Source organism: Micrococcaceae bacterium Sec5.7, from assembly GCA_039636785.1.
Taxonomy (GTDB): Bacteria; Actinomycetota; Actinomycetes; order Actinomycetales; family Micrococcaceae; genus Arthrobacter.
Genome location: CP144169.1, coordinates 2,761,876 through 2,818,584, shown reverse-complemented (window position 1 = coordinate 2,818,584; position 56,709 = coordinate 2,761,876). Strand labels below are relative to the sequence as shown.

General features: G+C 62.5%; 61 protein-coding genes and 1 tRNA gene (2 of these 62 cut by a window edge). 52 read left to right on the top strand and 10 right to left on the bottom strand.

What is annotated here, in order from left to right:
* Positions 1 to 615, bottom strand: the 5' portion of a protein-coding gene (locus V3C33_13415) for a response regulator transcription factor (GenBank protein ID XAS66487.1). It extends 84 nt beyond the left edge of the window; 615 of the gene's 699 nt are visible here — the first part of the coding sequence; its start codon is at positions 613 to 615; its stop codon lies beyond the left edge, outside the window.
* Positions 616 to 1,000: 385 nt separating this feature from the next.
* Here V3C33_13415 and V3C33_13410 point away from each other — a divergent pair, with 385 nt between their 5' ends.
* The 7 genes from V3C33_13410 (at position 1,001) to V3C33_13380 (ending at position 7,071) form a co-directional block, all read left to right on the top strand.
* Positions 1,001 to 1,735: a permease gene (locus tag V3C33_13410; protein XAS69739.1), complete on the top strand. Its 735-nt coding sequence runs from the start codon at positions 1,001 to 1,003 to the stop codon at positions 1,733 to 1,735.
* Positions 1,736 to 1,917: 182 nt separating this feature from the next.
* Complete coding sequence (locus V3C33_13405) at positions 1,918 to 2,532, top strand: FABP family protein (protein XAS66486.1); 615 nt, start codon at positions 1,918 to 1,920, stop codon at positions 2,530 to 2,532.
* Positions 2,533 to 2,580: 48 nt separating this feature from the next.
* Positions 2,581 to 3,303, top strand: coding sequence for a flavodoxin family protein (locus V3C33_13400; protein XAS66485.1), 723 nt, complete (start codon positions 2,581 to 2,583; stop codon positions 3,301 to 3,303).
* A gap of 22 nt (positions 3,304 to 3,325) precedes the next feature.
* A complete protein-coding gene (locus tag V3C33_13395; protein ID XAS66484.1) occupies positions 3,326 to 4,408 on the top strand; it encodes a glycine cleavage T C-terminal barrel domain-containing protein in 1,083 nt (360 codons plus the stop codon).
* Positions 4,408 to 4,815: an ankyrin repeat domain-containing protein gene (locus V3C33_13390; GenBank protein XAS66483.1), complete on the top strand. Its 408-nt coding sequence runs from the start codon at positions 4,408 to 4,410 to the stop codon at positions 4,813 to 4,815. Before V3C33_13395 ends, V3C33_13390 begins: the two co-directional genes overlap by 1 nt.
* Before the next feature lie 92 nt (positions 4,816 to 4,907).
* A complete protein-coding gene (locus V3C33_13385; GenBank protein ID XAS66482.1) occupies positions 4,908 to 5,483 on the top strand; it encodes a PadR family transcriptional regulator in 576 nt (191 codons plus the stop codon).
* Between the two features lie 67 nt (positions 5,484 to 5,550).
* Positions 5,551 to 7,071 (top strand): DHA2 family efflux MFS transporter permease subunit, encoded by a 1,521-nt coding sequence (locus tag V3C33_13380; GenBank protein XAS66481.1) that lies wholly within the window; start codon positions 5,551 to 5,553, stop codon positions 7,069 to 7,071.
* 51 nt (positions 7,072 to 7,122) lie between these two features.
* On the opposite strand, the gene V3C33_13375 is transcribed toward V3C33_13380, so the two are convergent.
* From V3C33_13375 to V3C33_13355, 5 genes are all read right to left on the bottom strand, one after another.
* A complete protein-coding gene (locus V3C33_13375; protein ID XAS66480.1) occupies positions 7,123 to 7,887 on the bottom strand; it encodes a GNAT family N-acetyltransferase in 765 nt (254 codons plus the stop codon).
* A 95-nt stretch (positions 7,888 to 7,982) separates the two neighbouring features.
* Complete coding sequence (locus V3C33_13370; GenBank protein ID XAS66479.1) at positions 7,983 to 9,008, bottom strand: ATP-dependent 6-phosphofructokinase; 1,026 nt, start codon at positions 9,006 to 9,008, stop codon at positions 7,983 to 7,985.
* Between the two features lie 258 nt (positions 9,009 to 9,266).
* The gene (locus V3C33_13365) at positions 9,267 to 9,524 is read right to left on the bottom strand and encodes a PspC domain-containing protein (GenBank protein ID XAS66478.1); all 258 of its coding nucleotides are present in this window, start codon (positions 9,522 to 9,524) and stop codon (positions 9,267 to 9,269) included.
* A gap of 3 nt (positions 9,525 to 9,527) precedes the next feature.
* Complete coding sequence (locus V3C33_13360; GenBank protein XAS66477.1) at positions 9,528 to 9,824, bottom strand: hypothetical protein; 297 nt, start codon at positions 9,822 to 9,824, stop codon at positions 9,528 to 9,530.
* Between the two features lies 1 nt (position 9,825).
* Complete coding sequence (locus tag V3C33_13355) at positions 9,826 to 11,472, bottom strand: PspC domain-containing protein (protein ID XAS66476.1); 1,647 nt, start codon at positions 11,470 to 11,472, stop codon at positions 9,826 to 9,828.
* Between the two features lie 125 nt (positions 11,473 to 11,597).
* Between V3C33_13355 and V3C33_13350 the strand changes: the two genes are divergently transcribed.
* Positions 11,598 to 13,115 carry a PspC domain-containing protein gene (locus V3C33_13350; GenBank protein ID XAS66475.1) on the top strand — a complete coding sequence of 506 codons (1,518 nt, stop codon included), beginning with the start codon at positions 11,598 to 11,600 and terminating at the stop codon, positions 13,113 to 13,115.
* Complete coding sequence (locus V3C33_13345) at positions 13,112 to 13,801, top strand: response regulator transcription factor (GenBank protein XAS66474.1); 690 nt, start codon at positions 13,112 to 13,114, stop codon at positions 13,799 to 13,801. Before V3C33_13350 ends, V3C33_13345 begins: the two co-directional genes overlap by 4 nt.
* Positions 13,802 to 13,871: 70 nt before the next feature.
* On the opposite strand, the gene V3C33_13340 is transcribed toward V3C33_13345, so the two are convergent.
* On the bottom strand, positions 13,872 to 15,089 hold the full coding sequence (locus V3C33_13340; protein XAS66473.1) for a pyridoxal phosphate-dependent aminotransferase: 1,218 nt from the start codon (positions 15,087 to 15,089) through the stop codon (positions 13,872 to 13,874).
* Positions 15,090 to 15,366: 277 nt separating this feature from the next.
* Between V3C33_13340 and V3C33_13335 the strand changes: the two genes are divergently transcribed.
* The 10 genes from V3C33_13335 (at position 15,367) to rplL (ending at position 22,109) form a co-directional block, all read left to right on the top strand.
* Positions 15,367 to 15,439 (top strand) — tRNA-Trp (locus V3C33_13335).
* Positions 15,440 to 15,520: 81 nt separating this feature from the next.
* Positions 15,521 to 15,805: a preprotein translocase subunit SecE gene (gene secE / locus V3C33_13330; protein XAS66472.1), complete on the top strand. Its 285-nt coding sequence runs from the start codon at positions 15,521 to 15,523 to the stop codon at positions 15,803 to 15,805.
* Between the two features lie 116 nt (positions 15,806 to 15,921).
* Positions 15,922 to 16,824 (top strand): transcription termination/antitermination protein NusG, encoded by a 903-nt coding sequence (nusG, locus tag V3C33_13325; protein XAS66471.1) that lies wholly within the window; start codon positions 15,922 to 15,924, stop codon positions 16,822 to 16,824.
* A gap of 130 nt (positions 16,825 to 16,954) precedes the next feature.
* Positions 16,955 to 17,386: a 50S ribosomal protein L11 gene (rplK, locus tag V3C33_13320; protein XAS66470.1), complete on the top strand. Its 432-nt coding sequence runs from the start codon at positions 16,955 to 16,957 to the stop codon at positions 17,384 to 17,386.
* Between the two features lie 127 nt (positions 17,387 to 17,513).
* A complete protein-coding gene (gene rplA / locus V3C33_13315; GenBank protein XAS66469.1) occupies positions 17,514 to 18,221 on the top strand; it encodes a 50S ribosomal protein L1 in 708 nt (235 codons plus the stop codon).
* Positions 18,222 to 18,340: 119 nt separating this feature from the next.
* On the top strand, positions 18,341 to 18,481 hold the full coding sequence (locus tag V3C33_13310; GenBank protein ID XAS66468.1) for a hypothetical protein: 141 nt from the start codon (positions 18,341 to 18,343) through the stop codon (positions 18,479 to 18,481).
* A 7-nt stretch (positions 18,482 to 18,488) separates the two neighbouring features.
* A complete protein-coding gene (locus tag V3C33_13305) occupies positions 18,489 to 19,622 on the top strand; it encodes a GNAT family N-acetyltransferase (GenBank protein XAS66467.1) in 1,134 nt (377 codons plus the stop codon).
* Positions 19,619 to 20,749: a GNAT family N-acetyltransferase gene (locus V3C33_13300; GenBank protein ID XAS66466.1), complete on the top strand. Its 1,131-nt coding sequence runs from the start codon at positions 19,619 to 19,621 to the stop codon at positions 20,747 to 20,749. The genes V3C33_13305 and V3C33_13300 overlap by 4 nt, the downstream gene beginning before the upstream one ends.
* 297 nt (positions 20,750 to 21,046) lie before the next feature.
* Entirely contained in the window at positions 21,047 to 21,655 is a 609-nt protein-coding gene (gene rplJ, locus V3C33_13295; protein ID XAS66465.1) for a 50S ribosomal protein L10, read from the top strand.
* 79 nt (positions 21,656 to 21,734) lie between these two features.
* Positions 21,735 to 22,109, top strand: coding sequence for a 50S ribosomal protein L7/L12 (gene rplL / locus V3C33_13290; protein XAS66464.1), 375 nt, complete (start codon positions 21,735 to 21,737; stop codon positions 22,107 to 22,109).
* A 147-nt stretch (positions 22,110 to 22,256) separates the two neighbouring features.
* Here rplL and V3C33_13285 read toward each other — a convergent pair whose 3' ends face one another.
* Positions 22,257 to 22,742 carry a YbaK/EbsC family protein gene (locus V3C33_13285; GenBank protein XAS66463.1) on the bottom strand — a complete coding sequence of 162 codons (486 nt, stop codon included), beginning with the start codon at positions 22,740 to 22,742 and terminating at the stop codon, positions 22,257 to 22,259.
* Between the two features lie 44 nt (positions 22,743 to 22,786).
* Positions 22,787 to 23,986, bottom strand: a complete 1,200-nt coding sequence (locus V3C33_13280) for an acetyl-CoA C-acetyltransferase (protein XAS66462.1) — start codon at positions 23,984 to 23,986, stop codon at positions 22,787 to 22,789.
* 212 nt (positions 23,987 to 24,198) lie between these two features.
* Between V3C33_13280 and V3C33_13275 the strand changes: the two genes are divergently transcribed.
* The 10 genes from V3C33_13275 (at position 24,199) to V3C33_13230 (ending at position 41,881) form a co-directional block, all read left to right on the top strand.
* Positions 24,199 to 24,672 carry a hypothetical protein gene (locus V3C33_13275; GenBank protein ID XAS66461.1) on the top strand — a complete coding sequence of 158 codons (474 nt, stop codon included), beginning with the start codon at positions 24,199 to 24,201 and terminating at the stop codon, positions 24,670 to 24,672.
* 324 nt (positions 24,673 to 24,996) lie between these two features.
* Positions 24,997 to 28,503: a DNA-directed RNA polymerase subunit beta gene (rpoB, locus tag V3C33_13270; GenBank protein ID XAS66460.1), complete on the top strand. Its 3,507-nt coding sequence runs from the start codon at positions 24,997 to 24,999 to the stop codon at positions 28,501 to 28,503.
* Positions 28,504 to 28,606: 103 nt separating this feature from the next.
* Entirely contained in the window at positions 28,607 to 32,506 is a 3,900-nt protein-coding gene (locus V3C33_13265) for a DNA-directed RNA polymerase subunit beta' (protein XAS66459.1), read from the top strand.
* Between the two features lie 396 nt (positions 32,507 to 32,902).
* Positions 32,903 to 33,277, top strand: a complete 375-nt coding sequence (rpsL, locus tag V3C33_13260) for a 30S ribosomal protein S12 (GenBank protein XAS66458.1) — start codon at positions 32,903 to 32,905, stop codon at positions 33,275 to 33,277.
* A 1-nt stretch (position 33,278) separates the two neighbouring features.
* Positions 33,279 to 33,749 (top strand): 30S ribosomal protein S7, encoded by a 471-nt coding sequence (gene rpsG, locus V3C33_13255; GenBank protein XAS66457.1) that lies wholly within the window; start codon positions 33,279 to 33,281, stop codon positions 33,747 to 33,749.
* Between the two features lie 68 nt (positions 33,750 to 33,817).
* Complete coding sequence (gene fusA / locus V3C33_13250; GenBank protein ID XAS66456.1) at positions 33,818 to 35,932, top strand: elongation factor G; 2,115 nt, start codon at positions 33,818 to 33,820, stop codon at positions 35,930 to 35,932.
* A gap of 247 nt (positions 35,933 to 36,179) precedes the next feature.
* Positions 36,180 to 37,370 (top strand): elongation factor Tu, encoded by a 1,191-nt coding sequence (gene tuf / locus V3C33_13245; protein ID XAS66455.1) that lies wholly within the window; start codon positions 36,180 to 36,182, stop codon positions 37,368 to 37,370.
* Between the two features lie 180 nt (positions 37,371 to 37,550).
* On the top strand, positions 37,551 to 38,474 hold the full coding sequence (locus V3C33_13240; GenBank protein ID XAS66454.1) for a hypothetical protein: 924 nt from the start codon (positions 37,551 to 37,553) through the stop codon (positions 38,472 to 38,474).
* 65 nt (positions 38,475 to 38,539) lie between these two features.
* A complete protein-coding gene (locus V3C33_13235; protein ID XAS66453.1) occupies positions 38,540 to 41,722 on the top strand; it encodes a hypothetical protein in 3,183 nt (1,060 codons plus the stop codon).
* Positions 41,723 to 41,752: 30 nt separating this feature from the next.
* On the top strand, positions 41,753 to 41,881 hold the full coding sequence (locus tag V3C33_13230; protein ID XAS66452.1) for a hypothetical protein: 129 nt from the start codon (positions 41,753 to 41,755) through the stop codon (positions 41,879 to 41,881).
* Here V3C33_13230 and V3C33_13225 read toward each other — a convergent pair whose 3' ends face one another.
* Positions 41,882 to 43,333, bottom strand: coding sequence for a GH1 family beta-glucosidase (locus V3C33_13225; GenBank protein XAS66451.1), 1,452 nt, complete (start codon positions 43,331 to 43,333; stop codon positions 41,882 to 41,884). It abuts the gene before it with no gap.
* Positions 43,334 to 43,729: 396 nt separating this feature from the next.
* On the opposite strand from V3C33_13225, the gene rpsJ reads away from it, so the two are divergent.
* The 23 genes from rpsJ to map all read left to right on the top strand — a co-directional run.
* A complete protein-coding gene (gene rpsJ / locus V3C33_13220) occupies positions 43,730 to 44,038 on the top strand; it encodes a 30S ribosomal protein S10 (GenBank protein XAS66450.1) in 309 nt (102 codons plus the stop codon).
* 17 nt (positions 44,039 to 44,055) lie between these two features.
* On the top strand, positions 44,056 to 44,706 hold the full coding sequence (gene rplC, locus V3C33_13215; protein ID XAS66449.1) for a 50S ribosomal protein L3: 651 nt from the start codon (positions 44,056 to 44,058) through the stop codon (positions 44,704 to 44,706).
* Between the two features lie 4 nt (positions 44,707 to 44,710).
* On the top strand, positions 44,711 to 45,334 hold the full coding sequence (gene rplD / locus V3C33_13210) for a 50S ribosomal protein L4 (protein ID XAS66448.1): 624 nt from the start codon (positions 44,711 to 44,713) through the stop codon (positions 45,332 to 45,334).
* Entirely contained in the window at positions 45,331 to 45,636 is a 306-nt protein-coding gene (rplW, locus tag V3C33_13205; protein ID XAS66447.1) for a 50S ribosomal protein L23, read from the top strand. The genes rplD and rplW overlap by 4 nt, the downstream gene beginning before the upstream one ends.
* Before the next feature lie 29 nt (positions 45,637 to 45,665).
* Positions 45,666 to 46,505, top strand: a complete 840-nt coding sequence (gene rplB, locus V3C33_13200; protein ID XAS66446.1) for a 50S ribosomal protein L2 — start codon at positions 45,666 to 45,668, stop codon at positions 46,503 to 46,505.
* Between the two features lie 12 nt (positions 46,506 to 46,517).
* Entirely contained in the window at positions 46,518 to 46,799 is a 282-nt protein-coding gene (gene rpsS / locus V3C33_13195; GenBank protein XAS66445.1) for a 30S ribosomal protein S19, read from the top strand.
* Between the two features lie 38 nt (positions 46,800 to 46,837).
* On the top strand, positions 46,838 to 47,203 hold the full coding sequence (gene rplV, locus V3C33_13190; protein ID XAS66444.1) for a 50S ribosomal protein L22: 366 nt from the start codon (positions 46,838 to 46,840) through the stop codon (positions 47,201 to 47,203).
* Positions 47,204 to 48,043 (top strand): 30S ribosomal protein S3, encoded by an 840-nt coding sequence (gene rpsC / locus V3C33_13185; GenBank protein XAS66443.1) that lies wholly within the window; start codon positions 47,204 to 47,206, stop codon positions 48,041 to 48,043.
* A complete protein-coding gene (rplP, locus tag V3C33_13180) occupies positions 48,044 to 48,460 on the top strand; it encodes a 50S ribosomal protein L16 (protein XAS66442.1) in 417 nt (138 codons plus the stop codon). It abuts the gene before it with no gap.
* Between the two features lie 2 nt (positions 48,461 to 48,462).
* Positions 48,463 to 48,798, top strand: a complete 336-nt coding sequence (rpmC, locus tag V3C33_13175) for a 50S ribosomal protein L29 (protein ID XAS66441.1) — start codon at positions 48,463 to 48,465, stop codon at positions 48,796 to 48,798.
* Complete coding sequence (rpsQ, locus tag V3C33_13170; GenBank protein XAS66440.1) at positions 48,795 to 49,106, top strand: 30S ribosomal protein S17; 312 nt, start codon at positions 48,795 to 48,797, stop codon at positions 49,104 to 49,106. Before rpmC ends, rpsQ begins: the two co-directional genes overlap by 4 nt.
* Before the next feature lie 562 nt (positions 49,107 to 49,668).
* Positions 49,669 to 50,037, top strand: a complete 369-nt coding sequence (gene rplN / locus V3C33_13165; protein XAS66439.1) for a 50S ribosomal protein L14 — start codon at positions 49,669 to 49,671, stop codon at positions 50,035 to 50,037.
* 3 nt (positions 50,038 to 50,040) lie between these two features.
* Positions 50,041 to 50,400, top strand: coding sequence for a 50S ribosomal protein L24 (rplX, locus tag V3C33_13160; GenBank protein XAS66438.1), 360 nt, complete (start codon positions 50,041 to 50,043; stop codon positions 50,398 to 50,400).
* Positions 50,400 to 50,981, top strand: a complete 582-nt coding sequence (rplE, locus tag V3C33_13155) for a 50S ribosomal protein L5 (GenBank protein XAS66437.1) — start codon at positions 50,400 to 50,402, stop codon at positions 50,979 to 50,981. The genes rplX and rplE overlap by 1 nt, the downstream gene beginning before the upstream one ends.
* Positions 50,982 to 51,056: 75 nt before the next feature.
* A complete protein-coding gene (gene rpsH / locus V3C33_13150; protein XAS66436.1) occupies positions 51,057 to 51,455 on the top strand; it encodes a 30S ribosomal protein S8 in 399 nt (132 codons plus the stop codon).
* An 18-nt stretch (positions 51,456 to 51,473) separates the two neighbouring features.
* Positions 51,474 to 52,010: a 50S ribosomal protein L6 gene (gene rplF / locus V3C33_13145; protein ID XAS66435.1), complete on the top strand. Its 537-nt coding sequence runs from the start codon at positions 51,474 to 51,476 to the stop codon at positions 52,008 to 52,010.
* 2 nt (positions 52,011 to 52,012) lie between these two features.
* The gene (rplR, locus tag V3C33_13140) at positions 52,013 to 52,396 is read left to right on the top strand and encodes a 50S ribosomal protein L18 (protein ID XAS66434.1); all 384 of its coding nucleotides are present in this window, start codon (positions 52,013 to 52,015) and stop codon (positions 52,394 to 52,396) included.
* Positions 52,393 to 53,124, top strand: coding sequence for a 30S ribosomal protein S5 (gene rpsE, locus V3C33_13135; protein XAS66433.1), 732 nt, complete (start codon positions 52,393 to 52,395; stop codon positions 53,122 to 53,124). Before rplR ends, rpsE begins: the two co-directional genes overlap by 4 nt.
* A 2-nt stretch (positions 53,125 to 53,126) precedes the next feature.
* Positions 53,127 to 53,333: a 50S ribosomal protein L30 gene (gene rpmD, locus V3C33_13130; protein XAS66432.1), complete on the top strand. Its 207-nt coding sequence runs from the start codon at positions 53,127 to 53,129 to the stop codon at positions 53,331 to 53,333.
* On the top strand, positions 53,334 to 53,828 hold the full coding sequence (gene rplO / locus V3C33_13125; protein ID XAS66431.1) for a 50S ribosomal protein L15: 495 nt from the start codon (positions 53,334 to 53,336) through the stop codon (positions 53,826 to 53,828).
* A 183-nt stretch (positions 53,829 to 54,011) separates the two neighbouring features.
* Positions 54,012 to 55,322, top strand: coding sequence for a preprotein translocase subunit SecY (gene secY, locus V3C33_13120; protein XAS66430.1), 1,311 nt, complete (start codon positions 54,012 to 54,014; stop codon positions 55,320 to 55,322).
* A 5-nt stretch (positions 55,323 to 55,327) separates the two neighbouring features.
* Positions 55,328 to 55,897, top strand: coding sequence for an adenylate kinase (locus V3C33_13115; protein XAS69738.1), 570 nt, complete (start codon positions 55,328 to 55,330; stop codon positions 55,895 to 55,897).
* Positions 55,898 to 56,017: 120 nt separating this feature from the next.
* A protein-coding gene (gene map, locus V3C33_13110; protein ID XAS66429.1) for a type I methionyl aminopeptidase crosses the window boundary here: on the top strand, positions 56,018 to 56,709 show its 5' portion. 136 nt of this gene lie beyond the right edge of the window; the window shows 692 of its 828 coding nt (coding positions 1–692); the start codon lies at positions 56,018 to 56,020; the stop codon falls past the right edge of the window.

Genomic DNA, 56,709 nt, shown 5'->3' with positions numbered 1-56,709 from the left:
GTGGTCCGCGCCGAGCTTGGCGCGGAGCCGGCGGACGTGGACGTCCACGGTGCGGGTGCCGCCGTAGTAGTCGTACCCCCAGACCTCGGTCAGCAGCTGCTGCCGGGTAAACACGCGGCCCGGATGCTGCGCCAGGTACTTCAGGAGCTCGAACTCCTTGAACGTGAGGTTCAGCGGCGCCCCGTTGACACGGGCCGTATAGCTGGCTTCATCAATCACGACGCCGGCGGCGCGGATTTCGGTGGGAGCGTCCTCTTTGTCAGGGACCGCCCTTGCCACGGCCAGCCGGATCCGGGCCTCCACCTCTGCAGGGCCTGCGGATTCGAGCACGATGTCATCAACGGCCCAGGCCGAGGATACTGCGGCCATGCCGCCTTCGGTCAGGATCAGCATCAGCGGAGCACTCAGCCCGGTGGCCTTCAGCAGCTGGGTCAGGGAACGGGCCCCCACCAGATCCTTGCGGGCGTCAAGGAGGACGATGTCGCAGGGGTCTGTATCGAGGAGTGCCGTGGGCTCGGCAGCAAGAATATGGACGCGGTGGTTCAGAAGCTCCAAGGCAGGCAGAATATCCACCGATGATCCGGTGCTGTTCGTCAGTAGCAGGATGTGCGACATTGTTCCTCCAAGGGGCCGTCCGCGCATCGTTGGGCGTCTGAACCGGGCTTTCACCGGCCGGTGCTGGCTGCCTGCAACGGTTAGGGCCATGGAGAATACAACCCGGCCTGGCACCCGTTGCTGGAAGCGTAGCTGAGCTCTGAGTATACCTAACAGGCCCTTAACAGACACTGATCAACGGGCGCTGCGTGCCGGTTTTGCGACATATGCGGGTCACATAGGGCAGGATTGAACCGTCAGGGCCGGATGCCCTGCCACCAAGCGCACCCAGGCGCTATCAAGCGCACCGCCAGGATGAGGACGAAGCGAAGTTGAGTGCAGAGTCGAAGTTGAGCAGGTTATGGCCGGGTCGGAAATGAATACGGACCTCCGGGCACCGGGTGCAATGAAGTCGTGGAGCATAGGGGTGATCGGCCTGGCCGGCCTGGCTGCCATCACTGCCAGTGTTTACCGTTCTCCTGACGTGTTGCTAGCCGTCGCCGTGTTCGTGGCGCTGGCAGTCGGGATCGGCTGGCCGCACTACCTGGCGATTCCCGCAAAGAAAACCCTCGCTGCGGTAATCGGGCTCCCGGGCGCAGGCTCCGCTCTGGCCGCCAGCTATGTTCCGGCACCCGGATTCCTGAACTGGACTCCGGCTTTTATCGCCATAGGCGTCATGGCGGTGTTTGTGGTCCAGCTGGTCCGCGGCACGGGCCAGGCGCAGCGGCTGGAGTCCACGCTGGGCTGCTGCGCAGGCGTGTTGCTGTCCTGCCTTGGTGCCGGCTGGATTGCCGGTGCCCGTTTCAATGGTGTCAGGGAGATGCTGGTTGTTGCCGGTGTCAGCGCCGCCGTTGCCCTCCTGGCGGGCCTGATCCGTTGGCCGGACCGGATCGTGGCGCCGCTGGGAATAGTTCTTGCCGGGCTGGCGGGCCCACTCGCCGGGCTGGTTTTCTCGGACATTGCCGTGATGCCGGCAGCCGTGTTCGGCGTGGTGGTGGGCGCGGTGCTGGTCTGCTTCCGCCGCCTGGTGACACTCCGCGGCGGCCCACTGAATTTCCCGGCCGCAGTTAGCATGGGTCTGGCACCCGTTTCGGCCGTGGGTTCACTCGCGTACTTCATAGACAAACTACTCATCTTCTAAAGCGTTAGGATGGCACCATGTCCGTACTTGCATTTGAGATTTTCTTCCTCGTCCTGCTCGGCATTGCCAGCCTGTCCATGGCCTGGTTCGCCGGCTTTGTGGTGTACCGCCTGTTCAAGGGTCAGAAGTAAGCAGCCCTTGGCGCCCCAGTCCCTAGCTAGCCGTTTCCTGAGGTAATTGCTGTGCCGATTGAGATTCCCACAGATCTGACTCCCGAACTCGTCCCGCTGTCCTGGCTCATTGGTGAGTGGGAGGGCCGTGGCCGGCTCGGCACGGGCGACGAGGACTCAGGGCACTTTTTCCAGCACGTTGCGTTCACGCACAACGGTCTGGCGTACTTGCAGTACCGCGCGGAAAGCTGGCTGACTGACGACGACGGCACGCGCCTGCGGCCGCTCACCGTCGAGACCGGTTTTTGGGCACTTGACCGCAAGCAGCTTGATGCCGACGGCGGCCCCGGCCTGATCCCCGCGGACATCGTCCCGGCGTTGAAGAGCGCTGATGAGGTGGAGGCGCTCCGCAATGCCGAAGACGGGTTCGACATCTCCGTCTCCATCGCCCACCCCGGCGGTATTTCCGAGCTGTATTACGGCCAGATCAAGGGCCCGCAGATCCAGCTCAGCACCGACATGGTGATGCGCGGAAGCCACGCCAAGGACTACAGCGCCGCCACCCGGATCTTCGGGCTGGTGGACGGCAATCTGCTGTGGCGCTGGGATGTGGCTGCCGGCGGTGCCGCTGGGCCTGGCAACGGGCTTGAGGCCCACGCCTCGGCGTTCCTGAAGAAAGTAAGCTAGGTCTCACTGAATATTCCGTTGTCCATAGCGAATGCAGGGAGCAACACGGTGAACGATCCACAGCCCGCCAAGGACTACAGCGATCTCAAGGCTGTCTTTTTCAACGGCACCCTCAAGAAGTCGCCGGAGACCAGCAATACCGAAGGCCTGATCAATATCAGCCGGCTGATCATGGAAAAACGGGGTGTCACCACTCGCGTGATCAGAACCGTGGACCACGATATTGCCGGCGGTGTCTACCCGGATATGCGGGAGCACGGCTGGGAGACCGATGAATGGCCCGAGCTGTACCCCGCAGTCCAGGAAGCAGACATTGTGGTGGTCGCCGGTCCCATCTGGCTCGGCGACAACTCATCCCAGACCAAAAAACTGATCGAGCGGCTCTACGCCCACTCCGGCCAGCTCAATGACAAGGGGCAGTGGGCGTTCTACCCGAAGGTGGGCGGCTGCCTCATTACAGGCAACGAGGACGGCATCAAGCATTGCGCCATGAACGTTCTCTACAGCCTGCAGCACGTCGGCTTCACCATTCCGCCACAGGCCGACGCCGGCTGGATCGGCGCAGTTGGCCCCGGCCCGAGCTACCTGGACGTCGGTTCCGGCGGGCCGGAGACCGACTTCACCAACCGCAACACAACATTCATGACGTGGAACCTGCTTCATTTCGCGCGCATGCTCAAAGACTCCGGCGGAATCCCCGCGTACGGCAACCTTCCTGAGGAATGGAAGGCCGGAACACGGTTCGACTTCGAAAATCCGGAATACCGCTGACCCCTTAGGACGTTCCCTTCATATGACTATCAAGAGCCCTCTGCTGTCGCGCCCGGGCGCCGTCGAGGCCGGCGGCGCGGATTCCGGCGTCGCGTCCCACTACGGCGAGCCGCTGCGTGAGCAGCGTGCGCTGGCCGCCGGCACCGCCGTCGTTGATCTCTCCCATCGCGGTGTTGTCACCGTCACCGGACCGGACCGCCTGAGCTGGCTGAACACGCTGTCTTCGCAGCAGGTCACGGGTCTGTTGGCCGGTCAGTCCACCGAGCTCCTGCTGCTCAGCGTCCAGGGACGCATCGAGTTTGACGCGCGGGTAGTGGACGACGGCGGGACCACCTGGCTGATTGTCGAGGCCGCCGAGGCGGGGCCGCTGGCTGAGTGGCTCACCAAAATGAAGTTCACGCTGCGCGTTGAGGTTGCCGACGTCTCGGCAGACTGGGCAGTTCTCGGGTTGACCAGGGCGGTGGAGGAATGGTCTGCCCTGCAGGTGTGGGAGGACCCCTGGCCTCACATCGGCGCCGGCGGTTACGCCTACACCGTGGTGGACGAGGATGCCCATCCGGGGCTGGAGCGCCCGTGGTTTGAGTACCTGGTTCCTGTTGCGGACCTCGAAGCGACGCTGGGAGAACGGCCGCTGGCCGGCATCTGGGCCGCCGAGGCGCTGCGCATTGCCGCGTGGCGCCCCCGGCTGGGCGCCGAGACGGACGACAAAACCATTCCGCACGAACTCGATCTCCTGCGGACCGCCGTCCATCTGTCCAAGGGCTGCTACAAAGGCCAGGAAACCGTGGCCCGCGTGCACAATCTGGGCCATCCGCCGCGCCGGCTCGTCTTCCTGCAGCTCGACGGCTCCCAGCACACCATGCCCGAGGCAGGAAGCGAGGTCCTGCTGGGGGAGCGCAAGGTGGGTGTCGTCACTTCCGTGGCGCAGCACTACGAGATGGGTCCTGTGGCACTGGCCGTCATCAAACGGTCCGTTGCCCCGGATGAAATACTGACCATCATGGACGGTGACGAGCCCTACACCGCCGCCCAGGAAATAATCGTTGCGCCCGACGCCGGCCAGGTGGTGGGCCGCCAGACCGGATTCCTGAGGGGGACCCGCTGATGAGTGAAGATACAGCGCCGGATGGCGCTGCGCCCGACGACGAAACACTTGCTCTCGCAGAGACGCTTTTCCAGGCGGCCCGCGACGGCGGCACCGAGCTGCTCCGCAGCTACCTCAATGCCGGGGCGCCGGGCACCATGACCAACGCCGCCGGTGATTCACTGCTGATGCTCGCGGCCTATCACGGCCATGCCGAGACGGTGCAGCTGATCCTGAAGCACGGCGGCTCCGCCAACGCGGCCAACGACCGCGGCCAGACTCCGCTGGCCGGCGCGGTCTTCAAGGGCTACACGGACGTTGCCAGGGCGCTGCTGGATGCGGGCGCCGATCCCGATGCCGGCAATCCGTCGGCCCGTGCGACGGCAGAAATGTTTGCCCGCACCGAGATCCAGGCGCTGTTCGGCTAGGATTTTCCCCCGCAACGACGCCGCTCACTTGCGCCCCTTTATTCCACGTGGAATAGTTGTAGTGGAATAATCGACCAGGAGGATGCACCGCGATGCCCACTGCCACAACCCGAGCTGCGCCTTTGACACCGCTTGGTGTCGCCGCGCTCTCGCTGCTGGTTGAAGAGCCGATGCATCCTTACGAGATGTACCAGCTCCTCATTGCCAGGCATGAGGACCGGCTGGTCAAGGTGCGGCCCGGAACGCTCTACCACGCCGTGGGCCGGCTCGAGGAGCAGGGCCTGGTGGAATCCGTGGGCACGGACCGCACAGGCAACCGTCCGGAACGCACCACGTACCGGATTTCCAAAGCCGGGCGGGAGGCACTCACCCAGCGGCTGCAGGACATGCTCGCAACAGCTGCCTATGAGTACCCTGCGTTCCCCCTTGCCGTCGCCGAAGCGCATCACCTTCCGGCCGGCGTCGTGATTGAACTCCTGGACCGGCGGCTCGCAGGGCTGCAGGAGCAGCTTGATCTGCTGCTCCGCGGCGAAGAAATTGTCACTGACAAGAAGATTGACCGGAAGTACTGGATCGATCTCCAGTTCCAGCAGACCATGCTGGGGTCCGAGATCCGCTGGATCCGCAACTTCCAGGAACAGATCAGTTCGGGGGAGCTGCCGTGGTAGCCCGCCCCGCACAACATCTCTGCAGAACATCTCCGCAGCCCGGAATCCAAGCGTTCAAAGGAAAACCATGGAAAACGTAGCCAGGCCATGGCCGGCACTCTGGTCCCTCGTGATCGGCTTCTTTATGATCCTGATCGACACCACCATCGTATCCGTGGCCAATCCAAGCATCATGAAGGGGCTGAACGCGGACATCAATGCGGTGATCTGGGTGACCAGCGCCTATCTGCTGGCTTACGCAGTGCCGCTGCTTATCACCGGCAGGCTCGGCGACCGGTTCGGCCCCAAAAACCTGTACCTCTCAGGCCTGGTGGTCTTCACGCTTGCCTCGCTGTGGTGCGGGCTGTCCGGGGATGTCCAGACACTCATCACGGCGCGCGTTTTCCAGGGCCTCGGTGCCGCCATGATGACACCGCAGACCATGGCCGTCATCACCCGGATCTTTCCGCCCGACCGGCGGGGCGCCGCCATGGGCCTGTGGGGTGCCACAGCCGGCGTTGCCACCCTGGTGGGCCCGATTCTGGGTGGCGTGCTGGTGGACAGCCTGGGCTGGGAATGGATCTTCTTCATCAACATTCCCATCGGCATTGCGGGCTTTGTCCTCGCGTGGCGGCTGGTGCCGTCCCTCACGAAGCACCCGCACAAGTTCGACATCCCCGGGGTGGTGCTCAGCGCCGTCGGGCTTTTCCTGCTGGTGTTCGGCATCCAGGAGGGCGAAACGTACCGGTGGGGCACCATCGCCGGCCCCGTCTCGGTGTGGGGGCTGATCATCGCCGGAATCGTTGTGCTGGCGGCTTTCGTCGTCTGGCAACGCTTCAACAAGGGCGAACCGCTCCTGCCGCTGGGTCTTTTCCGGGACCGTAACTTTTCGCTCGCCAACATCGGCATCACCACTGTGGGCTTCACCGTGACGTCATTCGGACTGCCACTGATTTTCTACTACCAGCTGGTCCGGGGCATGACCCCCACCCAGTCGGCCCTCATGATGGTCCCGATGGCCCTTATCTCGGGCGGGCTGGCGCCGGTGGTGGGCAGGATCATCGACCGCGTCAATCCGAAATACATCACCGCCGGCGGCCTTGTCCTGATGGCCGTGGCGCTGTTCTGGAACTCGGCCCTGATGCACCCGGACACGCCCATCCTCCTGTTCCTTCTGCCGAGCGCTGTGCTGGGCTTCGCGAACGCCGGCATCTGGGCGCCGCTGAGCTCAACGGCCACACGCAACCTCCCGCCCCGGCAGGCAGGTGCCGGCTCCGGCGTCTACAACACAACCCGGCAGATCGGTGCCGTCCTGGGAAGTGCGGCGATCGCCGTGCTGATGCAGGCACGCCTGGCCGAGGAACTTTCCAAGGCTCCGGGTGCCAGCGGTGGGGCCAGCCCCATGGCGTTCTCCGGCACATTGCCGGAGGCCCTCCACGAGGGATTCTCGACGGCGATGGGCCAGTCAATCATGCTGCCGGCGGCTGTTGTTGTGCTCGGCGCAGCGGTGGCGCTGTTCTTCGCAAAGCCGAAGCCTGTTCAGGGCTGGGGCGAACCCGGCGTCCAATCCGAGCCATCCGAGCGGGGCGCTGAAGCAAAGCAGCACTGACCGGCGTCACTGCGGCTTCCGGTTGTTTGGTCTCCGGCCGCCGGCACCGGATCAGCCCAGCAACACGCTGGTCTGGATGCCGCCGGTCACAAAACCCAGGCTGCGTGCGGTGGCCAGCGCGCCTTTGTTGCTGACGTCGGTGCGCCATTGCAGGGTCAGCCCTGCGGCCAGGGCCTCATGTGCGGCGATCGATGCTGCCAGAGACCCTACTCCGCGGCGCCGCCACTCAGGATCCACCAGAACACCCAGGTGCGCCAGGATCCCTTCCCACTCTGTGTAGGCGCCGCAGGCCACAGGGACCCGCCGGCCATCCTCATCATGGATGATGGTGTAGCGGTTTTCGAGGTCTGACAAGCCAACTTCGTTGACATCGTCCGGCGGGCACAGCCCCTCGAGCTCGATTGCTTCCGGGTTTCCGTGCGAGACGGACAGCTCCCCGGAAGGCTGGCGCAGCGGCAGGTCATCGGCGAAGAACAGTGCGGCGGCGCCGAGACCATGCCCGCCATGGGAGCGGGTGAGCGTCAGCAGCGTGACGTGCTGGGCCAGCTCCTCATCCGAAATTCCGACGGCGGCGTCCAGCGCCCATTGCGGTCCCACCAGTGCGGAGCTGCCGAAGAGCCGGACGAACTGCACCGTGCGGGCGGATTCGTCTGCGCGGGTGATGCGGTTGGCTGTCCCGGCCACGCCGTCAGAACCGGCGCCCGTACCCGCTTCTGAGCTGGCGGACCAGGCGGCGGCGAACGCGCCGTCGTCGAGCCCCAGGTGCCTGGCCCATGCGAGCTGGATGATGGCGACGGAACCAGGCTCGAGTGTCATGCCACCAGCCTACCGACCGGACACGCCGCCAACAGGGACGACAGCCTGCGCAAGGGCGTCCAATCGGCTGTGTAAGAGGGCCGGGAAAACAGCGCCTAGCCGAAGAGAACCGCGGCTTCGTCGTAGCGGTGCTGCGGCACGGTCTTGAGTTTGCCAAGGGCCTCTTCGAATCCGACGTGCGCGATGTCCGTGCCATGGAGCGAGACCATGGTTCCCCAGCGCTCTTCGACCACGGAGTCGATTGCCGCCATTCCCAGTCGGGTTGCCAGCACGCGGTCAAAGGCCGAGGGAACGCCGCCGCGCTGGATGTGGCCCAAAATGGTGGCACGCGTTTCTATCCCGGTACGGGCTTCGAGCTCCGTCGCCAGCTGGTCGGCGATTCCGCCCAGGCGGGGACGGCCGAAGGTATCCAGTCCGCGCTCAGAGTGCGCGGAATCCATGTGGCCCGGCACAAAGCCTTCGGCAACAACCACCAGAGGGGCGCGGCCGCGGTCGTGGGCTTCCTGGACCCATTCGGTGATCTGCTCGATGCTCACGCTCTGCTCCGGAATGAGGATGGCGTGGGCCCCCGCCGCCATGCCGGCGTGGAGGGCGATCCAGCCCACGTGGCGGCCCATGACCTCGGCGATCATGCAGCGGTGGTGCGATTCGCCGGTGGTGCGGAGCCGGTCGATTGCCTCGGTGGCAATCTGGACCGCCGTGTCGAACCCGAAGGTGTAGTCCGTGGCGTCGAGGTCGTTGTCCACGGTCTTGGGGACTCCGACGATCTTCAGGCCTGCATCCGTGAGCCGCTTGGCCGCAGCAAGGGTTCCTTCGCCGCCTATCGCGATAATGGCGTCGATGCCCAGGCGGTCCATGTGCGCCTTGATGACCTCGGGGCCGCCACCGTTCTCGAACGGGTTGGTGCGTGACGTGCCCAGAATGGTGCCGCCCTGCTTGGCAATACCGCGGACCATGGTGCGGGGAATGTCGATGATGTCGCCTTCAACCACTCCGCGCCAGCCATCCAGGAAACCCACGAATTGGTGCCCGTGAATGGCGATGCCCTTGAGGACTGCGCCGCGGATCACCGCGTTCAGTCCGGGACAGTCGCCGCCGCTGGTGAGGATTCCAATTTTCATTTTTCTGGCTCAAATCCTGGTTGAAGGTATACAGGCAGAGCACCACGCTGAGCTCACCTAGATTGTACTGGCCAGTGTGGGGCAGGACACAAACGGTTACAGCAGCCCCTGTTGCATGGCAATGGCCGCTGCCCTCGTGGGGCAATTCCGGCACCGTTCGGCATCCGGTACCTTTTGCTGGACGGCCGGGTTAACAGGAGTGCCCCTGCTCCGGAGAGCAGGGGCACATGAACCCGTTGGTGCCTGTGATCCTGCCGGTCAGGAGCCGTTGCCTGACCGCTTGTCCAGGAAGGACTGGAGGGCAATGGCGTTTTTCTGATCCGGGAGAACCAGCCAGGCGGCGATGTAGAAGACGACCGCCGGGCCGGGCAGGAGGCAGAACAGCAGAAATGCAACCCGTACGAACGCGACATCCACGTTCAGCCTGTCCGCGATTCCGCCGCACACTCCGCCCAGCCAACGCTGAGGACCTCGTTTCAGGCCGAAGCCCCTGACAACGCTGAAGAATTTATCCATGGTTCAAGACTTCCCTGTTGTTGTTTGTTTGTCACGTCCGCGGGCTGACAGCAGTCCGCCCGCCACCAGCGCCAGGCCGGCGCCGATCATCAGGCCGATCAGCACATAGGTTCCGTTCAGCGCCACGAGGCCGAGCCGGGCAATGATGATCAGTGCAGCCAAAGCCAGGACCACCAGACCCCAGACGATGGTGCCCACCCGGGCTGATGAAGGGTGCCCGCCGTTTGCGGATGCTGGGGCGGGAGCCTGCGAGGGTTCCGGCATGGTGGACGGTTCGGGGGTCGGGTCAAAGCTGCTCATGTCAGTTTCCTTCCTGGATGGTGATGTTGCTGAAGGTGCCGTCGATCCGGACGATCAGCTTGGCTCCGGGCTTCTCTGTGTTGTAGCTGCTCTGCCTGGTTGTGGTCCCGCCCCGGCGCTCGCCGCCCTCGTTGAGGTTTCCCAAGGTCATGTCGGCCCGGATCTCCACCGGAACGGTATCCGGAATGATCACCGTTACGTTGCTCGCGGTGATGTCCAGGGGAATTACGACGTCGGAGCCCAGCGGGGCGCCCAGGTCCAGTTTTGTCAGGTTGACGGTGCCGTTGCTTCCCGTGGCGTCGAAGCCATCGCGGGCCTGCTGTACGGTGACCGGATTCCAGTCCACGGCCTGGACGCGGAACCGGTCGCCGGTGGGGACCACGTTGAAAATACCGCCGATGATCAGGGCGACCACCGCGAAGAACCCAAGGATTCCCGAGGTTCTGCCTTTGATACCCGCGATCAGGATGCCAAGGCCAAGAACGGCCGCGCCGCTCGCCCACACAATTGCGTTGACGGAGTTCCCCAGATCGATCACATTGCCGGCGTCAAGGGCCTTGATGCCGCCGCCCGCCAGGAGCGCTGCGCCTGTGGCGACCGCTACTGCCGGAGCTCCTGGTCCGCCGGGCCGGATCTTCGGTATACGGGCAGGCCCGCGCGGCGGCACATTCCCGGACCCGCCGCTGAACGGCGGGTAGGGGCCGGACTGCCGGGCGGAGCCGGACGCGGCGTCCGCACCCGAGGACGGATGTGCCCCGGGTGTGTAGGTATCAGCCGCGTATGAACCGTAGGCGGCGTACCCGCCGTTGTGGGCGCCGCCGTCGTAATCCGTGAGGGGAGCGGTGGCAGCGAATGCTGCGTTGCTGCCGGACGGTGGGCGTGCGCTCATGGGAGCAGCTCCGTTCCGGTTCTTGTTGCGCTGGGTCAGGAAGTAGGCGAGGTAGATGAGGCCGCCTACCCAGAAGACGGTCCAGAAGAAGCCTGCGAAGCCTCCACGGCCCCATCCCCAGACTCCGCCGCCCAATCCGGTGAGGCCGATGACGCTCGTGATCAGCGCCCCGGTCATGCCGGTGGACCAGCGGCCGGCGCCTGCCTCCTGGGCATGGATCCGGCCGTCAGGTTCGGGGAGCAAAGCCCACCCCAGGCCGTACAGCAGGACGCCGATGCCTGCGAAGAGTGTCAGGACGATGAAGATGCCGCGGACAATCAGCGGGTCGACCCCCATGCGGTGGGCGATTCCGCTGGAAACACCGCCGATCCACCGGTCGCGGCCGCGCTGGATACCGTGACTGCGGATCCAGCCGAAGAATTCCTGCGGCTGGTTCTGCGGCTTGGAGCCGGGTGCCGGGTAGCCGGGGAACCGGTCACCGGATGCCTGGTAGCCCGAAGACTGCGGGTACGGCTGGTCCTGCGGGGGGTAGAGCGGAGGCGGCATGAGTGGCTCCGTGTGCGGCTGCGGTTCCCGTTCGGAATTGGAGTCGCCAGCGGAATCTGAGGCCGGCTCAGCTGCTGATTCAGCAGCCGGACCGGTGGCGGATTCGCCAGCCGTTTCAGCTGCTGATTCGGCGGCTGGCTCCGCGGCGGGGTCGGCGCCGGGACGGTTGGTGGACTGTTGCCCTTCATCGGGGGCCGGGTTCTGCGAGTTCATACTTCGATACTGCCGTTCGCAGGGGGTCCTCCTCTACTGGGGAACACCCTGAGCTACCCCTGACTTACCCCCGGTTCAGGCGGAAAAACGGTCCGGGGAACCATGATCCGTGTTTGGATGGAACCATGACAACTGCTCTGGCCCGCCCGCCGCTGGTCCGCAGCAGCGACCGCATCATTGCCGGGGTCTGTGCCGGCCTTGCTGCGCATCTCGGCTGGCCGGTGAAGCAGGTGCGGATCGGCATGGCCGTGGCCGCGCTCGCCGGCGGGGCAGGCGTGGCCTTCTACGCATGGCTGTGGATCATGGTGCCCACCGCGGACGAAAGCGCCAGGCGCAACGCCCGACGGCCGGCCTCCCCCATTGCTCCCGCCGTCAGCACTCCACCCCGTGGAGGGCCTCCCCCCGGAGCCCTTCCGCCAGCACTGGCGCCTCCGCTTTTGTGGTACCCCGACGGCGGCGCTGCGGCCGCGTCCGCCGGGGCAGCGCCTCCGGCGTCCTCACCGGCACAGCCGGATGGCGGATTCGTACCCGCCGGTGGGTACGCAACAGGTGGTTTCCGGCCAGCCGATGGCTTCACCCCTTCGGGGGGAATCGCGGCCGACGGGCAGCCCCGGGCGGCTTCAACGCCCGAGGCGCCGCCCGGCCAAGCCTGGTTCAGGTTCCGCAGCATGCGCTACGGCAAGGAGATCCTGCTCGGGGCGGGTCTGTTGCTGGCAGGCGGCATCCTCATCGCCCAGCTCCTTGGTGTTGATGTCCCGCTCGGTACCCTGATCCCGGCAGCCGCGATCCTTGGCGGCGCGGCCATCGCCTGGATGCAGCTGGATGAAACGCGCAGGGCAGGCCTGGTGGACAAGACCAAGGCCGATCAGGCCGGCGGCTGGGCACGGCTCGCAGCCGGACTGGCCCTCGTCGTGGCCGGTGTCCTGGTGATGGTGTCCGGGTCCGGATCGTGGGAGCAGACCTGGCTGGCGCTGCTCGCCTCGGTGGCGGTCCTGGGCGGTGTGGCGCTGGTGCTGCTGCCGTGGGGACTGAAGTTCTGGCGCGACCTCGAGACCGAGCGTGCCGGCCGCGTCCGGGAAACCGAACGGGCAGAAATCGCAGCACACCTGCACGATTCGGTGCTGCAGACCCTCGCCATCATCCAGCGGCGTGCCGCCAATGAGCATGATGTTGTCCGCTTGGCCAGAGCGCAGGAGCGGGAACTTCGCGGCTGGCTCTACCGGGATCCGGGTAAGGACGCCGGCCAGCTGTCGGACCGGATCAAGGCGGTCGCCGCTGAACTGGAGGATGACCTGGGCCTCGCCGTGGAGGTGGTCACCGTCGGCGATACGGCCATGACTGAACGCCATGAGGCCCTGGTCCAGGCCAGTCGCGAGGCAATGCTGAACGCTGCCCGCCACGGCGGGGGCACGGTTTCCGTGTATCTGGAGATTTCCGACGGCGGCGCGGACGTTTTTGTGAAGGACCGAGGCCCGGGTTTTGATCCCCGGACGGTGCCCGAGGACAGGCTGGGAGTCAGGGAGTCGATCATCGGCCGGATGAAGCGCCATGGCGGCACGGCAGACATCAGCAGCAGTCCGGACGGCACGGAAGTGCGTCTGGGGCTGCCCGCAGCAACCGAAAACGGAGAGAGCAAGCCATGAGCAGTCCAGTCAGCAGCGGATCACCCAAAGGGGGTCCGGAGCACACCGTCAGGGTGGTGATTGTGGACGACCACGCCATCTTCCGTTCCGGGCTGAAGGCGGACCTGGATTCCAGCATCGTGGTGGTGGGCGAAGCCGGAACGGTGGAACAGGCCATTGTCGTGATTGCCCGGACCAAGCCTGAAGTGGTGCTGCTTGATGTCCATTTGCCGGGCGGGCTGGGCGGTGGCGGCCGCGAGGTCATAGCCGGCTCGGCGGACATGCTGGCCACCACCAAGTTCCTTGCCCTGAGTGTCTCCGACGCCGCCGAGGACGTGGTGGCCGTCATCCGTGCCGGCGCCCGCGGCTATGTCACCAAGACCATTTCCGGCGCGGAAATCACCGACGCCGTGTTCCGGGTAGCCGGGGGAGACGCAGTGTTCTCACCGCGGCTGGCCGGCTTTGTGCTGGATGCTTTCGGCACCGCGCCTGCGGATATCGCGGACGATGAACTGGACCGGCTCTCAGCCCGCGAGCTCGAGGTCATGCGGCTGATTGCCCGCGGCTACAGCTACAAGGAAGTGGCCAAGGAGCTGTTCATTTCCATCAAGACCGTGGAAACGCACGTTTCGGCTGTGCTGCGGAAGCTCCAGCTGTCCAGCCGCCACGAACTCACCAAGTGGGCGGCCGAGCGGCGCCTCCTCTAGGAAGACACAAACCCTCCCTCACTACGTGAGGGAGGGTTTGTTATCCAGCTGCGAAAGCCCGGGAGCGTTCCTACTTGGCCTGGCCCAGGAACTCCTGCAGCCGCGCAACACCGGTGGCAAGGTCTTCGTCGCCGAGGGCGTAGGAGAGGCGCAGGTAGCCGGAAGGACCGAAGGCTTCGCCCGGGACCACGGCGACCTCCGCCTCGTCCAGGATCAGCGTTGCGAGTTCAGCGGACGTCGAGGGACGGACCGGACCGTTGGCGGTTCCGAATTCCTTACCCAGCAGAGCGCGGACGTCCGCGTAGACGTAAAAGGCACCCTTCGGCGTCGGGCATTCGACGCCGTCAATCGCGTTGAGTCCGGCGACTATGGCCTTGCGGCGGCGGTCGAAGGCAACCTTCATTTCATCTACGGCGGTGAGCGGCCCGGACACCGCGGCCAGGGCGGCGACCTGCGGGATGTTCGAAACGTTGGACGTGGCGTGCGACTGCAGGTTGGTGGCCGCCTTGATGACGTCAGCCGGTCCGATCATCCATCCCACGCGCCAGCCCGTCATGGCGTAGGTTTTGGCCACACCGTTGAGGATCACCACTTTGTCGCCCAGTTCAGGGGTGGCGGTGGCGATCGACGTGAACGGGACACCGTCGTATGTCAGGTGCTCGTAGATTTCGTCCGTGACGACCCACAAGCCCTTGGCAGCTGCCCACTTGCCGATCCCGGCCACCTGCTCCGGAGAGTACACGGCGCCCGTGGGGTTGGACGGCGAAACGAACAGCAGGATCTTGGTGCGGTCAGTGACGGCAGCTTCCAACTGCTCCACGGTGACCAGGTATCCCTGTTCAGGGCCGGCGAAGACCTCAACGGGAACGCCGCCGGCAAGCCGGATGGCTTCCGGGTAGGTGGTCCAGAACGGCGTGGGGACGATGACTTCATCGCCCGGGTCAAGGAGGGTGGCAAAAGTGTTGTAGACGGCCTGCTTGCCGCCGTTGGTCACCAGAACCTGGTTTGCGTCGGCCCGGTAGCCGGAATCGCGGAATGTCTTCTCCGCAATGGCCTTCTTGAGCTCAGGAAGCCCGCCGGCGGGGGAGTAACGGTGGTATTTCGGCTGGCTTGCGGCTTCAATAGCTGCCTGCACAATGTAGTCCGGGGTGGGGAAGTCCGGTTCACCTGCGCCGAAGCCGATAACGGGCCGGCCGGCCGCTTTCAGTGCCTTCGCCTTGGCATCAACGGCCAGGGTAGCGGATTCGGCAATGGCGGATATGCGCTGGGAAACGCGGGCGGCAGACATGGCGGGTCCGTTCTTCGCTTGCAGCCCGGAGGCTGAATGGTGGGATTCGACGTGATCTACTCTATGCTGTTCAGCGGATCGTTCGCGGTGCAGGCGGGTAATTGTGACTGCAGGTCAGGGCATGGTTTTCCGCAGGTGACAGGGCGGTCCGGAATGAGGCTGGTTCGACGTACGCGAAGTTGTTGCGTAGACTGGTTCTCCGGTGTTGAAAACACGATGATGGCGTGCGCCTCGGTGAAGACCGGGTGAAATGCGGCCTGAATCGTTTTCGATCCATAGGGTAGTGGCGCAATTGGTAGCGCAGCGGTCTCCAAAACCGCAGGTTGCAGGTTCGAGTCCTGTCTGCCCTGCGCAAGCTGTTCCGGTGAAATGCCGGAACCAGCGCAGCAACCATGGTTCAGATCAGAACCGGGTAATCCGACATTGCAAAGATGAGTGAGGACCAGGTGACCGAAACAGCTGCCAGCAGCTCTAAGGGCCGCCCCGCAAAGAATCCCGCCAAGGCAGGCTTCTTCGCTCGAATTGCACTCTTCATTCGCCAGGTAATCGGCGAACTGAAGAAGGTTGTCGCACCAACCCGCAAGGAACTGATCAACTACACGCTCGTGGTGCTGGTATTCGTGGTCATCATGATGGTCATCGTCACCCTGCTGGACCTGGCCTTCGGGACCGGAGTGAGCTGGGTCTTCGGCGGTACAGGCGCCACGGACCGCTAGGGCGATCGGTCCGCAGACTGCGTGGGATCTTCCGGCTATCCGGAGGGAATCCGCGGGGTGTGCGGAATTGAGCCATTTAAATAGGCATGTTAGGCAATGAGGAAGCAGGAGACCAAGTGTCTGAGCAGGAGCTCGAGGTAACCGAGACTGAGCTGGAAGGGTCCACGGACAGCACGGCAGCCGCCACGGCAGGAGCCGGGGAAGAGTCTGAGGTTGAGTCTGCTGCGCCCGATTCCGCCGAGGCCGACGATGCCGGCACCGCCGACGACGCCGTTGAAGCCGCTGACGTAGCTGAAGATGCCGCTTCCGACGCCGACGCACAGGCTGTCGACGCCGATGATTCCGACGCCGATGACTCTGAAGAAGAGCCGGCCGATGAGGCTTCAGACGCACTTGCGGCTGCGGCTGCTGCTGCTGAAGTGGATCCGGCTGAGGAATTCAAAGGAAAGCTGCGCCGCCAGGAGGGGGACTGGTACGTTATCCATTCCTACGCTGGCTATGAGAACCGCGTAAAGGCCAACCTTGAGACCCGCATCCAGACCCTGGACATGGAAGATTACATCTTCGAAATCCAGGTACCGATGGAAGAAGTCGTTGAGATCAAGAACGCTCAGCGCAAGGTCATCAACCGCGTACGCATCCCGGGTTACGTCCTGGTCCGTATGGACCTGACCGACGCCTCCTGGGGCGCCGTCCGCCACACTCCCGGTGTCACCGGATTCGTCGGCAACGCCCACAACCCGTCTCCGCTGCGTCTGGACGAGGTCTTCTCCATGCTCGCCCCGATCTTCGAAGAAGAGCAGGCAGAAAAGGGCAAGCCCGTAAAGCACGCTGCCGTACCGGTTGACGTTGACTTTGAGGTTGGCGAATCCGTCATCGTCAAGGAAGGTCCGTTCGAGACGCTCCCCGCCACGATTTCCGAGATCAAGGTGGATTCCCAGACCCTCGTGGTGCTGGTTTCCATCTTCGAACGCGAAACCCCCGTCACCCTGGCGTTCAACCAGGTCACCAAGATCTAGCTCCACCCGAGATTTCGCTCCGAAACTGCCGGCTTAGCAGCTCCGGAGCGGCCGGCCGCCTCGCCATGGCGGTCAAAAACCTGAGGCACGCTCCTGTGTCCCAGGACGTAATTGAGAGAAGGACCCTACATTGGCTCCCAAGAAGAAGGTCACCGGCCTCATCAAGCTGCAGATCCAGGCAGGTGCCGCTAACCCGGCCCCGCCGATCGGTCCTGCGCTTGGCCAGCACGGTGTCAACATCATGGAATTCTGCAAGGCGTACAACGCTGCCACAGAAGCCCAGCGCGGCAACGTTATCCCCGTGGAGATCACGGTTTACGAAGACCGTTCATTCACGTTCATCACCAAGACCCCGCCGGCTGCAGAGCTCATCAAAAAGGCTGCAGGCGTTGCCAAGGGTTCACCCACTCCGCACACCGTCAAGGTTGCAAAGCTGACCCGGGCCCAGGTCAACGAGATCGCCACCACCAAGATGGAAGACCTCAACGCCACGAGCCTTGAAGGCGCCGCTAAGATCATCGCCGGCACCGCCCGTTCCATGGGTATCACCGTCGAAGGGTAATTCCCTCACCGCCGGGCAACCGGCACCACTGAAACATTGAAATGTTGGTAATCCACGCCGGATCACCAACTGTGGCAGGGCCCCGCGCGGTCCGCAGACCACAACTGCACAAGGAGAAATAAGCAGCATGGCAAAGCGCAGCAAAGCATATGAGGCAGCCGTCGCCAAGATCGACGCGGAGAAGTTCTACGCGCCGTTCGAGGCAGTGACGCTGGCCAAGGACAGCAACCCGTCCAAGTTCGACGCAACCGTTGAGGTCGCTTTCCGCCTGGGCGTTGACCCTCGCAAGGCCGACCAGATGGTCCGTGGCACCGTTATCCTGCCGCACGGCACCGGTAAAGTTGCCCGGGTCCTGGTTTTCGCAACGGGCGACAAGGCTGAAGCAGCAATCGCTGCCGGCGCCGACTTCGTCGGTTCCGATGACCTGATCGAAAAGATCGCGGCCGGCTGGACCGACTTCGACTCCGCCGTTGCCACCCCTGACCTCATGGGCAAGGTTGGCCGCCTCGGTAAGGTCCTGGGTCCGCGTAACCTGATGCCCAATCCGAAGACCGGCACCGTGACCGCAGATGTCGCCAAGGCTGTCAATGAAATCAAGGGTGGCAAGATCGACTTCCGCGTCGACAAGCACTCCAACCTTCACTTCATCATCGGTAAGGTTTCCTTCGACGCCATCAAGCTGGCCGAGAACTACGCAGCTGCCCTGGAAGAGGTGCTTCGTCTGAAGCCGTCCGCTTCCAAGGGCCGCTACATCCAGAAGGCCACCGTGGCTACCACGTTCGGCCCCGGCATTGCCGTCGACCCCAACGTCACCAAGGTTCTGACCGAGGTCTAATCCTCCAGGATCCGCTTCCGGACTTGTCCGGACTGCAGCAAAGAACCGCCCGGCTTCTCAGCCGGGCGGTTCTTTGCCTTCCCGGGCCATGGGGCGGGAGTAATGATTAGGCTGGGGGCATGAGAGCGCTGTCCTACGTCGTTGAACCCTTGGCTCTCCCGGCCGGTCTGGTTTCCCAAGGGTTGCCGGCCGTCGAAGACTGCAAGCCACCGACGTTCTTCAGGCCACCGACGTTCTGCCGGCAACTGAAGGTCAGGTGAACGGGCGGTGACGCTGACACCTTTGACGATCACCGCCGTCGTGATTCCCGAATCGCTCGACGCCGGCAGCGCCGGGAAAGCCGGGAGCTCCGGCATCAGTGCCGAAGGGAACGGAACCGATTTCCGCGACTGCTGCTCGCTCCAGGACGCACACCAAATGGAGCTATGGGGGAATCTCGACCGCTGCGCCACCGTGCAGGAGCGGCTGCAGTTCTGGCGGGGAAACGGCTACGAGGAGAGGCAGCTTTTCATAGCACGCGTGGGTGGCGAACCAGTGGGCCGGTGCTCCGTCACGCTCCCGCTGCAGGAGAATACGGCAACCGCCGGGATCGACGTATTGGTGGCGTCCGCCCATCGGCGCCAGGGCATCGGGCGCCGCCTGCTGGACTTTGCGGAAGAGGTGGGCCGCGGCAGACGCCGGACAATCTTTGACGCGGATTGCGAGGAGCCGGCTGGAAGGGTTGCGGAGGCGGATGAGTTGCTGCCCGCTAAATCGGGCACCGGCGGTGTGCCAAAGTCCGCGCCGTCAACCGCTTTCGCGGTGAATGCCGGCTACCAGTTGGAGCAGGTGGAGACATCCAGCAGCCTGCCGTTGCCGGTGGCGCCGGAGCACCTGGACGCGTTGGAAGAAGCTGCAAAAGCCGAGTCGCAGGACTACGTGCTGGTGGAGTGGAAGGACAGCTGCCCGGAGGAGCTGGTTGACGCCTACGCTGCACTGAAGAGCCGGATGGGCACGGACCTTCCGATGGCGGGACTGGAATGGGAGGCCGAGGACTGGGATGCCGCCAGGGTGCGCGATGAAGAGCAGACGTGGGGCAAGAGCGGCATTGAGTCCCTCGTCGCCGCGGCCCGGCGTAGGGATACCGGTGAGCTGGCGGCGTACTCGGCGCTCAACAGGCGCCCGGCCCGGCCCCGGATCCTGAGCCAGGAAGACACCCTGGTAGTGGGCGAGCATCGCGGGCACCGGCTGGGAATGCTGATCAAGATCGCAAACATCCGCCGCGCCCAGAAGGACTGGCCGGCCGGGCAATCTGTCTGTACATGGAACGCCAGTGAAAACCGACATATGCTGGCGATAAATATTTCGCTTGGATTCAGGCCCTCAGGCTATGAAGGTGAGTGGCAGAAACGGCTGGAATGATGCGCCCAACGGCAAACGAAGTGCGGATTGAGCAGCTGTGGATCCCCGATTCCCTCGACGGGGACGATGCTGCTGACTTCCTCTCCGCAGTGGAGGTGGGGCGCAAGGTCCGCATGCAGACCTGGGGGAGCGACGACCTCGCTTACGCCCCGCTGGAGAAACTGCTGGAGCTGGCCGACCCCTACGAACGCCAGGTGATACTGGTGGCCAAGGTGGGCGGGAACATCGTAGGCACCGTGGACATCGCGCTGCCGTTGACCGACAACCTGGATCTTGCTGAGTTCACGCTCGACATCCTGCCGGAGTTCCAGCGCCAGGGTGTGGGCCGGCAACTGCTGGAGGCAGCCGAACAGCTGGCGCGCGGCGAAGGGCGTTCCATGATCCTGGTGGACACCAACCACCCGGGGTCATCGCTGCACGAGTTCGAGTCCGGGCAGCTGGAGCCGGGTACGGGCCAGGGCTTTGTGCCGCTGGGAAGCCGGGAGGTCGAATTCGCGCGCCGCACGGGCTACACCCTGCAGCACATCGAGCAGTTCAGCTCGTGCGCCCTGCCGCTGGACACCAAGCTGGTGTCGGAGCTCGAGGCCGAGGCCGAGCAAGCCAACAACGGCCGCTACCGGCTGCACCACTGGACGGACCGCTGCCCCGAGCGCTGGCTCGAGGCGGTGGCTGTACTCGAAAACCAGGCCGGATCCCACGTGGACCCTTCCGCGGACGGCGACGTCGAACAGGACCTGGTGTTCGACGGCGGTCTCCTCCGTGAGGCGGAAGATGTCACCATTGCGCAGGGACGGCGGACGGTGGTCACCGCCGTCGAGCATCTCACCACCGGAACATTGGTGGGGCTGACCACCATCAGCGTCCTGGCGCATCGCCAGGACGTGGTGTTCCAGGACGACACCCTGGTGCTGCAGGAACACCGCGGCAACAAGCTCGGCCTGCTGATCAAGGTCGCCAACATGGAGCGGCTCACTGAGCAGTTCCCCGATGCGCGAGTGATCTACACCTGGAATGCACCGGAAAACAGGTACCTGCTCACCGTCAACCAGCAGCTGGGATTCACCACTGCGGGTGTCACGGGCATCTGGCAAAAAGAGCTTCCGGACCTGGGGCCCAGGAGCAGCTGACCATCGATTTGGAGTAGCAGCCGCGTTTCCCGTAAGCTTGGACTACCAAAGACCGTCGGTTGTTGGAAATCCACTCTTTCGAGCAAAGCTCAATTCTGTAGTTGTGCGCGGGAGAGCAAGTGGGTTTCTGGACGAAGGACCCTGAACATGGGGCGGCCGGCGCAGGTGAACGAAGCAAAGCTCCACAGTCATGGACCGTGTTGAGCCAAGCCCCGTGCATCTGCGCGGGGCGTTTTTAGTTTTAGCTCACCTGAGCGGGGACCTTCGAATACCGGCACTATCCCCGGAAGGAGGGTTATGGCAACGCCTACAAAGGTTTCAGCAGTAGCTGAGATCACTAACGATTTCAAGGAATCGAACGCCGCTGTCCTGACCGAATACCGCGGGCTCACCGTTGCACAGCTCAAGCAGCTGCGTGTCTCTCTCGGCCAGGACACCAAGTTCTCGGTCGTCAAGAACACCCTGACCGCCATTGCAGCCAAGGAAGCCGGTGTCGAAGCATTCGACGGCCAGCTTGCCGGCCCCACTGCAATCGCGTTCATCAAGGGTGACGCAGTTGCAGCTGCCAAGAGCCTGACGGATTTTGCCAAGACCAACAAGCAGCTGGTTATCAAGACCGGTTACTTCGAGGGCAAGGCACTGAACGCCAGCGAAGTTGTTGCGCTGGCAGCACTCGAGTCCCGCGAGCTGCAGCTCGCCAAGGTTGCAGGCATCCTCAAGGCTCCTGCCGCCGCTGCTGTACGCATCATCGACGCACTGCGGCTCAAGCTTGAAGAAGAGAACGGTGCCCCGGCAGAAGCCGAAGCACCCGCCGCTGAAGAAGCTCCGGCCGCAGAAGCAGAAGCTCCGGCTGACGCTCCCGCTGCAGATGCAGAGGCTCCGGCCGCTGCCACCGAAGAGAACTGACTTTCTCTTTCTAAACCAGACTCCGGTGTGAACGCAGGGCCCAGCGCCGCTGAACACCACTATAGGAAGGACGCCAACCATGGCGAAGCTCACCAACGAAGAGCTCATTGAAGCTTTCAAGGAACTGACCATCATCGAGCTCTCCGAGTTCGTTAAGCTCTTCGAAGAGACCTTCGAAGTAACGGCCGCTGCTGTTGCAGTTGCAGGCCCGGCTGCCGGTGGCGCCGCAGAAGAAGAGGAGCAGACGGCATTTGACGTCATCCTCGAAGCTGCCGGCGACAAGAAGATCGCAGTGATCAAGGAAGTTCGCGCAATCACTTCCCTGGGTCTGAAGGAAGCTAAGGACGTTGTTGACAGCGCCCCGAAGGCTGTTCTCGAAGGCGTTACCAAGGAAGCTGCCGAGAAGGCAGTTGCCCAGCTCGAAGAAGCCGGCGCACGCGTTAGCATGAAGTAACTCAAGCTGCCGTTTCTCGATCTATTCGAGTAGCTCAGTCTGTTCCGGGAAGCCCCGTCCACTCCGGTGGGCGGGGCTTCCCGCAGTTAAGCGGCCGCACCGGCGCTCTCCAACAGTCACTGCCTGACCCCGCGTTGCTCTGCAGGGTCAGCTGGCGTCGCTGATGTCCGCGACCACGGCTCCAAGAGCCGTGGTCAGGGCATCGGCGTCCACAAACGCACTGTAGCCATGCTGGCCGGCGCCCATGGAGATCCGCCGTCCTGCCATGCTCTGGTCCGCGTAGACCGGCCAGGCTGTGGTGCTGCCCAGCGGGGTAATGGTGCCACGCTCATAGCCGGTGGCCTCGAACGCCAGGTCCGCCGGCGGCAAGGACAGCTTGTTGACTCCCACCAGGTTTCTGAGCTTGGGCCAGGAAATCTGGCGGTTCCCGGGGATCAGGGCGAACAGGAAACTGCCGTCCTTGTGCTTGACCACGAGCGATTTCACAATGTCAGCCGGGCTGATGCCGAGGATCTGCGCCGCTTCCTCGAGGCTCTTGGCCGCCAGACGTTGCACCAGCTGCACCTCAAGGCCGCGCGCTGCGGCGTCGGCAAGGAAGCGTTCCCTGCCGACGCCTGCGTTGTTGCCCGTCACCTCAGTTCCAAAACGGCCAGTCCCATGACTGTCAGCTGTAGCCGCTAGTCCCTGTACAACAGGAGCGCTTCGCCCTGCCCGCCGCCGCCGCACAGCGAAACAGCGGCCTTGCCGGTGCCCCGCCGTTTCAGCTCATGCGCGGCGTGCAGGGCCAGCCGCGCCCCGGAGGCTCCGATCGGGTGGCCCAGGGCGATTGCGCCGCCGTGGATGTTGCACTTTTCCAGCGGGTAATCAAGATCCTTGAGTGACTGCACTGCAACCGAACCGAAGGCCTCATTGATCTCGATGAAGTCCAGGTCCGCTGCGCTCCAGCCGGCCTTGCCCAGGGCACTCATGATCGCATTGGAGGGCTGCGAATGCAGCGAATTGTCCGGCCCGGCCACCTGCCCGGACTTGCCCACGACGGCCAGGTATTCCAGTCCGTTGTCCTCGGCGAACTTTCGGGAGGTCAGAACCAGGGCAGAAGCACCATCGGACAGGGGAGAGGAGTTGCCCGCCGTAATGGTGCCGTCGCTGACGAACGCCGCACGCAGGCCGGCCAAGGACTCAACAGTGGTCTCCGGCCGGATGCCTTCGTCCTTCGCCACGACCAGCGGCTCACCCTTGCGCTTCTTGACGCTGATGGGAGCGATCTCGTCGTCGAAAGTTCCATCGCCGGCGGCGGCAGCGGCACGCCGGTGGGACTGCGCTGCCACTTCGTCCTGCGAAGTCCGGTCGATGCCCAGGGTCAGGTTCTTGGTTTCCGTGGAAAGCCCCATGGACTGGCCGTCGAAGGCGTCCGTCAGGCCGTCATGGGCGGCCACATCCAGCGCCTGGACTGCACCGTAGGTCCAGCCCTGGCGGGAGCCAGGCAGGACGTGGGGTGCCCGGGTCATGGATTCCTGGCCGCCGGCAACCACCACGGCGGCATCCCCGCTGCGGATCATCCGGGCGGCGTCGATCACGGCTGTCAGGCCGGAAAGGCACACCTTGTTGATGGTGACGGTGGGGACGTTCCAGCCGATACCTGCACCGATTGCGCTCTGACGAGCCGGGTTCTGGCCGGCGCCGGCCTGGAGTACCTGGCCCATAACCACCGCGTCCACCTGATCGGCAGTCAGCCCGCTGGCAGCGACGGCTGCCTTGATGGCGTGCGCCCCGAGCTCGACTGCCGTAAAGCTTGCCAGCTGGCCGTTGAGGCGGCCCTGAGGCGTGCGCGCCGCGGCCAGAATGACAACATCATTGTTGTCTGTGGAGTTACTCATGGTTGTCTCTTCCGATCTGTGACGATATAGGCCTAGGCTACCGCGAGCCGGATCACCTAGCTATTCAAACGCCCCAGGGGCAGGGCTCATTCCGCGTTCAGGAAGACCGCTTGGGGAGAACTCCCCATGCGGGGGACGTGCTCCACCGGAGCGCCTTGCGTAGGGTGGCCAGGACGGTCTTTGGGGATATCCGGGGAAACAGGAGCGGCAAAATGAAGAAAACAATCGCAGCAATCGGTATTGCCGGAATCGCCGGACTTACCGCTTGTTCGCCCGCTGTTGCGGTTCCGGTCAAAACCACAGCGCCCCCGACGCCCTCCAGCAGCGCCGTTGCATCGCCGTCGGAATCCGCATCTCCAGATGCATCCGGGGAATCGACCGCGGCTGCGGCCGGGGTCAAGGAGTCCTGCGAGCTTTTCTACACGCTCTACGCGGAATACAAGGCATTGCCGGGCACCGATGCCAACGCCTATGAGGACATCTACCTGAAGTCCGAGGACGCGAAGAGAAACACCGCAGCTGACATCACCGGTCTGTTTGCGTCGCTGAGCCTGCTTGCCATCGACCACGCTTCGGCGGCGGAATCAGGTGGACGGCCGGCCCAGGACTCCAAGGACGCAGTCCGGGACGCCGTGTTCGCCAATGCCGGTGCCTGCACAGCAGAAGGGGTGACACTCCGGCTTTAGCGGCGGCCAGATGCCTTGCCGCAGCGGCAACTAGGTGCCTGCGGCAACGGTGCTTGCAATAAATCCGGATGTGGGGTAGACACAGGAGACTATTTGCCGTATTGTGGATATTTGCGTCTTCCCTGTTTACCTTCAGCCTTCATATAGCGGTGGGCTTTGCCTTGCAGCTGACCTATTAACGTGCCGTCAACAACGTCACCATCATAGGCAGCCTGGGTCCCGGGTCATATAGCGGAACCGGATGGGTAGCGCTGTGGAGTCATTCTGCAGGGTGCACAACAGGGGAGATCTGAAAACGCCTGAAGGTCTGTGGAAGGATCCCTCTTGGTCGCCTCGAGCACCTCTAATAACGAAACCGCTAATACGGCAAGCACCGATGGTGCCACTCGCCGGCTCTCATTCGCAAAGATTCACGAACCTCTTGATGTTCCGAATCTTCTTGCCCTGCAGACGGACAGCTTCGACTGGCTCGTCGGAAATGAACGCTGGCAGGCACGCGTAGCGAAGGCCGTGGAAGAAAGCGACCTCAGCGTCGCCACCACCTCCGGTCTTTCCGACATCTTCGAAGAGATCTCCCCGATCGAGGACTTCCAGGGCACCATGTCCCTGAGCTTCTCCGATCCGGAGTTCGCTGATCCGAAGTACACCATGGCTGAGTGCAAGGACCGGGACGCTACATACTCGGCTCCGCTGTATGTCAAGGCCGAATTCATGAACAACAACACGGGCGAAATCAAGCAGCAGACCGTGTTCATGGGTGACTTCCCGCTGATGACGGAGAAGGGTACCTTCGTCGTCAACGGCACCGAGCGTGTTGTTGTCTCCCAGCTGGTCCGGTCACCGGGCGCTTACTTCGAGCGCACCGCTGACAAGACCAGCGACAAGGACATCTTCACGGCCAAGATCATCCCGTCCCGTGGTGCATGGTTTGAACTCGAAATCGACAAGCGCGACCAGGTCGGCGTTCGCCTCGACCGCAAGCGCAAGCAGTCCGTCACGGTACTGCTGAAGGCCCTCGGCTGGACCGAAGGCCAGATCCTCGAGGAATTCGGCCAGTACGACTCCATGCGCGCAACGCTGGAGAAGGACGCCACCGAGACCCGCGAAGATGCCCTGTTGGACATCTACCGCAAGCTCCGACCGGGCGAGCCGCCCACCGTCGAGGCTGCCCAGTCGCTGCTGGACAACCTGTACTTCAACTCCAAGCGCTACGATCTGGCCAAGGTCGGCCGTTACAAGATCAACCGCAAGCTTGGCATCGACCGCTCCCTTGGCGACAAGGAAGCTTCGGTCCTGCATGTTGAAGACATCGTCGCCATGATCAAGTTCCTGGTTGCACTGCACGCCGGTGAGAAGACCCTCACCGGCAAGCGCGACGGCCAGGACCACGAGCTGCGCGTCGAGATCGATGACATCGACCACTTCGGCAACCGCCGCATCCGCGCCGTCGGCGAGCTCATCGAGAACCAGGTCCGCACCGGCCTGTCCCGTATGGAGCGCGTTGTCCGCGAGCGTATGACCACTCAGGACGTCGAAGCCATTACGCCGCAGACCCTGATCAACATCCGCCCCGTGGTTGCGGCAATCAAGGAGTTCTTCGGAACGTCCCAGCTGTCCCAGTTCATGGACCAGAACAACCCGCTGTCGGGTCTGACCCACAAGCGCCGCCTGTCTGCGCTTGGCCCGGGTGGCCTGTCCCGTGACCGTGCAGGCATGGAAGTCCGTGACGTCCACCCGTCGCACTACGGACGCATGTGCCCCATCGAAACCCCTGAAGGCCCCAACATCGGTCTGATCGGTTCGCTGGCTTCCTACGGCCGCATCAACCCGTTCGGTTTCATCGAGACGCCTTACCGTCTTGTCTCCGAAGGTGTTGTTTCCGACGAGGTCGAGTACCTGACGGCCGACGACGAAGCGGAGGTCCTGATCGCTCAGGCCAACGCTCCGCTCGACGTCAACAAGAAGTTCGCTGAAGAGACCGTGCTGGTCCGTGCCCGCGGTGGTGGAGGCGAGCCTGTGCTGGTCCCCGCCGGCGAGGTCGAGTTCATGGACGTTTCCCCGCGCCAGATGGTGTCCGTGGCAACCGCCCTGATCCCGTTCCTTGAGCATGACGATGCAAACCGTGCACTCATGGGTGCCAACATGCAGCGCCAGGCTGTGCCACTGGTCCGTTCCGAGGCGCCGTTCGTCGGTACCGGCATGGAGCGTGCAGCTGCAGTCGACGCCGGTGACGTTGTCATCGCGAAGAAGGCAGGTGTGGTCACCGAGGTTTCCGCCGAACTCGTCATCATGCTCAACGATGACGGCACGGAAACCAACTACCGGATCAACAAGTTCGCCCGCTCCAACCAGGGCAACTGCTACAACAACCGTGTCCTGGTGAACGAAGGCCAGCGGCTGGAGGTCGGCGGCATCATCGCTGACGGCCCGGCAACGGACCAGGGCGAGCTCGCCCTCGGAAAGAACCTGCTCGTGGCATTCATGTCATGGGAAGGCCACAACTTCGAGGATGCCATCATCCTGTCCCAGCGCATCGTGGCAGAGGACGTCCTTTCCTCCATCCACATCGAGGAGCACGAGATCGATGCCCGCGACACCAAGCTTGGTGCCGAGGAAATCACCCGTGACATCCCCAACGTGTCCGAGGAAGTCCTTGCAGGCCTGGACGAGCGCGGCATCATCCACATCGGTGCCGAAGTTGAAGCCGGCGACATCCTGGTCGGAAAGGTCACCCCGAAGGGTGAAACCGAACTGACCCCGGAAGAGCGCCTGCTGCGCGCCATCTTCGGTGAGAAGTCCCGCGAAGTGCGCGACACCTCGCTGAAGGTTCCGCACGGCGAGTCCGGCACCGTTATCGGTGTCCGCGTCTTTGACCGCGACAACGACGACGAACTGCCCCCGGGCGTGAACCAGCTGGTCCGCATCTATGTGGCTGCCAAGCGTAAGATCACCGACGGCGACAAGCTCGCCGGCCGCCACGGCAACAAGGGTGTCATCTCCAAGATCCTTCCGATCGAGGACATGCCCTTCCTTGCCGACGGCACCCCCGTTGATATTGTCCTGAACCCGCTGGGTGTTCCGGGCCGTATGAACGTCGGCCAGGTGCTGGAAACGCACCTCGGCTGGGTTGCCAAGACCGGCTGGAAGATCGAAGGCGAGCCCGAGTGGCTCAAGCAGCTGCCGAACCTGCCGCGCGAGAGTGGCCAGACCACTGTTGCAACGCCGGTCTTCGACGGTGCACGTGAAGAGGAAATCACAGGCCTCCTGGATTCCACCAACGTGACCCGCGACGGCGAACGCCTGATCAACTCCTCAGGCAAGACCCGCCTGTTTGACGGCCGCTCCGGCGAGCCGTTCCCGGATCCCGTCTCGGTCGGCTACATGTACATCCTGAAACTCCACCACCTGGTGGACGACAAGATCCACGCACGCTCCACCGGCCCGTACTCCATGATCACCCAGCAGCCGCTGGGTGGTAAGGCGCAGTTCGGTGGCCAGCGCTTCGGTGAAATGGAAGTGTGGGCGCTCGAAGCGTACGGCGCTGCCTACACGCTCCAGGAACTCCTCACGATCAAGTCGGATGATATCCATGGTCGCGTGAAGGTCTACGAAGCCATCGTCAAGGGCGAGAACATCCCGGAGCCGGGCGTTCCTGAGTCCTTCAAGGTCTTGATCAAGGAAATGCAGTCGCTGTGCCTGAATGTGGAAGTTCTTTCCACGGACGGAACCACAATTGAAATGCGTGACTCTGATGACGCAGTCTTCACGGCTGCGGAAGAACTGGGCATCGATCTGTCTCGTGCAGAGCCCAGTTCCGTAGAAGAGGTTTAGCAGGGCGTCCGACGGCGGGCCTCACCGCCCGCCGTCGGGCTTCCTCCCTCTTCCCGTAACCCAAGACTTCAGAATTTAGAGAACAAGAGAGAACAGGGACCATATGTCCAGCGAATCCTCCTTCGGCCTCATGCAGATCGGCCTCGCCACCGCGGAAGACATCCGTGGCTGGTCTTACGGCGAGGTTAAGAAGCCGGAAACCATCAACTACCGCACGCTCAAGCCTGAGAAGGACGGCCTCTTCTGCGAGAAGATCTTCGGCCCGTCCCGCGACTGGGAATGCTACTGCGGTAAGTACAAGCGTGTGCGCTTCAAGGGCATCATCTGCGAGCGTTGTGGCGTTGAAGTCACCCGCGCAAAGGTGCGCCGTGAGCGTATGGGCCACATTGAGCTGGCCGCTCCCGTCACGCACATCTGGTACTTCAAGGGTGTACCGTCCCGTCTGGGCTACCTCCTTGACCTGGCACCGAAGGACCTCGAAAAGGTCATCTACTTCGCCGCCTACATGATCACGAGTGTCGACGCCGACAGCCGCCACGAAGAACTGCCCAACCTCCAGGTTGAGCACGACATCGAGAAGAAGCAGCTGGTCGACAACCGCGACTCCGACATCGCCACGATCGCACGCGACCTCGAAAACGAGATCGCCCGCCTCGAGGGTGAAGGCGCCAAGGCTGCCGACAAGAAGAAGGCCCGTGACTCCGCGGACCGTCAGATGGCAAACGTGCGCAAGCGTGCGGATGCCGAGATCGAGCGCCTCGAGCAGGTCTGGGACCGCTTCAAGAACCTGAAGGTCGCTGACCTCGAAGGTGACGAAGGCCTGTACCGCGAACTGCGTGACCGCTACGGCATGTACTTCGAAGGCTCCATGGGTGCCGAGGCAATCAAGAAGCGTCTTGAGACCTTTGACATGCAGGCTGAGTCCGATCTGCTGCGCGACATCATTGCCAACGGCAAGGGCCAGCGCAAGACCCGTGCCCTGAAGCGACTGAAGGTTGTCAACGCATTCCTGACCACCAACAACAGCCCGCTTGGCATGGTTCTGGACGCCGTCCCGGTGATCCCGCCGGAACTGCGCCCCATGGTCCAGCTGGACGGTGGGCGATTTGCGACGTCCGACCTCAACGACCTCTACCGCCGTGTGATCAACCGCAACAACCGACTCAAGCGACTGCTTGATCTCGGTGCCCCGGAGATCATCGTCAACAACGAGAAGCGCATGCTTCAGGAGGCTGTTGACAGCCTCTTTGACAACGGCCGCCGTGGCCGTCCGGTCACCGGACCGGGCAACCGCCCGCTGAAGTCCCTGAGCGACATGCTCAAGGGCAAGCAGGGACGTTTCCGCCAGAACCTTCTCGGCAAGCGTGTTGACTACTCCGGCCGTTCGGTCATCGTGGTTGGCCCGCAGCTGAAGCTGCACCAGTGTGGCCTGCCGAAGCAGATGGCTCTGGAGCTCTTCAAGCCGTTCGTGATGAAGCGCCTGGTTGACCTCAACCACGCTCAGAACATCAAGTCGGCCAAGCGCATGGTTGAGCGTTACCGTCCGCAGGTCTGGGACGTTCTCGAAGAGATCATCACGGAGCACCCGGTATTGCTGAACCGTGCACCCACCCTGCACCGTCTCGGCATCCAGGCCTTCGAGCCCCAGCTTGTTGAAGGCAAGGCAATCCAGCTTCACCCGCTGGTTTGTGGCGCCTTCAACGCTGACTTCGACGGCGACCAGATGGCAGTCCACCTGCCGCTGAGCCCCGAAGCCCAGGCTGAGGCACGCATCCTGATGCTTTCCTCGAACAACATCCTGAAGCCGTCTGACGGCCGTCCGGTGACTCTGCCTTCGCAGGATATGATCATCGGCCTCTACCACCTGACCACCAAGCGTGTTGGTTCAGCTGGTGAAGGCCGTATCTTCTCCTCGGTTTCGGAAGCCATCATGGCCTACGATCTCCGGGAGCTGCACCTGAACTCCCAGGTCAAGATCCGCCTTGAGGGCTTTGTCCCTTACGCCGGCTGGGAAGCTCCGGAAGGCTGGGAGCCGGGTCAGATTGCCCTGGTCCAGACCTCCCTCGGCCAGGTTCTCTTCAACGAGACACTGCCGGCTGACTACCCGTGGGTTGAGGCTGTTGCCGACAAGGGTGAACTGTCCCGGATTGTCAACGATCTCGCGGAGCGCTACCCGAAGGTTGTTACCGCGGCAACGCTGGATAACCTGAAGGACTCCGGTTTCTACTGGGCCACCCGTTCAGGCGTGACCGTGGCCATCTCGGACATCGAGGTGCCCAAGGACAAGCCGAAGATCCTGGCCGGTTACGAGACCTTGGCCGCCAAGATCCAGGGCCAGTACGACAAGGGCCTGATCGACGACGACGAGCGTCGCCAGGAACTGATCGAGATCTGGAACAAGGCAACCAACGAGATCGCCCAGGCGATGCGTGACAACCTGTCCCCGATGAACACCATCAACCGCATGGTGTCCTCCGGTGCACGTGGTAACTGGATGCAGGTCCGCCAGATCGCGGGTATCCGTGGTCTTGTGGCCAACCCCAAGGGTGAGATCATCCCGCGTCCCATCAAGTCCTCCTACCGCGAGGGCCTGTCGGTGCTGGAATACTTCATCGCCACCCACGGTGCCCGTAAGGGTCTGGCTGACACCGCCCTGCGTACGGCCAACTCGGGCTACCTCACCCGTCGTCTGGTGGACGTTTCGCAGGACGTCATTGTCCGTGAAGAGGACTGCGGCACGGAGCGCGGACTGGTCACTGCAATTGCAGTTGCTGACGCCAACGGTGAACTGGTGCTGGACGAGAACGTCGAGAACAGCGCCTACGCCCGTACCCTGGCCGTGGATGTCGTTGACTCCAGGGGCAAGGTCCTGGCAGCCGGCGGAACCGACTGCGGCGACGTCGTCATTGCCGAGCTGTTCGCAGCCGGCATCACCGAGGTCAAGGTCCGCTCCGTACTCACCTGTGAGTCCAGCGTCGGTACCTGCGCACTGTGCTACGGCCGTTCACTGGCCACCGGCAAGACCGTCGACATCGGTGAGGCAGTGGGCATTATCGCCGCACAGTCCATCGGTGAGCCGGGCACCCAGCTGACCATGCGTACCTTCCACACCGGTGGTGCTGTTTCAGCCAGCGGTGGCGAAGACATCACCCAGGGCCTGCCCCGTATCCAGGAGCTTTTCGAAGCCCGTACTCCGAAGGGTGTCGCACCGATTGCTGAAGCAGCCGGCCGCATCGCCATCGAAGAGTCCGAGCGTCAGATGCGCCTGGTCATCACTCCGGATGACGGCAGTGAAGAGATCGCTTACCCGGTGCTGCGCCGTTCACGTCTCCTGATTGAAGACGGCCAGCACGTGACCGTGGGCCAGAAGCTCATCAACGGTCCGGTTGACCCCAAGCAGGTTCTGCGCATCATGGGCCCCCGTGCTGCACAGAAGTTCCTGGTGGACGAAGTGCAGGGCGTTTACCGCAGCCAGGGCATCGGTATCCACGACAAGCATGTCGAGGTCATCGTCCGCCAGATGTTGCGCCGTGTCACTGTCATCGAGTCCGGTGAATCCGATCTGCTCCCCGGTGAGCTGGCGGAACGCAGCCGCTTCGAAGACGCCAACCGCCGCGTTGTATCCGAGGGAAAGACTCCGGCTTCCGGACGTCCCGAGCTCATGGGTATCACCAAAGCCTCCTTGGCCACCGAGTCCTGGCTGTCCGCTGCTTCCTTCCAGGAAACCACCCGCGTCCTGACGCAGGCGGCCATGGAAGGCAAGAGCGATCCGCTGCTCGGCCTCAAGGAGAACGTCATCATCGGTAAGCTGATCCCTGCCGGCACGGGTCTCCCGCGTTACACGGAGGTCACTGTGGAGCCGACTGAAGAAGCAAAGGCCAATCTGTTCACCGGCCCCAGCGCATTCAGTGACTTCTCGTACGACACCCTGGGCGGAGACGGAGCTCCCGAGTTCCACGCCATCCCGCTGGATGACTACGATCTGGGCAGCGACTTCCGCTAACCGTCAGGTTCCTAGAGGCCCCGTTTCCACCATGTGGAGGCGGGGCCTTTTCGTGCGCCCTACCCGCTGCAAAGGCGCCGATTAGGCCTGGCGGCAGTCCATGTTAGACTTGTGACCAATTGTTATTGTGGCAGTGGATGAGTGCGCCGGTTTCAGCTGAGAGGCTGAACCAGAGCGACGTTTCCGGTTTGCAGGGTTCTTGTGCAACGTATGCCACATTTTTGCATGCCTAGGGGCCCTTGAAGACGCAAGTCACGTCATCCCCTGAGTGTGCGATCCGACTATTAAGGCTTCGCCACAGCTGCTCTGGAGACTTCTTCAAAGCCCGGGCGGCGGGGCAAAGCACAAAGAGAGCGGCTGGAAGCGGCCGCTCCGGATAAAACGGAGAACACGAGAGTGCCTACGATTAACCAGCTGGTCCGCAAGGGCCGCACGCCTAAGGTCAAAAAGACCAAGGCTCCCGCGCTTAACGGCAGCCCGATGCGCCGCGGTGTCTGCACCCGCGTCTACACCACCACCCCGAAGAAGCCGAACTCGGCTCTGCGTAAGGTCGCACGTGTGCGCCTTAACGGTGGCGTTGAAGTAACTGCTTACATCCCCGGTGTAGGCCACAACCTGCAGGAGCACTCCATTGTGCTCGTTCGCGGCGGTCGTGTGAAGGACCTTCCGGGTGTCCGTTACAAGATTGTCCGTGGCGCCCTCGATACCCAGGGTGTGAAGAACCGTAAGCAGGCCCGCAGCCGCTACGGCGCAAAGATGGAGAAGAAGTAATATGCCTCGCAAGGGTCCGGCCCCCAAGCGGCCGCTCGTACTAGATCCCGTTTACGGTTCCCCGTTGGTCACTCAGCTGATCAACAAGGTGCTGGTTGACGGCAAGAAGTCCACCGCAGAGCGCATTGTTTACGGCGCGCTGGAAGGCGCTCGCGCCAAGTCCGGCGGCGATCCCGTTGCAGCCCTCAAGAAGGCGATGGAGAACGTCAAGCCTTCCCTCGAGGTCCGCTCCCGCCGTGTCGGTGGCGCAACCTACCAGGTTCCGGTTGAGGTCAAGCCGGGCCGCTCCACGGCACTCGCCCTTCGCTGGCTGGTCGGCTACTCCAAGGCCCGCCGCGAAAAGACCATGACCGAGCGCCTCCAGAACGAAATCCTGGATGCCTCCAACGGTCTCGGTGCCGCTGTGAAGCGCCGCGAAGACACCCACAAGATGGCCGAGTCCAACAAGGCCTTCGCACACTACCGCTGGTAATACTTCCCGGACGCCGCCGGCTCACTGAGCCGGCGGCGAACGCGTAATCCATCCGAAAGGGAGACACCGTGGCACAGGACGTGCTTACCGACCTCAACAAGGTCCGCAACATCGGCATCATGGCCCACATCGATGCCGGCAAGACCACCACCACCGAGCGCATCCTGTTCTACACAGGTGTGAACCACAAGATCGGCGAAACCCACGACGGCGCTTCGACGACCGACTGGATGGAACAGGAAAAGGAACGCGGCATCACCATCACGTCTGCCGCCGTGACCTGCTTCTGGGACAACAACCAGATCAACATCATCGACACCCCTGGCCACGTTGACTTCACCGTTGAGGTTGAGCGCTCATTGCGCGTCCTCGACGGCGCAGTTGCTGTCTTCGATGGCAAGGAAGGCGTTGAGCCGCAGTCCGAGACTGTTTGGCGTCAGGCTGACAAGTACGACGTTCCGCGTATCTGCTTCGTCAACAAGATGGACAAGCTGGGCGCAGATTTCTACTTCACGGTAGACACCATCATCAGCCGTCTCGGTGCCAAGCCGTTGGTCATGCAGCTGCCGATCGGCGCTGAGAACGACTTCATCGGTGTTGTGGATCTCCTCGAGATGCGCGCGCTGGTCTGGCCCGGCGACTCCAAGGGTGACGTCACCATGGGCGCCAAGTACGAGGTCCAGGCGATCCCGGCCGATCTCCAGACCAAGGCTGAAGAGTACCGTGCGACGCTCGTTGAGACCGTTGCTGAGGCCACAGAAGAGCTCATGGAGAAGTACCTCGAAGGTGAAGAAATCACCGTTGAGGAACTCAAGGCCGGCATCCGCAAGATGACCATCAACTCCGAGCTCTACCCGGTTCTTTGTGGCTCTGCCTTCAAGAACCGCGGCGTTCAGCCGATGCTTGATGCCGTCATCGACTTCCTGCCGTCCCCGAACGATGTTCCTCCGATGATCGGTCACGATCCCCGCAACGAGGAAATCGAACTGACCCGCAAGCCGTCCACGGAAGAGCCGTTCTCGGCTCTGGCGTTCAAGGTTGCGACCCACCCGTTCTTCGGCCAGCTGACATTCATCCGTGTTTACTCGGGTCATGTGTCTGCAGGCACCCAGGTAGTTAACACCACCAAGGGCAAGAAAGAACGCATCGGCAAGCTGTTCCAGATGCACGCCAACAAGGAACTTCCGGTTGACGGCGCCGCGGCTGGCCACATCTACGCAGCCATCGGTCTGAAGGACACCACCACAGGGGATACCCTGAGTGATCCCAACAACCAGATCGTTCTCGAGTCCATGAGCTTCCCGGAGCCCGTGATCTCGGTTGCCATCGAGCCGAACACCAAGGGTGACCAGGAGAAGCTCTCCACGGCCATCCAGAAGCTCTCCGCTGAGGATCCGACCTTCCAGGTCTCCCTCAACGAGGACACCGGCCAGACCATCATCGCCGGCATGGGCGAGCTCCACCTGGACATCCTGGTGGACCGCATGCGCCGCGAGTTCAAGGTCGAGGCCAACGTGGGCAAGCCGCAGGTTGCGTACCGCGAAACGATCAAAAACACCGTTGAGCGTCACGACTACACTCACAAGAAGCAGACCGGTGGTTCGGGTCAGTTCGCAAAGATCCAGATCGCCATTGCGCCGCTGGACACCGCGGACGGCGAGCTGTACGAGTTCGAGAACAAGGTCACGGGTGGCCGTATCCCCCGCGAATACATCCCGTCGGTTGACCAGGGAATCCAGTCCGCATTGAATGAAGGCGTATTGGCTGGCTACCCGGTTGTCGGCATCAAGGCGACCCTGATTGACGGCGCCTACCACGATGTTGACTCCTCGGAAATGGCGTTCAAGATCGCCGGACGTATGGCTTTCAAGGAAGCCGCACGCAAGGCGAACCCTGTTCTGCTCGAACCGCTGATGGATGTAGAGGTCCGCACCCCTGAGGAATACATGGGTGAAGTAATCGGTGACCTCAACTCCCGCCGTGGCCAGATGCAGTCGATGGAAGATGCAGCAGGGGTCAAGGTCATCCGTGCGCATGTTCCGTTGTCCGGCATGTTCGGCTACATCGGTGACCTGCGCTCCAAGACCCAGGGCCGCGCTGTGTATTCCATGACGTTCAACAGCTACGCCGAGGTCCCGAAGGCATTTGCCGACGAGATCATCCAGAAGAACCGCGGCGAATAGTCTTTCCGGCTGTCGCAGCAAAAACTCGGGTACGTTTCCGATTACGGAAATTCACCTGGTGCAGGTGGCCGGGCTTCGGTCCTGACCGGATACCGGCCATCTGCACGAACAGGCTCTAGGAGCTAGTATTAGTTCCTGAATCTGCAATTTCACCAATCCAAAGCCCCCCAAGTAGACTTACTGGAGTTTCTGCCGCGACAAGCGCGGTTGAAGGGTAAGTCATTTGAAAACGTTCTAGGAGGAACCTGTGGCAAAGGCAAAGTTCGAGCGGACTAAGCCGCACGTTAACATCGGTACCATTGGTCACGTTGACCACGGTAAGACGACGTTGACGGCCGCCATTTCCAAGGTGCTGTACGACAAGTACCCGACTCTCAACGAGCAGCGCGACTTCGCGTCTATTGACTCTGCTCCCGAAGAGCGTCAGCGCGGCATTACCATCAACATTTCCCACGTTGAGTACCAGACCGAGAAGCGCCACTACGCACACGTAGACGCCCCGGGTCACGCTGACTACATCAAGAACATGATCACCGGCGCTGCACAGATGGACGGTGCAATCCTGGTGGTTGCCGCCACTGACGGCCCGATGGCTCAGACCCGTGAGCACGTTCTGCTCGCCCGCCAGGTTGGCGTTCCCTACCTGCTGGTCGCACTGAACAAGTCGGACATGGTTGATGACGAAGAACTGCTGGACCTCGTTGAAATGGAAGTTCGTGAGCTGCTCAGCGCTCAGGGCTTCGATGGCGACGAAGCACCTGTTGTTCGCGTCTCCGGCCTGAAGGCACTCGAAGGCGACCCGGTTTGGGTCAAGTCCGTCGAGGATCTCATGGCAGCTGTCGACGAGTCCGTTCCGGACCCGGTACGCGACCGTGACAAGCCGTTCCTGATGCCGATTGAAGACGTCTTCACCATCACTGGTCGTGGCACCGTTGTGACGGGTCGCGCCGAGCGCGGTACCCTCGCGATCAACTCTGAGGTTGAAATCGTCGGTATCCGTCCGGTTCAGAAGACCACCGTTACCGGTATCGAGATGTTCCACAAGCAGCTCGACGAAGCATGGGCCGGCGAGAACTGTGGCCTCCTGCTCCGCGGTCTGAAGCGCGATGACGTAGAGCGTGGCCAGGTTGTCGTCAAGCCGGGTTCCATTACCCCGCACACCGACTTCGAGGCTAACGTCTACATCCTCTCCAAGGACGAAGGCGGGCGTCACAACCCGTTCTACTCCAACTACCGCCCGCAGTTCTACTTCCGCACCACGGATGTTACCGGTGTCATCACCCTGCCCGAGGGCACGGAAATGGTTATGCCTGGCGACAACACCGAAATGACTGTCGCGCTGATCCAGCCGATCGCCATGGAAGAGGGCCTCGGCTTCGCAATCCGCGAAGGCGGCCGCACCGTTGGTTCAGGTCGCGTTACCAAGATCGTCAAGTAGTCCTTGCTGATCGCTGTTTTCTGATCTCCGATCGGTTGGCCGTCTGACGGCCTGACGTGAAGTTTGGAACAGCCCCGCTGCTATTGCAGCGGGGCTGTTCTTTGCTAGTATTAATCCAGTCATTGGACTAATTGGTTCCGTTGTTGTTCCGGCCGACCGACGCGATGGAGAGGCTACAAGATGTGGGATGAGTCCTATCAGGCCGGCTACCGCGCCGGCCACCTTCAGGGCTGGCGGGATGCTGTCGCCAGCCGCGCAGGATCAGCCCAGACGGACGTTGCTGAGGCGGGCGGGCCCGTGTATGTCCAGGCAGCACCGGCTGAACGTCTCCAAACTTCCGCGCGGCCCCGGCCGGTTCGGACGGAATCTCCGGCTCCGCGCACTGAACCGGCAGGCATTCCGGCTCCGCGCACCTCGGCAGCGCATCAAGGGTTCCGGCCATCACAGCAGCAGCTGTCCCCGGCACAGGTCAAGGCTGAACAACAGGCTCGCCGGGTGAAGCAGGACCGCCAGAACATCAACATGACGCTCTACATCGCCAGCCTGCTGCTGGTGGCCGCCGGAGCCTTGTTCATCGGCACAAATCTTCCTGAGATGCTTCGCTTCGCCGGTGTTGGCGCCATCACGGCACTGTTCTATGGTGCGGGCTTTGTTCTTCACGCCAGGGCTCCACGCCTCCGGCCGGCCGCGGTGGCTTTCGCCGGCACCGGCCTTGCCCTAATCCCGGTCACAGGGCTTGCCATGTACAACTTCGCTGTACCCAATGGCCCTGTTGCCTGGCTGGTCACGTCCCTTATTGGCGTTGTGGCGTACGTGGTGGCAGCGGTCCGGCTCGAAAGCAGGGTGCTGGTATATCTCTCCCTGACATTCGTGGTTTCCACGGCCTGGTCAGGTGTTTCAGTACTCGGTGGCGCCCTGGTCTGGTATTTCACGGCGATGATTGCGGTGGCCGTCCTCCTGGCCATCCTCGCGCTGATGCGTCCGCGATGGCTGCCGCCTGTCTACATCAGGCCGCTGATGGACCTTCACCCGTTTGTTGTGCCGGCGGTAGCCGTTGCGGTGACCTTTGTGCCCCTGCTGCTGGAAAGGGCGAATACGCCCTGATCATGGCAATGTGCGGCTGCTATTTCGCGCTGATGGCGTTAGTGCCGGCCGGCAGGTTCAGGCTGTTGAACTTCCATGCCGCGAGGCTGGCACTGACTGTTGCCGCCGCCGTCGGAGTCTGGCATCTCACTGACCGGGGGACCGACGCCCTCGCGGCGGCGGCAGCGCTGCTGGCAGTACAGGCCGCGGGTATTTCTTTCGCTGCGCGCACTCTGGCGGCGTGGCTTCCGGGGTCCGGGACCCGGTCCGGAAACGCCGGCCGGTGGAAGGCTGACGCTCTGGTCACTTTCGGCATCCAGCTGGTGCTCACGCTTGGCTTCGCCGTTGCGGTGGCGCTCTCAGAAGCGTTCCGCTACGGCTCCCTTGACCAGCCGGCCAACATTCCTCTCTGGATCCCTGTGGTCCTCGCAATCACCACCGGCATGGTGCTGGCGGCAAGGCTCGGCGGGGCCGCCGAGTGGGCTCCGGCAGCGGCCCTGATACTTGCAGGACTGTTCGGCGAGCGGGTGGGATACTGGGCGTTGGCAGGCATGCTAGTTCTGGCAGCAGCATTCTGGGCCGTCCGTTCCGTTCCCTCGGGGACTCCGCTTCGGCAGCAGTTTGTGCTGGCTGCACGGATCGCCGTCACTCTGGCGGTTCCGGTGACGGTTGCGGCAGCGGGCGGCGATGGGTTGCCGCAGCAGGCCCCCGTTCTGCTGTCATTCGCCCTGGCGCTCGTGTGTCAGCAGCTGCTGACGGCTGGCTTGCTGCTTGCCGGGATCCGCAGCCTTGCCCCGAATGTCAGCCTTGCCGTCTTCGCGGGGCTCGGTGTTCTGGCGGGCTCCGTTTTGCCTTTTGCGGACACCACCCAGAGCGAAGGTTTGGCTGGCCTGGCCCTGATGGTCCAGCTTGTGGCGGCGCTGGGCATCGGCTGGCTGCTTTTCCGGCGTTCCCCTGACGGTGCTCCTTGGGAGCCCACAATCTCTGAGGCCCTCCCTCTCGTTGTGGCCCTCGCCGCGGTACCGCTGACTTTTGCCGGTGTTTCGCAGCTGATGGGAAACATCGCTTCGCTGTTGGTTGTGGCTTTCCTGGTAGCCACAGCCGTCCGGCTGACCGGCCTGCAACACCGCTGGGCATATTGGTGGCTTGCCCGCGCTGCGTGCACCAGCCTGATTCTCACGGCATTCCACCAGCTGCAGGAGACTTCAGGGCCGGTGGTAATTGGTGATGAGCGTGTTTTGCCCGCAACGGTCCTGGCGGTGGCACTCGGCTTGCAGCTCGTGTTCCCCCTGGCGGCCGCTTCCAGGAGCCGCGCCCCGCGGTTGGTCATGGCGGATGCCGCCGCCGTGCTCGGTATTCAGCTGGCCGCCACCGCAACCATCGCGCTGTCTGCAGACAGTGAAGGGCAGGTCACACTGTCCACGGTATTAGTGGCCCTGTGTGCCGCGGCCTCCGGTTACGTCCTGCGGGAAAGGGCCGGGTCGTTTGTCTTCGCGCCCGCGGCGCTGTTGCTGTTGCTGCTGTTCAGCGGTGGCGGGATGCTCCACGTCGGACTGCTGCTGGGCATTTTTGCCGCCTTCAGCGCGGTGATGGTGGTCGCGGTCAAGGAACGCGTCGCCAAGGGCGGGTATTTCATCGCCGCACGGGTACTCACGGCCGCCCTGGCACTGGTACTTAGCTATGACATCGCGGCGTCCGCCACAGCGGTGTCGGTGACGTCCGCACTGGTCCTGGCGGTCCAGCACGTGATCCGCTGGTTGATGCGCAGGAGGCTGCAGCAGGTTCCCTTCCAGCAGGCTGCCGTATGGATCACCTTGGCCGGCCAGGTGCTGCTTCCGCTCGGCTATCTCTGGCAGTCCCGTTTCCCGCAGGACCCGCAGGCGGACGACGGCGGCCGATGGGTCGTGCTGCTGGAACTGGTCCTGCTGCTGGTCTCCGCCGCTGCCGCCAGCCGTTTCTTCGCCGCCCGCGGCGCTGTCTACCTCACGGTTTACGCGGCGCTGTTCGGTGTGGTGGCGCTCGGCCCCCGGCTCCGATTCGGGCCGGGGGAGACCGGAAGCGCTTACCTGGCCGCGCCCGTTCTGAGCGACAACGGAGTGGCGCTGGTGCTGTTGTGCATGTCCCTCGCGGCGACAGTAAGCGGCGTGCTGCGGCCGGCCTCCCTGGGGCCCGCATCCGTCCGGCCAGTCGACACGGCACCCGGGACCATCGAGCGCTGGCTCTGGCTGGCAGCCGCGGGTTCCTTTGCCGTGTCAGGGATCGTGCTGTCGCCGTTGGCATCGGACTGGATCTCAGGGGCGGCGGTGCTTGTGCTCGCCGTGGTCTGCTTCGCTGCGTCACACCTTGAGAAGCTGCCGGCCGTCTACCCGCTGGCGGTCGCGTCGTTTCTGACCGGCGCCACGCTGTCTGCAGCTGTGGCGTTCCGCGATGTCCCCGGTGCCTGGGGGGACTATCTGCCGTGGCTGGTTGGCTGCGGCATCGCGGGCGCAGGGCTTTATGCCGTCCGTCTGGCGTTCAGCAGACCGTTCCTGGGCGCCCCGGTAAGGCGCTGGTCCCTCGCCGGCGCAGGGGCTTTGGGGCTGGCGATCGCTGCGGTGGCCGGGCTGTGGCACCATGCCACGTCCTGGACCGGTGTGGTGTTCGTGGCGCTGACTGCCACAGTCTGCTGCCTCGAAGCGCCCGCCAAGGAGCGCAGGGTTACCGCTGAACTCGCTGCCCTGGCCGTCACGGCCTCCATCCAGCGTGCCGTGCTGTTCGCCGACGAGGGCCTGGATGACAGCTCCTGGTCCTATCCGGCCGGACCCGATCCGTTCTGGACCACCCAGTGGTATGTATTGCTGGCCGGTGTGCTGGCACTGCTTCGGTACAAGTCCGGGCACTCCCTTGCCGGCCGGCTGGTCCTGGGTGCGGGCGCTGTCCTGCTTTCACTAAGCGGCCTGGGAATCATCTTCGGCGGCAACGGTGGACAGCAGCTGTGGGTACTGGCGCTACTGGCCGTGCTTCTCGTGACCGGACTGGGCCTGGGTGAGCGGCTGTTCGTCTGGTGGGGTGCCGCCGGAAACGCGGTCTGCATCATGTGGGCCATGCGGCAGTACACGTTCGCACTCCTGGCGCTGATCGCCGTCGGGCTTATTGCCTTGGCCGTGTGGCGGCTGAACCGCAGCAAACCGGAGCAGGTGCCGGCTGTAGGGACGCAGGCTCCGGACCCCACACCGCCGCACGCCCTGGCGGCGGACGCCAGGCCCGAGGAGCCGCTCCACCGCCCCTGATAGGGTTGCTTCCAAAGAGAGGAGCTCATCATGGGATGGCTTATTTTCCTGATTGTGGCCGTTGCAGTGGTGGCTGGCGTTTTCTGGGCCAAGAGGCATTTCCGCAACGAGATTGACCGCGCCAAGCGGATCAACCGCGCCAATAAGAACCAGCAGTAGCTACGGCGCCAGCGGCTCCGTAGCCAAGGCCTTCCGGGCCCGGCTCAGGGCCTGGTACCAGTAGAAGGAATCCTTGGGCGTCCGCTCCAGGGTGTCAAAATCAACATGCACCAGCCCGAAGCGCTGCGAATACCCGGCGGCCCATTCGAAGTTATCCAGCAGCGTCCAGACGTAATAGCCCAGCAGCTCTACGTCGTCGGCGATCCCGCCCGGGGCCGTGGCCATCAGCGCCTGGCCAAGATGGCCGGAAATGTAGTCGATCCGCCGGTCATCCGGGATGGGCCCGGAGACGTGGTCAGGCTCAGGGAAGCTGGCGCCGCTTTCCGTGATGTAAACCGGCGGCAGGGCATCGCCGTAGCGGTCCTTCAGTTCCCGCAGCAGGATCCCCAGATGTTCCGGGGCAACCGGCCAGCCGAAGCCTGTCGTGTCGTACTCGCCAAAGGCAGCCTGGTGGAACGGCACCCGGGCCATGGCCTCGGCAGGTCCCGCCGGGCTTTCGGGTGGCCCTTTTCCGGCGGCTATCTTCACCGGGTAGTAGTAGTTCAGGCCGTAGAAGTCCAGGGGCTGATGGATGGTGCGCAGATCGGCGTCGGAAATCCGTCCCAGGGAACGGAACCACGGCTTGGCGATCAACGGAGGTTTGGGGTAGTGGCCCAGCAAGATGGGGTCTGCGTACACCCGGTTGAGCATCAGGTCGAACACGGTTGCCACCAAACGGTCGGCAATTTTGCGGGACGCCGGCCGGACCGGTGAGTGCAGGTTGGTGACTCCGATGCTTCCTCTAACCCCCTCCGCCCGCAGTGCCTGAACCGCGAGGCCATGTGCCAGCAGCTGGTGGTGCACGGCGGGCAGCGCATCGAACAACAGATCGCGGCCGGGGGCGTGGACACCGAGTGCATAGCCGTTCAGCGTAACGGACACGGGTTCGTTGAGCGTGACCCACTGATCAACCCGGTCACCGAAGCGTCCGGCTGCTGCGGCGCTGTATTCGGCGAACCGTTCCGCGGTGGAGCGATTCATCCAGCCCCCGCTGTGTTCCAGCGGGAGCGGGGTATCCCAGTGGTACAGGGTTGCCATGGGGGAGATGCCAGCTTCGAGCAGCTGATCAATCAGCCGGTCATAAAAGTCCAGGCCTTCCGCGTTGAAAGGTCCCCGCCCATCCGGCTGGATCCTTGGCCAGGAGAGCGAAAAGCGGTAGGAGTCCACCCCGAGTTCGCGCATCAGCGCAACGTCTTCGGGGGAGCGGTTATAGTGGTCGCAGGCAACGGTGGGCGAATGTCCGTCCACAATACTGCCGGGTTTCTCGGCGAAGGCGTCCCACCCGGACGGGCCCTTGCCGTCTGCTGCCACTGCACCTTCAATCTGGAAGGCGGCCGCGGCGACCCCCAGGGTGAATCCAGGATTGAGGCGGCCGGCGAGCTCCTGCACCGAAACAGCATTCTCCACCGTCATGCCACTATCATCCATTCGAAGGTTGCTGAAGGCAATGACCTGAGGGCCCTTGTGCCGCCAGATTCGCTTCTGTGGACAAAATCCGGCATACTAGATGAGTTGTTCAAGCGCTTCTTCGCGTCCCGATCCGGATAATGCCGGGTGTCAGGGTCCAAGTGGAAGACCAAACATAACCCACTCCCCATGGAACTGCGGATTTGTACGCGTGAAAATCGCGACACGCCCGACCGCGGGGGTCGGTTACGCCGGCAGGTTGAGGAACCCGGATTCTTCCGGATTCAGCCTGTGCGTCGGGTGGTAGTTCAGACTTCAAATGCTTCGGCAGCCACATGCAACACGCAAGTAAACAGAGCAGCCCTAACTAGAGCAGCACTAACTGAAAGAGAGTCAGGCGACATGGCGGGACAAAAAATCCGCATCCGGCTGAAGTCATACGACCACGAGGTCATTGACGTTTCAGCACGGAAGATCGTTGAGACGGTCACGCGCGCAGGCGCAACGGTAGTGGGCCCTGTGCCGCTGCCTACGGAGAAGAACATTTACTGTGTTATCCGCTCTCCGCACAAGTACAAGGACAGCCGTGAGCACTTTGAAATGCGTACTCACAAGCGTCTTATCGACATCATCGATCCCACGCCGAAGGCCGTTGATTCGCTGATGCGTCTCGACCTGCCGGCCGACGTGAACATCGAAATCAAGCTGTAGGGAGGTGCTGAGAAACTATGACCGCAATCCGTAACGTAAAGGGACTGCTGGGCACGAAGCTCGGCATGACCCAGGTCTGGGACGAGAACAACAAGCTCATCCCCGTCACTGTGGTCCAGGCTGACTCGAATGTCATCACGCAGCTGCGCAACGCAGAAGTTGATGGCTACGTCGCAGTCCAGATCGGCTATGGCCAGATCGATCCCCGCAAGGTCACCAAGCCGCTGGCTGGTCACTTTGAAAAGGCAGGCGTCACGCCTCGCCGCCACGTCGTAGAACTGCGCACTGCAGATGCTGATTCTTACGAGCTGGGCCAGGAGCTTTCTGTAGAGCTCTTCGAAGCCGGCCAGAAGATCGACGTTATTGGCACCACCAAGGGTAAGGGCTTCGCCGGTGTTATGAAGCGTCACGGCTTCCACGGTGCTCCCGCCTCACACGGTGCTCACAAGAACCACCGCAAGCCCGGTTCAATCGGTGGCGCATCCACCCCGAGCCGCGTCTTCAAGGGCATGAAAATGGCCGGCCGCATGGGCGCCGTTCGTCACACCACGCTGAACCTCACGGTTCACGCAGTTGACGTCGAGAAGTCGCTGCTCCTGATCAAGGGCGCCGTCCCCGGCGCCCGCGGCCAGGTCGTACTCGTACGCACCGCCGTGAAGGGAGCCTAGTTCAATGACTAGCACTGTCAAGGTTGACCTGCCTGCAGAGATCTTCGACGTTCAGACCAACGTGCCGTTGCTGCACCAGGTCGTCGTAGCCCAGCTCGCCGCTGCTCGCCAGGGTACCCACAAGACCAAGACCCGCGCCGAAGTATCCGGTGCAGGCCGCAAGCCGTTCAAGCAGAAGGGCACCGGCCGCGCCCGTCAGGGTTCAATCCGTGCTCCTCACATGACCGGTGGTGGAGTTGTCCACGGCCCCACGCCGCGTGACTACAGCCAGCGCACCCCCAAGAAGATGATTGCTGCTGCACTGCGCGGCGCTCTCTCTGACCGCGCCCGTAACGGCCGCATCCACGTTGTTGCTGAACTGGTGGCCGGCACCAAGCCGTCCGTCAAGGATGCACTGTCAACGTTGCGCGGCGTTTCCGAGCGCAAGAACCTGCTCGTTGTCATTGAGCGCGCCAACGATGTTGCTGCACTTTCCGTGCGTAACCTCGCCGGTGTTCACGTTCTGTACGCAGACCAGCTGAACACCTATGACGTACTCGTTTCTGACGACGTTGTCTTCACCAAAGCTGCCTACGAAGCATTCGTTGCTGACAAGGCAGAGGCAAAGAATGAGGAGGATGCCAAGTGAGTGCAGCCACCATCAAAGACCCGCGTGACGTCGTGCTTGCACCCGTCGTATCGGAAAAAAGCTACGGCCTGATCGATCAGGGCAAGTACACCTTCCTGGTGGACCCCCGCTCGAACAAGACCGAGATCAAGCTGGCCGTGGAGAAAATTTTCTCCGTCAAGGTCGAATCGATCAACACCATCAACCGTGCCGGTAAGCGTAAGCGCACCAAATTCGGATGGGGAACCCGCAAGAACACCAAGCGTGCGATTGTCTCCCTCAAAGAAGGCACTATCGACATCTTCGGCGGTCCGCTCGCGTAGCGGAGACCACTTTAACGAGGAAATAAATTATGGGAATCCGTAAGTACAAGCCGACTACCCCGGGCCGTCGTGGCTCGAGCGTAGCTGACTTCACCGAAATCACGCGTTCGACTCCGGAAAAGTCGTTGGTACGTCCGTTGCCCAAAAAGGGCGGCCGTAACAACACCGGTAAGATCACAACCCGTCACAAGGGTGGTGGGCACAAGCGCGCATACCGTCTGATCGACTTCCGTCGTCACGACAAAGATGGCGTCAACGCCCGCGTTGCCGAGATTGAGTACGATCCGAACCGTACGGCTCGCATCGCCCTCCTGCACTACGTTGATGGCACCAAGCGTTACATCATCGCCCCGAACAAGCTCTCCCAGGGTGACTTCGTAGAGGCAGGTGCCAACGCTGATATCAAGCCTGGCAACAACCTGCCGCTGCGCAACATCCCGGTTGGTACCGTAATCCACGCAGTCGAACTGCGTCCGGGTGGCGGCGCCAAGATGGGCCGCTCCGCTGGCGCATCTGTTCAGCTCGTTGCAAAGGAAGGCCGTTTCGCCCAGCTGCGTCTGCCTTCCGGCGAAATCCGCAACGTTGACGTGCGCTGCCGCGCTACTGTCGGCGAGGTCGGCAACGCTGAGCAGTCGAACATTAACTGGGGTAAGGCCGGCCGTATGCGGTGGAAGGGCGTTCGCCCGACCGTCCGTGGTGTCGCCATGAACCCGGTTGATCACCCGCACGGTGGTGGTGAGGGCAAGACTTCAGGTGGCCGTCACCCCGTCAACCCGAACGGTAAGCGGGAAGGCCGTACCCGCCGACCCAACAAAGAGAGCGACAAGCTTATTGTTCGTCGCCGTCGTACTGGCAAGAACAAGCGATAGGAGCCCGGACACATGCCACGCAGCCTGAAAAAAGGTCCTTTCGTTGACCAGCACCTCTTTGTGAAGGTAGCCAGGGAAAACGAAAAGGGCACCAAGAACGTCATTAAGACCTGGTCCCGCCGCTCGATGATCATCCCCGACATGCTCGGACACACGATCGCCGTGCACGACGGACGCAAGCACATCCCGGTGTTTGTCACCGAGTCGATGGTCGGGCACAAGCTCGGCGAATTCGCTCCCACGCGGACATTCCGCGGCCATGTTAAGGACGACCGTAAGGGCAAGCGCCGCTAGGCGCCTGCACTTACGTCTTAGACGAGAGAAGGAAAGCAATGGAAGCCAAGGCAATTGCGCGTCATATCCGCGTAACGCCTATGAAGGCCCGGCGCGTCGTCAACCTTGTTCGTGGTAAGCAAGCGAATGAGGCTCTGGCAATTCTGAAGTTTGCCCCACAGGCAGCTTCGGAGCCGGTATTCAAGGTAGTTCAGTCGGCAATCGCAAACGCCCGGTCCCTCGCGGACCGCGACGGCGTTTCGTTTGACGAAAGCGACCTCATCATCAGCGAAATGTATGTTGATGAAGGCCCGACCATGAAGCGGTTCCAGCCGCGTGCCCAGGGTCGTGCATTTCAGATCAAGAAGCGCACCAGCCACATCACTGTGGTAGTCGCTACACCTGAGAAAGAGGAGGCTCGCTAAGTGGGACAGAAAGTTAACCCGCACGGGTTCCGACTCGGCATCACCACCGATCACGTATCGCACTGGTTTGCTGACAGCACCAAGCCGGGCCAGCGGTACAAGGACTTCGTCCGCGAAGACATCCGTATCCGCCAGCTTATGTCTGTCGGCATGGAGCGCGCCGGCATCGCCAAGGTTGAAATCGAGCGCACCCGTGACCGTGTCCGCGTGGATATCCACACGGCACGTCCGGGCATCGTTATCGGCCGCCGCGGTGCAGAAGCAGACCGCATCCGCGGCGAGCTCGAAAAGCTCACCGGCAAGCAGGTCCAGCTGAACATCCTCGAGGTCAAGAACCCCGAGATGGAAGCACAGCTTGTTGCCCAGGGCGTTGCTGAGCAGCTGACTTCCCGCGTGGCTTTCCGCCGTGCGATGAAGAAGGCCATGCAGTCCGCACAGCGTGCAGGTGCCAAGGGCATCCGTATCGCTTGCTCGGGTCGACTGGGTGGCGCAGAAATGTCCCGCTCGGAGTTCTACCGCGAAGGCCGTGTGCCCCTGCACACCCTCCGTGCGAACATCGACTACGGCTTCTACGAGGCCAAGACCACCTTCGGCCGCATCGGCGTGAAGGTCTGGATCTACAAGGGCGACGTCACTGCCAAGGAACTGGCTCAGCAGGCAGCTACTGCTCCGTCCCGTGGCCGTGGTGCCAGCGACCGCCCGGGTCGCCCGGGTGGCGCTGACCGCGGCGGAGACCGCCGTCGTCGTACCGACCGTCCGGCCGCCGAAGCAGCACCTGTTGCTGCAGAGGCTCCGGCAGTTGAGGCAGCTGCACCGGCAGTAGAAGGAGGACAGGCTTAAATGCTTATCCCACGTCGAGTCAAGCACCGTAAGCAGCACCACCCGGGTCGTTCCGGCGCTGCTACGGGCGGCACCAAGGTCTCGTTCGGTGAATACGGCATCCAGGCTCTGAGCCCGGCCTACGTAACCAACCGTCAGATCGAATCTGCACGTATTGCGATGACCCGCCACATCAAGCGTGGCGGTAAGGTCTGGATCAACATTTACCCGGACCGTCCGCTGACGAAGAAGCCGGCCGAAACCCGCATGGGTTCCGGTAAGGGTTCTCCGGAATGGTGGGTCTCAAACGTCAAGCCGGGCCGGGTTCTCTTTGAGATCTCCGGTGTCGAAGAATCGGTAGCTCGCGAGGCACTGCGCCTGGCAATCCACAAGCTCCCGTTGAAGGCACGCATTCTGCGTCGCGAAGGTGGTGAATAGAAATGTCAGTAGGGTCTAAGGATCTCGCAACCGTACAGCTGGACGGTTTCGACAACGAGCGTCTCGTTGAGGAGCTCCGCAAGTCCAAGGAAGAGCTGTTCAACCTGCGTTTCCAGTCCGCCACCGGTCAGCTGGAGAATCACGGTCGTCTGCGCGCGGTAAAGAAGGACATCGCACGCATTTACACCGTTCTCCGTGAGCGCGAACTGGGCATTCGTGCCGAGGTTGCCGCACCGGTTGTGGAAGCCAAGGAAGAAAAGAAGTCCAAGAAGTCCGCAGCCCAGGCTGAGAAGGCTGAAAAGCCTGCCGAAGCTGAGACCGAGGAGGACGCCAAGTGAGTGAAAAGGACGAGAACGTGACGGAAACTGTTTCTGCTGCGGAAGCTACGGCTGAGCAGCGCGGTTACCGTAAGACGCGTCGCGGCTACGTTGTCTCTGACAAGATGGAAAAAACCATCGTTGTTCAGGTTGAAGACCGCGTGAAGCACGCTCTGTACGGCAAGGTCATCCGCCGCACTTCGAAGATCAAGGCTCACGACGAAGAGAACGGCGCCGGCATCGGCGACCTCGTACTCATCGCCGAGACCCGCCCGCTGTCCGCTACCAAGCGGTGGCGTCTGGTTGAGATTCTCGAAAAGGCCAAGTAACACCTGCAGCTTCGCTGTCCGGAAACCCCCGTTCCCTTTGGGAACGGGGGTTTCCGCGTTTCCGGGGGGAATGCGCAGGGAACTGTTCCGTGGGCCTGTTCCTGGCACTGTGCCGGGTCCTGTTCCGGCGCCCCGCGTCACCGGGCGCAGACTCTTGCGGCGAGTCCGACGGCGGCGGGCCGGGTTTCCGGGGGAACGCGCCTGAGGCGGGCTAAAAGACTGCGGTGGGTGACGCCGTCGTCGGACGCTTTCGTCGAGATGCCCTGGGCTGTCGCAGCCGGGCGGGCTGCTGTGATAAAGAAATGGCGCAGAAATATGCTAGGATATTGAGTTTGTATGGCGCCGTTTGTGCGCTGTCATCTACCTCGTAAACAATCGTGCCACGGCATAGTGCCCCCTCGCGTCATTTTGGCCTGGGAAGCAAATGTTTTTGGCACTGGCGTTTAGGCCTGGCCTGGCAAAATCCAGGCAGGTCAAGAGACACCCCGATCAACCGTTCCGCAAGGCTCATTCCGTAGGAAGATTTTCGGTCTGAGAACCAGCGCGACGCAAGGAGTAAATAGTGATTCAGCAGGAGTCGCGACTCAAGGTCGCCGACAACACGGGTGCTAAGGAAATCCTTACCATTCGCGTTCTCGGTGGATCTGGCCGTCGCTACGCAGGCATTGGCGACGTCATCGTCGCCACCGTCAAGGACGCAATTCCGGGCGGCAATGTAAAGAAGGGCGATGTAGTCAAGGCTGTCATCGTCCGTACCAAGAAGGAACGCCGCCGTGCGGATGGTTCCTACATCAAGTTTGACGAGAACGCAGCTGTGATCCTGAAGGCTGACGGTGACCCCCGCGGTACCCGCATCTTCGGACCGGTTGGTCGTGAACTTCGTGACAAGAAGTTCATGAAGATCGTTTCTCTGGCTCCGGAGGTGCTTTAGTCCATGGCTAAGATCAAAAAGGGTGACCTGGTTCAGGTCATCACTGGCGCCAAGGCTGAGCGCGGCGGCGACCGTGGCAAGCAGGGCAAGGTTCTGCGCGTATTCCCCGAAACCAACCGCGTGTTGGTTGAAGGCATTAACCGCGTGACCAAGCACACCAAGGTCGGTCAGTCGCAGCGCGGCACCAAGACCGGTGGCATCGAGGTCGTTGAGGCATCGGTACACATCTCCAACGTGGCTCTGGTTGACCCGTCCACCAAGAAGCCCACCCGCGTCGGTTTCCGCACCGAGACTGTTGAGCGCGATGGCGTGAAGCGTGAAGTGCGTGTCCGCGTGGCCAAGAGCTCCGGGAAGGACATCTAATGACTGAGACTCTCGAGACTCCGGCAAGCAAGATCGTTCCTCGTCTGAAGACCAAGTATGCGGATTCCATCAAGGCCACGCTGGTTGAGGAATTCAAGTACGAGAACGTTAACCAGGTTCCCCGTCTGGTCAAGGTTGTTGTGAACATGGGTGTTGGAGATGCCGCCAAGGACTCCAAGCTGATCGACGGCGCTGTCCGCGATCTGACCCTGATCACCGGCCAGAAGCCGCAGGTAACCAAGGCCCGTAAGTCGATCGCGCAGTTCAAGCTGCGCGAAGGCATGCCCATCGGCGCACACGCAACACTGCGTGGAGACCGCATGTGGGAATTCGTGGACCGTCTGGTAACGCTGGCTCTGCCGCGTATCCGTGACTTCCGCGGCCTCAGTGGCAAGCAGTTCGATGGCAACGGCAACTACACCTTCGGTCTGACCGAACAGGTTATGTTCCACGAGATCGACCAGGATTCCATCGACCGCGTACGCGGCATGGACATCACGGTTGTCACCACCGCCAAGACCGACGACGAAGGCCGCGCGCTGCTCAAGGCGCTTGGTTTCCCGTTCAAGACCGAAGCTTAATCTAGCTACGTAAAAGGTCCGGCGTTGTCACTGAAGGCATCGCGGAAACCGTTATGAGGAAGGGCAAAAGCCCACATGACTATGACAGATCCAGTCGCAGATATGCTTACGCGTCTGCGCAACGCCAACTCGGCATACCACGAGTCCGTGACTATGCCGTACAGCAAGCTCAAGGCACGCGTTGCCGACATCCTGAAGGCTGAAGGTTACATCGCCTCCTGGAAAGAAGAAGACGCGGAGGTTGGCAAGAAGCTGACCCTCGAGCTCAAGTTCGGTCCGAACCGCGAGCGTTCAATCGCTGGCGTTCGTCGTATTTCCAAGCCGGGACTGCGCGTTTACGCAAAGTCCACCAACCTGCCGCACGTACTTGGTGGCCTGGGTGTCGCAATCCTGTCCACCTCTTCCGGGCTCTTGACTGATAAGCAAGCCGGCAAGAAGGGCGTGGGTGGGGAAGTCCTCGCCTACGTCTGGTAACGGGAAAGGAAGAGAAAAATGTCACGTATTGGACGTCTCCCCATCACCGTTCCTGCCGGCGTTGAGGTCAAGGTTGACGGCTCTGTCGTCAGCGTCAAGGGTTCCAAAGGCGAGCTGAGCCACATTGTGGCCAGCCCGATCGAGGTATCCCTGGAAGAAGGCACCCTGACCGTCGCCCGCCCGAACGACGAGCGCGCCTCCCGTTCGCTCCACGGCCTGACCCGCACCCTGATCTCCAACATGATCCAGGGCGTTACCCAGGGCTATGAGAAGAAGCTTGAAATCGTCGGTACCGGTTACCGCGTTCAGGCCAAGGGATCTGACCTTGAGTTCGCTCTCGGCTACAGCCACCCGGTAAATGTCTCCGCTCCGGTTGGCATCACCTTTGCAGTAGAGACCCCGACCAAGCTCTCTGTTTCAGGCATCAACAAGCAGCAGGTCGGCGAAGTTGCTGCCAATATTCGCAAGCTGCGCAAGCCCGACCCCTATAAGGGCAAGGGCATTCGCTACGCCGGCGAAGTCATCCGCCGCAAGGTCGGAAAGGCTGGTAAGTAACCATGGCCATCGCAATTAACAAGAAGCGTACGAACAAGAGCAAGTCTGCTGCACGCAGCCGCCGCCAGCTTCGTATCCGCAAGCGCATCTCCGGAACGGCTGTACGTCCTCGTCTGGTCGTCAACCGCTCCGCACGCCACGTATTCGTCCAGGTTGTCGATGACACCAAGGGCCTCACCGTAGCGAGCGCGTCCACACTGGAAGCCGACCTTCGTGCATTCGACGGTGACAAGACTGCCAAGGCCAAGCGCGTTGGCGAGCTGGTTGCCGAGCGTGCGAAGGCTGCCGGTATCGAAGCTGTTGTCTTCGACCGCGGTGGTAACAAGTACCACGGCCGGATCGCCGCCGTCGCTGACGGCGCACGTGAAGGCGGGCTGTCACTGTGACCGAAGCAAACAAGGAAAAGGACACTGTGTCTGCTGAAGAAAAGGCGCCTGAAGCTGTAGCTGCTGAGGCAACTGAGACCACTGCGCCCGCCGCAGCCGCTGATGACCGCCGTGGTGGCGCTCGTCGTGGCGAGCGTGGCGACAAGGGCCAGGGCCGCGGAGACCGTGGTGGCCGTGGTGGCCGCGATGGTGGCCGTGAAGCCGAGAAGAGCCAGTTCGTAGAGCGCGTCGTAACCATCAACCGTGTTTCCAAGGTCGTCAAGGGTGGTCGTCGCTTCAGCTTCACCGCCCTCGTCGTCGTCGGTGACGGCAACGGTATGGTCGGCGTTGGCTACGGAAAGGCAAAGGAAGTGCCTGCCGCAATCGCGAAGGGTGTTGAAGAAGCCAAGAAGTCCTTCTTCCGCGTTCCCCGCATCGGCAGCACCATTCCCCACCGTGTACAGGGTGAGGCCGCTGCAGGCGTCGTAATGCTGCGTCCGGCTTCTGCCGGTACCGGCGTTATCGCCGGTGGCCCGGTCCGCGCCGTACTGGAATGCGTGGGCATCCACGACATCCTCTCCAAGTCCCTCGGTTCCTCCAACGCCATCAACATCGTTCACGCGACCGTTGATGCGCTGAAGCGTCTCGAAGAGCCGGCAGCAGTGGCAGCACGCCGCGGCCTGCCGCTGGACGAGGTTGCTCCGCCGGCCATGGTTCGTGCAATTCTGAACCAGAAGGCAGGTGTCTAGCAATGGCTAAGAACCTGATTCCCTCCGACTCACAGTTGGAGATCACTCAGATCAAGTCCGCCATTGGCGGCAAGCAGAACCAGCGCGACACCCTGCGGTCCCTCGGCCTGAAGCGGATCGGACACACCGTTGTCCGCACCGCCGATGCCGTGACCGTTGGAATGCTCAACACGGTTCCGCACCTGGTAAAGGTAGAGGAGGCGAAGTAAATGGCAGAGAAGAACACCGCCGAAAAGGCACAGGGCGCCACTGCTGAGAAGCAGAACGCACTGAAGGTTCACCACCTGCGTCCCGCCCCGGGTGCCAAAACCGCCAAGACCCGTGTTGGTCGTGGTGAAGGTTCCAAGGGTAAGACCGCCGGTCGCGGTACCAAGGGTACGAAGGCCCGTTACCAGATCAAGGCTGGCTTTGCCGGCGGCCAGTTGCCGCTGCACATGCGCCTTCCGAAGCTGCGCGGTTTCAAGAACCCGTTCCGGGTTGAGTTCCAGGTTGTAAACCTGGACAAGCTCAACGAGCTGTTCCCGGAAGGTGGCACAGTCACCGTGGAAAACCTGGTCGAAAAGGGTGCCGTTCGCAAGAACCAGCCCGTCAAGGTGCTTGGCACCGGCGACATCACCGTCAAGGTGGATGTCACCGTCCACGCATTCTCGGCCAGCGCCGCAGAAAAGATTGCTGCAGCAGGCGGAACCACTACCGCTCTCTAAGAGACGGTGGGGCGCATGCCCGTTGTATAAACTCCCGGTCCGCGGGGCTCAGGCCCTGTGTACCGGGAGTTTTTCAATTCCGCGACCCCTTCGATTGTTCGCAGAGCACATCCAACCGTTAGACTCTGTTGTTGGGTTTTATTGACCTGCACACACAACTCTTATGACAATTCAGGAGGACGCTTGCTTAGCGCATTTGGCCGGGCCTTTCGCACGCCTGATCTGCGACGCAAGTTGTTGTTCACGCTGGGAATCATCACAATCTTCCGCTTGGGTGCGTTCATTCCCTCGCCTGGTGTGAGCTTCCAGAATGTCCAGCAATGCTTGCAAAACGGTCAGACCTCAGGCGGCATCTACCAGCTCGTTAACCTGTTCAGCGGCGGCGCGTTGCTGCAGGTGTCGATCTTCGCCTTGGGGATCATGCCCTACATCACGGCAAGCATCATTGTGCAGCTGCTCCGGGTGGTCATTCCCCGGTTCCAGGAGCTCCATGACGAGGGCGCCTCAGGGCAGTCCAAGCTGACGCAGTACACGCGTTACCTAACCATTGCCCTTGGTCTGCTGAACGCCACGACGCTGGTGTCGCTGGCTCGTTCCGGACAGTTGCTGCCCAACTGCCAGCTGCCGATCATCCCCGACACAAGCATCATCACCACCATCCTGGTCATCATCACGTTGACCGCGGGTACCGGCCTGATCATGTGGATGGGCGAGCTCGTCACGGAAAAGGGTGTGGGCAACGGCATGTCGCTGCTCATCTTCACGGCGATCGCTGCTGGATTCCCCAAGTCCCTGGGGGCTATCTGGACGTCACAGGGCCCGGGAACGTTCTTTCTGGTCCTCGCCGTGGGCCTGCTGACCGTTGCACTCGTTGTGTTCGTTGAGCAGTCCCAGCGCAGGATTCCGGTGCAGTATGCGAAGCGAATGATCGGACGCCGCACGGTGGGCGGCACCAGCACCTACATCCCCATCAAGGTGAACATGGCCGGCGTCATTCCGGTCATCTTTGCCTCGTCCATGCTTTACCTGCCCGGGCTGATCTCGCAGTTCAACCAGCCCAAGGCCGGCGAGCAGCTCCAGCCGTGGGTTGAGTGGATCAACAACAACCTGACCCGCGGTGACCACCCCATCTACATGGCGCTCTACTTCGCCATGATTGTTTTCTTCACTTACTTCTATGTCGCGATCACCTTCAACCCTGAAGAGGTCTCGGACAACATGAAGAAGTACGGCGGCTTTATCCCGGGTATCCGTGCCGGCAAGCCGACCGCGGACTACCTGCAGTACGTCCTTGCCCGGATCACGCTGCCCGGCGCCCTGTACCTGGGCTTCGTGGCACTGATTCCGCTGGTAGCGCTCGTGCTGATCAACGCAAACCAGAACTTCCCGTTCGGTGGCACCTCGATCCTGATCATGGTGGGCGTTGGCTTGGAAACCGTCAAGCAGATTGACGCGCAGCTACAGCAACGTCACTACGAAGGGCTTTTGCGATGACGAGAATGTTGATTATTGGACCTCCCGGCTCCGGCAAGGGCACCCAGGCGGAACGCATTTCGGAACGCCTCGGCGTTGTTGCGATCTCCACGGGGGATATCTTCCGGGCCAACGTCAAGGGCGAAACCCGCCTCGGCATAGAAGCCAAGAAGTACATGGACGCCGGCGACTTTGTTCCTGACAGCGTCACCAACAAGATGGTCCGCGACCGGCTCCAGGAGGAGGACGTCGAAAACGGCTTCCTCCTGGACGGTTACCCGCGTACCACCGCGCAGGTTGACTACCTCGACGAGATCCTTGCCTCCGGCGAACAGAAGCTCGACGTCGTCCTGCAGCTGACTGCCGACGACGAAGAACTCGTTTCGCGCCTGCTTGGCCGGGCGAAGGAAACCGGCCGCAGCGATGACAACGAAAGCGTCATCCGGCACCGCCTTGACCTCTACCACGAGCAGACGGAAACCGTGGTGGCCAAATACGCCGAGCGGGGCATCCTTACTCAGGTTGACGGCATCGGCGGCATCGATGAAGTCACCGACCGCGTGATGCAGGCAATCAAGGCGGCCCAGACCGCCTGATCCAGGCATTGAGCTACGAGGCTCCTCCCGCTTGCCGGGAGGAGCCTCAGCCATTTAGCCGCCGTACGCGGACCTCCCGCACAAATAGCCAGCGGCGGCACCGTTGAAAGGACCCTGCAGATGGCATTCGGCCAGCCCCGGATTGAATACAAAACAAACGCCCAGATGCGCACCATGCATGAAGCCGGACTCGTCCTGAGCCGCGCCCTGGACGCCGCGGTGGCAGCGGCTGCCCCGGGCGTCACTACCAGGCAGCTGGACGATGCCTTCGCCGCTGTGCTCAACGAGGCCGGCGCCAAATCCAACTTCCTCGGCTACCACGGCTTTCCGGCCACCGTCTGCACTTCCGTCAACGAGGAAGTGGTGCACGGGATCCCCGGCGGCCGCGTGCTGCAGGACGGCGACATCATCTCGATCGACGGCGGCGCGATTGTGGACGGCTGGCATTCGGACTCGGCCCGCACAGTGATTGTGGGCTCGGCCGATCCCGAAGACCAGCGACTCTCCGACGTCACGGAGACCGCCATGTGGCACGGCATCGCCGCGCTGGCCACCGGCAGGTTCGTGGGAGACATCGGCGCCGCCGTGGACGACTACGTTGCCTCGGTACAGGGCAAGCCGCTGGGCATCCTGGAAGACTACGTGGGCCACGGGATCGGTTCGGAGATGCACATGGCACCGGACGTCCTGAATTACCGCACCACCCACCGTGGCCCCAAGATCCGCCCGGGACTCTGCCTGGCGATCGAGCCCATGCTGGTCCGCGGCAGCATCGAAACCGCTGTGCTGGACGATGATTGGACTGTTGTCAC

Bases quoted from the DNA above. Each gene is read 5' to 3' on its own strand.
- V3C33_13410 (XAS69739.1), top strand. From the start codon at position 1,001: ATGAAGTCGTGGAGCATAGGGGTGATCGGCCTGGCCGGCCTGGCTGCC.
- V3C33_13395 (XAS66484.1), top strand. From the start codon at position 3,326: ATGACTATCAAGAGCCCTCTGCTGTCGCGCCCGGGCGCCGTCGAGGCC.
- V3C33_13390 (XAS66483.1), top strand. From the start codon at position 4,408: ATGAGTGAAGATACAGCGCCGGATGGCGCTGCGCCCGACGACGAAACA.
- V3C33_13385 (XAS66482.1), top strand. From the start codon at position 4,908: ATGCCCACTGCCACAACCCGAGCTGCGCCTTTGACACCGCTTGGTGTC.
- V3C33_13380 (XAS66481.1), top strand. From the start codon at position 5,551: ATGGAAAACGTAGCCAGGCCATGGCCGGCACTCTGGTCCCTCGTGATC.
- V3C33_13375 (XAS66480.1), bottom strand. From the start codon at position 7,887: ATGACACTCGAGCCTGGTTCCGTCGCCATCATCCAGCTCGCATGGGCC.
- V3C33_13370 (XAS66479.1), bottom strand. From the start codon at position 9,008: ATGAAAATTGGAATCCTCACCAGCGGCGGCGACTGTCCCGGACTGAAC.
- V3C33_13365 (XAS66478.1), bottom strand. From the start codon at position 9,524: ATGGATAAATTCTTCAGCGTTGTCAGGGGCTTCGGCCTGAAACGAGGT.
- V3C33_13360 (XAS66477.1), bottom strand. From the start codon at position 9,824: ATGAGCAGCTTTGACCCGACCCCCGAACCGTCCACCATGCCGGAACCC.
- V3C33_13355 (XAS66476.1), bottom strand. From the start codon at position 11,472: ATGAACTCGCAGAACCCGGCCCCCGATGAAGGGCAACAGTCCACCAAC.
- V3C33_13350 (XAS66475.1), top strand. From the start codon at position 11,598: ATGACAACTGCTCTGGCCCGCCCGCCGCTGGTCCGCAGCAGCGACCGC.
- V3C33_13345 (XAS66474.1), top strand. From the start codon at position 13,112: ATGAGCAGTCCAGTCAGCAGCGGATCACCCAAAGGGGGTCCGGAGCAC.
- V3C33_13340 (XAS66473.1), bottom strand. From the start codon at position 15,089: ATGTCTGCCGCCCGCGTTTCCCAGCGCATATCCGCCATTGCCGAATCC.
- secE (XAS66472.1), top strand. From the start codon at position 15,521: ATGAGTGAGGACCAGGTGACCGAAACAGCTGCCAGCAGCTCTAAGGGC.
- rplA (XAS66469.1), top strand. From the start codon at position 17,514: ATGGCAAAGCGCAGCAAAGCATATGAGGCAGCCGTCGCCAAGATCGAC.
- V3C33_13310 (XAS66468.1), top strand. From the start codon at position 18,341: ATGAGAGCGCTGTCCTACGTCGTTGAACCCTTGGCTCTCCCGGCCGGT.
- V3C33_13300 (XAS66466.1), top strand. From the start codon at position 19,619: ATGATGCGCCCAACGGCAAACGAAGTGCGGATTGAGCAGCTGTGGATC.
- rplJ (XAS66465.1), top strand. From the start codon at position 21,047: ATGGCAACGCCTACAAAGGTTTCAGCAGTAGCTGAGATCACTAACGAT.
- rplL (XAS66464.1), top strand. From the start codon at position 21,735: ATGGCGAAGCTCACCAACGAAGAGCTCATTGAAGCTTTCAAGGAACTG.
- V3C33_13280 (XAS66462.1), bottom strand. From the start codon at position 23,986: ATGAGTAACTCCACAGACAACAATGATGTTGTCATTCTGGCCGCGGCG.
- V3C33_13275 (XAS66461.1), top strand. From the start codon at position 24,199: ATGAAGAAAACAATCGCAGCAATCGGTATTGCCGGAATCGCCGGACTT.
- V3C33_13265 (XAS66459.1), top strand. From the start codon at position 28,607: ATGTCCAGCGAATCCTCCTTCGGCCTCATGCAGATCGGCCTCGCCACC.
- rpsG (XAS66457.1), top strand. From the start codon at position 33,279: ATGCCTCGCAAGGGTCCGGCCCCCAAGCGGCCGCTCGTACTAGATCCC.
- V3C33_13240 (XAS66454.1), top strand. From the start codon at position 37,551: ATGTGGGATGAGTCCTATCAGGCCGGCTACCGCGCCGGCCACCTTCAG.
- V3C33_13230 (XAS66452.1), top strand. From the start codon at position 41,753: ATGGGATGGCTTATTTTCCTGATTGTGGCCGTTGCAGTGGTGGCTGGC.
- V3C33_13225 (XAS66451.1), bottom strand. From the start codon at position 43,333: ATGACGGTGGAGAATGCTGTTTCGGTGCAGGAGCTCGCCGGCCGCCTC.
- rpsJ (XAS66450.1), top strand. From the start codon at position 43,730: ATGGCGGGACAAAAAATCCGCATCCGGCTGAAGTCATACGACCACGAG.
- rplC (XAS66449.1), top strand. From the start codon at position 44,056: ATGACCGCAATCCGTAACGTAAAGGGACTGCTGGGCACGAAGCTCGGC.
- rplD (XAS66448.1), top strand. From the start codon at position 44,711: ATGACTAGCACTGTCAAGGTTGACCTGCCTGCAGAGATCTTCGACGTT.
- rplB (XAS66446.1), top strand. From the start codon at position 45,666: ATGGGAATCCGTAAGTACAAGCCGACTACCCCGGGCCGTCGTGGCTCG.
- rpsS (XAS66445.1), top strand. From the start codon at position 46,518: ATGCCACGCAGCCTGAAAAAAGGTCCTTTCGTTGACCAGCACCTCTTT.
- rplV (XAS66444.1), top strand. From the start codon at position 46,838: ATGGAAGCCAAGGCAATTGCGCGTCATATCCGCGTAACGCCTATGAAG.
- rplP (XAS66442.1), top strand. From the start codon at position 48,044: ATGCTTATCCCACGTCGAGTCAAGCACCGTAAGCAGCACCACCCGGGT.
- rpmC (XAS66441.1), top strand. From the start codon at position 48,463: ATGTCAGTAGGGTCTAAGGATCTCGCAACCGTACAGCTGGACGGTTTC.
- rplX (XAS66438.1), top strand. From the start codon at position 50,041: ATGGCTAAGATCAAAAAGGGTGACCTGGTTCAGGTCATCACTGGCGCC.
- rplE (XAS66437.1), top strand. From the start codon at position 50,400: ATGACTGAGACTCTCGAGACTCCGGCAAGCAAGATCGTTCCTCGTCTG.
- rpsH (XAS66436.1), top strand. From the start codon at position 51,057: ATGACTATGACAGATCCAGTCGCAGATATGCTTACGCGTCTGCGCAAC.
- rplF (XAS66435.1), top strand. From the start codon at position 51,474: ATGTCACGTATTGGACGTCTCCCCATCACCGTTCCTGCCGGCGTTGAG.
- rplR (XAS66434.1), top strand. From the start codon at position 52,013: ATGGCCATCGCAATTAACAAGAAGCGTACGAACAAGAGCAAGTCTGCT.
- rpmD (XAS66432.1), top strand. From the start codon at position 53,127: ATGGCTAAGAACCTGATTCCCTCCGACTCACAGTTGGAGATCACTCAG.
- rplO (XAS66431.1), top strand. From the start codon at position 53,334: ATGGCAGAGAAGAACACCGCCGAAAAGGCACAGGGCGCCACTGCTGAG.
- V3C33_13115 (XAS69738.1), top strand. From the start codon at position 55,328: ATGTTGATTATTGGACCTCCCGGCTCCGGCAAGGGCACCCAGGCGGAA.